Below are 57173 nucleotides of genomic sequence, written 5' to 3' on the forward strand. Positions count from 1 at the left end.
GTGGTCTGGTACAGCGTCTTCAGCGCGGTGAACAGCGGGTCCAGGTCCCAGTCCTCGGCGAACCCGTCCGCGGTCGCGCCCATCACGTAGCCGGTGACGGTCTCGTCGAGCATGTCGAGCACCTGGTCGCGCAGGTCGGCGCCCTCGAGCACCCGGCGGCGCTCGTCGTACACGACGTGGCGCTGACGGTTCATCACGTCGTCGTACTTGAGGATGTTCTTGCGGGTCTCGAAGTTCTGCGCCTCGACCTGGGACTGCGCCGACGCGATCGCCTTGGTGACGACCTTGTTCTCCAGCGGCACGGTGTCGTCGTCGTTGCGCGACATCGCCCAGTCGACCATCTCGCGCTTGAACAGGCGCATCAGGTCGTCCTCGAGCGACAGGTAGAAGCGCGACTCGCCCGGGTCACCTTGACGGCCGGAACGACCGCGCAGCTGGTTGTCGATCCGGCGCGACTCGTGCCGCTCGGTGCCGAGCACGTAGAGGCCGCCGGCTTCGCGGACCTCCTTCTGCTCCTCCTTCACCTGCAGCTCGAACTTCTCCAGGACCTTCGGGTACTCCGCCTCGTACTCCTCCGGGGTCTCCACCGGGTCGAGCCCGCGCGAGCGCAGGTCCTTGTCGGCCAGGAACTCCGGGTTGCCGCCGAGGATGATGTCGGTACCACGGCCGGCCATGTTGGTGGCCACCGTGACCGCGCCCTTGCGGCCGGCCTCGGCCACGATCGCGGCCTCCCGCGCGTGCTGCTTGGCGTTCAGCACCTCGTGCGGGATGCCTTCCTTGCGCAGCTGCGCGGACAGCCGCTCGGACTTCTCGACGCTGGTGGTGCCGACCAGGATCGGCTGACCGGTCTGGTGCTTCTCGACGATGTCCTTGACCACCGCGTCGAACTTGGCGTCCTCGGTGCGGTAGATCAGGTCGCGCTGGTCCTGGCGGATCATCGGCTTGTTGGTCGGGATCGGGACCACGCCGAGGTTGTAGATCTTGGAGAACTCCGCCGCCTCGGTCATCGCCGTACCGGTCATGCCGGCCAGCTTGCTGTACTGGCGGAAGTAGTTCTGCAGCGTGATCGTCGCGAGGGTCTGGTACTCCTCCTTGATCTCGACCTTCTCCTTGGCCTCGATCGCCTGGTGCAGACCCTCGTTGTAGCGGCGGCCGTGCAGCGTGCGGCCGGTGTGCTCGTCGACGATCAGCACCTCGCCGTCGACGACCACGTAGTCCTTGTCGCGCTTGAACAGGTCCTTGGCCTTCAGCGCGTTGTTCAGGTAGCTGATCAGCGGGGTGTTGGCCGACTCGTACAGGTTGTCGATGCCGAGCCGGTCCTCGACCTTCTCGATCCCGCGCTCGAGGATGGCGACGGTGCGCTTCTTCTCGTCGACCTCGTAGTCGGCGACCTTGCGCTTCTTCTCGTCGATCTCCAGGTCGGTGACGCCGCGCCGCTCGTTCTTCAGCTTCTGGTCGTCGGCGTTGGTCCAGGCCTGCAGGCCGGCGGCGATCTGGGCCATCTCGACGTACCAGCGCTGGGAGTCCTCGGCCGGGCCGGAGATGATCAGCGGGGTCCGCGCCTCGTCGACCAGGATCGAGTCGACCTCGTCCACGATCGCGTAGTTGTGCTCGCGCTGCACGCAGTCGGCGATGTCGCTGGCCATGTTGTCGCGCAGGTAGTCGAAGCCGAACTCGTTGTTCGTGCCGTAGGTGATGTCCTTGTGGTAGGCGATCCGGCGCTCGGCCGGGCTCATCTCCGGCAGGATCACGCCGTAGTCGAGACCGAGGAAGTGGTACACCCGGCCCATCCACTCGGCCTGGAACTTGGCCAGGTAGTCGTTCACCGTGACCACGTGCACGCCCTTGCCGGACAGCGCGTTCAGGTACGTCGGAAGGGTGCCGACCAGGGTCTTGCCCTCACCGGTCTTCATCTCCGCGATGTTGCCCAGGTGCAGCGCCGCGCCACCCATGATCTGGACGTCGTAGTGGCGCTGGTGCAGCGTCCGCTTGGCCGCCTCCCGGACGACCGCGAACGCCTCCGGCAGCAGCGCGTCGAGGGACTCGCCGTTGTCGACGCGCTGCTTGAACTCGGCCGTCTGGCCGCGCAGCTCCTCGTCGGACATCGCGACGAAGTCGTCCTCGATGGAGTTGACCACCTTTGCGATGCGCTCGAGCTGACGCAGCGTCTTGCCCTCGCCGATGCGCAGGACCTTGTCGATCACCTTCATGGTGGGCAGTTCTCTCCTTGCTGCTGAAGCCTGGTTGCGGCGGACTTTGCCGGCGTCGTACCCGCACTGGGCACGGCACGGTCCACCCGCCGGGCGGCGTGCGTCACCTATCGTACGGGGCCGGGTGTGCCAAGCCACGTCGGCTGCGTGCGTCGGGACTTTCCTGACTCACGCGCGAGTACGCCGAAAAGTTCCTGAGCCCGTCCAGGCCGTCACTGTCCGCGCAGGGCGTGACTGAGCGCAGGGGCCAGATCGCCGGAGCCGGCCACCCGGACCTGGTCGAGGCCGAGCCAGCCGGCCAGCTGGACCAGCTCGGCGGCCAGCTCCTCCGGCGTCTCGGCGGGCGCGCCGTCCTCCGCGTGCGCCGACTGCACCAGCAGTACGCCGGCCGTCCGGTCCGCCTTCAGGTCGACCCGGGCCACCAGCCGGTCGCCGAGCAGGAACGGGAGCACGTAGTACCCGTACACCCGCTTGTCGGCCGGGACGTAGATCTCGATCCGGTACCGGAAGTCGAAGAGCATCTCGGTCCGGGTCCGCTCGTAGACCAGCGAGTCGAACGGGCTGACCAGGGCGCGCGTGTTCACCCGGCGCGGCAGCCGGGCGTCGCGGTGCAGGTACGCCGGGCGCTTCCAGCCCTGGATGGTGACGGGCAGCAGCTCACCTTCCTCGACCAGCTCCTGGATCGCCTGGGTGGTCGGCGCCGGCGCGGTCCGGAAGTAGTCCTTCAGGCACTGCGCGGTCCCCACCCCGTGCGCCTTCGCGGCGATCCGGACCAGCTCCCGGTGCGCCTCCTCCAGGGTCGGGGTCGGCGTGGCCAGCACAGAAGCCGGCAGCACGCGCTCCGGTACGTCGTACATCCGCTCGAACTGCTGGTTGCGCCTGGCGACGGTGATCTCACCGGCAAAGAACAGGAACTCCAGCGCGCGCTTCACGTCCGACCAGTTCCAGCCCCAGTTGTCCTTCTGGCGCTCCACGTCGTCGTCGATCTCGCGCGCGGTCAGCGGGCCGTGCGCGGTGACGTCGGCGAGCACCTGCTTGACCAGGTCGGGCCGCTCGGCCGCGATCGAGCGCGGGCCGCCCCACGCCTCGGTGCTCGCCCGGGCCATCCGCCAGCGCATCAGGGGGTGAGTCTCGACCGGGATGAGCGAGGCCTCGTGCGCCCAGTACTCCACCAGACGCCGCGGCGCCTTGCCGGCCGCGCGGTCGAGCAGGTCCCGCGGGTACGGTCCCAGGCGGGAGTAGAGAGGCAGGTACTGCGCGCGGCTGAGCACGTTGACCGAGTCGATCTGCAGCAGCCCGATCCGCCCGAGCACCCGGCTCAGGGCGCGCATGTCCGGCACGCCCTTGGGCCGCGGGTCGGAGAACCCCTGCGCGGCGAGCCCGATCCTGCGGGCCTGAGCCTGAGACAGCACCTGTGTCTGGGTCACGGTCGACATTCTGCCGGGCACCGCCGACAGAACCGGGGTCATAACTCCCGCGTTACCGCAAGTGAGAGGTGCGCTACGGACCGTGCACGGGAGACGCTCCTCGGTAGGCCGCGACGCCCGCGCGGTCTCTTTCACCTGTGGAGCGTGAGGCAATGACAGGAAGAATCCAGCTGGTTCGAGCCACCCTGGCCGCGGCGGCGCTGACCGCCGCGTCGCTCGGTGCGGTCGCCACCGCGTCGGCCGGCCCGGCACCGGAGCCGCCGCACACCCGGATCGTCGGTGGCGAGATCGCCCACACCGCCGACACCCCGTGGGCGCTGGCGCTGAACAACAGCGGATCCCCGGTCCCCAGCGGCCAGTACTGCGGCGCCACCCTGGTCGCGCCGAACAAGATCGTCACCGCCGCGCACTGCGCGACCGAGGCGGCGAGCACGTACACGGCCGTCCAGGGCCGCGACAAGCTCGCCGACACCGGCGGCAAGACGTCGAAGATCACCAGCATCTGGGCCGACCCGGCGTACGGGTCGCAGCCCGGTCACGACGTCGCGGTGATGACGCTGGAGACCCCGTTCGACGGCGTACCGACGCTGCCGCTGGAGACCGACACCGCCGCGGACGTGGCCGGCGCCCAGTCGGTCGTCTACGGCTACGGCAACACCGAGGGCACCGGCCCGGCCGACACCTTCCAGAAGGTGACCGTCCCGGTGCTCGGTGACTCCTACTGCGCCGGCGTGTACGCCAGCCAGGGCTACGTCGGCAACGGCGAGATCTGCGCCGGCTACGAGGACGGCGGCAAGGACTCCTGCCAGGGCGACTCCGGTGGCCCGCTGGTGCTGAACGGCCGCCTGTTCGGTGTCGTCTCGTGGGGCATCGGCTGCGCCGACGCCGGCAACCCGGGCGTGTACGCCGAGGTCGCGACGTACTCGGCCGAACTGCAGGCGCAGATCGGCAGCTAGACCTTCGCAGGGAACGAGAAAGGGCCCGGGCTTCCCGGGCCCTTTCTCTGTGCGGTCTAGACGGCCAGGCGGATCACGCCGTAGTCGTAGCCCCGGCGGCGGTAGACGACGCTCGGCTGGTTCTCGTCGGCGTCGACGAACAGGTAGAAGTCGTGGCCGACCAGCTCCAGCTCGTAGAGGGCCTGGTCCAGCGACATCGGCTTGGCCGTGTGGGTCTTCTCGCGCATCACCAGCGGGCCGTCCCCGGTCACCGTCAGCGATCCGAACTTCTGCGTCGGCACCTCGTCCTCGGCGGTCTCCTCGACCGCCAGGTCGGCGCCGTTGAACGTCTGCTTGGCGTTGACGTGCCGCAGCCCCTCGGGCGCGTGCTCGCCGCGATGCACCCGGCGACGGTCGGCGGCCTTGCGGACCTGGGCCCGCAGCCGGTCCAGGCTGACGTCGAACGCCGCCTGCTTCGTCTCACCGCACGCCTCGGCCCGGACCACCGGGCCCTTGGTGTACATCGTGAGCTCGACCCTCATCGCCCGGTCGTGCTGTCGCGGGTTCTTCTCCTGACTGACTTCCACCTCGCATCGCAGCACCCGGTGATCGACCTTCTCGATCCTGGCGAGCTTTTCCTCGACGTACTGCCGGAAGCGGTCACTGACCTCGCAGTGATGACCCTTGACAACGACGTCCACGGAAACCTCCATCGCTCGGCGACCTTCTTTTACGTCTCGAGACCTCCACGGCCTGGGTGCCGGAGCCCGAAACGCGAACACCCGCTGTCAAGCCGGTCGGACTCCGTGGCCAGGAATCCGGCTGATCCGGTCCTGCGCCACTTCACTGCCCGACAAGCCCTAGCGGGTGTCATAGGCCAACGCTAGTCGGCTTCGGCGAAAACCGGTAGAGAAGTTCTCATGAACCGGTCGCCGGGTGTCGCCTGGTCGCGGCCAGCACGGCGGATCCGAGCACCGCGACTCCCGTTGTTTCCAAGGCTCCGGCGGCGTGCGTGAGCGTGGATCCGGTGGTCAGCACGTCGTCGACCAGCACGACCGGTTGATCCGTCAGGGTTTCAGCCCAGCGCGAACGCACCCCGAACACGCCGTCCAGGTTGGCGAACCGCTCCCCGGCCGACAGCCCGGCCTGGTCGGCCGGACGGCGCAGCAACCTGAGAGCGTCAGCCAGACGGACGTCGTACCCGTTTGCGCGGAGGTGGCGGGCAGCAACGATCGCGATCCGCCGCAGGGGCTCGTGCCCGCGGGCCCGGACGGTGGCGCGGGCCGACGGGATCGGGCAGATCCAGGCCGCGCGGCCTGGTTCGATCGCCGCCGCGATGGAGACGGCGAGGGTCTGGCCGAGGGGTTTGGCCAGGGTGTAGCGGGCATTCTCCTTGTGCTCGATGATCAGGCGGCGCGGCATTCCGGCGTACGGCGAACAGGCGGTCGCTCGGGGAAATCCGGCGGGCTCAGGGGTCGGGACGGCGGTAAACGGAGTCAGGGCTGCCAGATCGGCTCGGCAGTCCCGGCAGAGGCTGACGCCCGGGCGCTCGCAGCCGGCGCAGGTCCCGCCGAGGACGAGATCCACCCACGCGTCCCGGAGCCCCACCGGGAAACCCTGCGTCGTTCGGGCCCTTGCCCGCAAACCACCCCTGTGGACAACTCGGCGCCGAAGACGGCGCACGTCGCCGGGCTGCCGCTCCCGCGCCTCCTGCAGCGGCTGGTCGGCCTGCTGCTCAGGCGAGGAGGCCGGTGATCAGCGTCATCGTGGGGATGGAGAGCAGGGTGGTGAGCAGGACCGTGCTGCGGGCGAGCTGCTTGCCGGTGCGGTAGTGCACGGCGTACACGTAGACGTTCTGCGCGGTGGGCAGCGCTGCCAGCAGTGTCGGGGCCAGCAGGGCGTGGCCCTCGAGGCCGAGGGCCCAGCGGCCCACGGCGTACGCGATGGTGGGCTGGAGAACGATCTTGAGCGAGACCGCCAGCGTGAGGTCCGGGCCGGGGCCGAGGCGGGTGCTGTTGGTCCGGCCGCTCAGACTGAGCCCGTACGCGATCAGCGCGACCGGCACTCCCGCGGCGCCGACCAGTTCGATCGGGCGCATCAGCAGCGTCGGCGGGTCGAAGCCAACGGCGGCGACCAGCAGACCGAGCAGCGACGCGACCGTCAGCGGGTTGCGCAACGGGCGAGTCAAGATGGTCCGCAGCGACACCCGCCGGCCGGAGCCCTGCCGGTAGCCGTCCAGTACGGCGAACGCGACCGGCGCCATCACCAGCAGCTGAAACAGCACGATCGGCGCCACCAGCGCGCCGTCGCCGAGGACGTAGACGGCAACCGGGATGCCCAGGTTGCCGGCGTTCACGTACGACGCCGCGAGCGCGCCGATCGTCGCCTGCGCGCGATCGCGGTGCCAGACCAGGCCGGAGACGGTCACCGACAGCAGGACGATGACCAGCACACAGGACAAGCTGGTGAGCAGCACCGGCGAGAAGATCGCGTTCAGATCCGCCCGGGCAACCGTCGCGAACATCAGCGCCGGCGTGGCAACGAAGAACGCCAGCCGGGACAACACCTGCTCGTCCTCGCTCCGCAGCACCCCGGCCCGCCCGACGACGTACCCGAGCACGGCAACCGCGACGAGAGTGAAGAACGCACTCAGAACAGACGACATCGCAGCCGTCGGTCCTCGGAGCTTGTCATTACGTACATGCTAGGGACTGGCCCGGAGCTCGGTCCTCCGGAGTCCCGCATCGCGGACTTGGGCAGCACGGACGTGGGCCACTACTCGGCGAGCCATTGCCGCCGACCAGGATCCCAGGTTCCCTTCACCACAGTCCCGTTGAGCAGCGGTTCGAAGCACTCGGCAACGACGTCCAATGCTGCCTCGAGGATGTGCAGACTGCTCGGAAGGATGGTTGCGACCGCGATCTTGCGGTAGTTCGCGTGCCACTCGTCGTTCGGCACGGTGAGCTGGCGAGGAAGCTCGAGGCTCCGCCGGGCAGCTTCACCTTCCAGCGCCGTTGCGGTTCTGGCGGCATCGAGTTCCTGGTGGGTCACGACAAGAGCGAGGTCCACGAGATCGCGATACCGCGTCGACGTACGGTCGCCTTCTCGGCCGTACCTCCCGTACATCGCACAGAGCTTGTCCGCGACCTGCTCAGCGAGCGGGTAGAGCGCGAACGCTGGTAGCGGCTCCACTCCAGGCAGGTCGACCACAGGTCGTGGTTCAACGAACTCGACCGGTTCGGCTTCGCGCTGGTTCAGGGAGATGTCGATCGGGAACCTGCCTGCGTACTCCGCCGCGCCGATGTACGGCGTGACCTTCACTTCCGCGACGGTGTGGGCCATGTCCTGACCGGCGCCGTAGACCGGATCGCTGACGTCGAAGCGAAGGAAGTCGCCGGCGATGGCACGCTCAGCCAGCTCTCGTAGGTCGGCCACTGCATCGTCCACCAGCAGGTCAGACTGCGGATTCACGAGGTCGATGTCGTTGCTGTGCCGTGCCCCAGGGATTCTGACGATCAGACCGGTCGCGCCCTTCAGTACCCAGTGAGTGTCCGGGACCGCGAACACCCGGGCCAGGAATCGCTGCAGGACGAACTGCCGGCGAAGGTCGTTTATTGCCAGTCGAGGGTTGGCCCGGGCCTCGACCTTGAGCCTCATCTCGACTCCCGCCCGGAAGGCGGCGCCGGTCTGGTAGGGCTCGTCTCTCATCGCGTCGCTCTCCGGATCGTGGCGAGGGCTTCTTGGAGGTGGTCGAGGTCTCGCCGCATCTGCGGGCTGGAAATCGCGTCGATAGCCCGAAGGGTCTCGGGGTCAGAGGTGAGTTCGCTGATCGCGCGGAGAGGCGCGGGATCCACGCCGGCGAGCTTCCGGCTTGCTGCCGACTGCCGGTCAACCGTCATAAGTTCCGCCGCTTGAACGGTCGACGGCGGCAGCGGTGCTTCGTCGAGCAGGCGCTGAACCAGAGCAAGCCCGTCGCCCGTCGGCGCTCCATAGCGGTGCGCGTAGGGACGTAGCGCTTCGCTCAGCTTCGCCAGATCCACCGCCGACGTTGCGATGGCATCGCGAACGACGCCGGCAAGGTGCCCTCCATCGGTTCCGTCCGCGGCGAGATCAGCGATGGTGACGAGCACGGTCGTGACTGGGAGACCGCCGACCAGCGTCCAGGACCTCCGATCGAGGCCTTCGCCCCTATGCCGGATCCTGACATCGGACCGCCTCGACTGCTTCCGCCCCTTGACCGTGAACTGATGCAGGTCGGCGTCCAGATCTCCGAGTTCGTGCAGCCTCGCTGCGGAGCGGTGCGAGACGACAGCATCAATGGGCTCACTGCTGATCCGGTCGGCCGCCGCACGGTGTGGATCGAGGGAGAGCCAGGCGACTCGGAGATCTTCGCGCGGATCGTGGGCGGCACCGGCAAGCTTGTAGACGCCGTGAGCGAGCCGTTCCAGGGCTCCCTCGTTCGCCCAGCGAGCCATCATCTTGGCCGAGGCCCCGACCTCAGCCGCTTGCGCGGTGGTGACGAGACCCCATTGCTCGCTCGCCAGAGCTGCGACATCGAGTAGTAGCACTGCGAACTCCCCTCCGGATACTTCAATATTACCCACATGAGGGGAACTTCGCAGTATGGCTCATGTATTTCGTCACATGCCGAATCGCGACGCCGCACCGGCGGCTATCCGGATCGGTGCTGGTGGCATCGTCGCTGCTACCCGATCAACGCCTCTCACCCGACGCAGAGGGACGGGTGGGCGCGCTCCGTGAACCACCATTCCGCCCGGCGGGCGCCACCGACGGGCCACGCCATCAACCCGCCACCCGACACAGAGGGGGCGGGCGGGCGCGACCACACCAACCACCCAACCGCATGCGGGCGCCACCGCCAGGACACACCACCAACCCGCCACCCGAAGCACAGGGGGCAGGCGGGCGCGACCACACCAACCACCCAACCGCATGCGGGCGCCACCGCCAGGACACACCACCAACCCGCCACCCGAAGCAGAGGGGGCGGGTGGGCTCGTCCACGCCGACCACCCGTCGCCGTGGGGGCGCGACCGCCAGGGCTCAGCCCGGGTAGACCGGCAGGATGTTGACCGGCTGGTCGTTTTCCTCGAGTTCGGACCAGTTGAGGTCTTTGCTCTGCCAGTGGGTGATGCCGTCGCTGTCGCGGACCACCGGGAGGGTGTCGATGTTCGGGTTCGAGGCCAGGGTGTCGGACTGGAAGGCGTTGTTCGGGGAGCCGGGGATGATGCGGGGGGCGGAGCCGTCGACGTTGACCAGCCAGGGCTGGCGGGCGCCGTTGGGGGCGGGGCGGCCGGAGACCAGGACGCCGAGCTGGTTCCAGGTCGCGTCGGTGATGTCGTAGAGCGGGACCTGCAGCGCCCGCGGCTGGGTGAGCTGGAGCTTCTTGGCGTTGTCGGTGGTGATGGTGCTGGTCTCGACGGTGTTCTGGCCGTCCTTGCCCTTGAGCACCAGCAGTGCCCGTACGCCGTCCGGCGCCATCCGGAGCTGGACCGGCTCGCGCCCGGCGAAGGTCGTCGCGACCTCGGCGATCTTGCCGTCCTTGGTGCGCATCCGCAGCCGCGGCGCGGAGCTGTCGGCCCGGTCCACGACGTACAGGTTGCCCTGGTTGTCGAAGCTCGGCCGCAGCACCTTCCCGTCGGTCGGGATCAGCACGACATTGTCGCTGTCCTCGGTCGCCTCGTCGAGCGGGCCGTAGGCAACCACTTCGTTGCCTTCGGCCTCGGTCACGAGCGCGCCGTACGAGCCGTTCAGGTTCACGGCGAGGCTTTGGGCCTTGTACTTGTAGAGCAGGCTCTCGTCGAGCCGGGTGACGCCGATCGTGGTGGCGCTGTCCAGGTTGGCCCGGACGATGTGGCCGTCGCCGAGGACGCCGTACAGCTCCTTCATCTGCGGCACCGGCACGGTCGGGTCGAACTGCGCGTAGTTGGCGAACTGGAGCGCGTCGGAGTTGTTGTCGACCAGTCCGGCGCCGTCGACGGTGATCTTCACCCGGGTGCTGATCGGACGCAGCGTCCACACGATCTGCGCGGCCAGCACGCCACGGTCGACCGCGGACAGACCCGCCGCCGACTTGCTCAGCTCGACGCTCGCCTCACCGAGCGCGACCGGTACGGAGACGTTCACCTGCGTGCCGGGCGGGGCCGCGCTGCCGACACCATTGCCGAGGCGGTCGGTCGGGCCCTTGAGCAGCTCCTGCACCAGCCGGGTCGCGACCTGACCGGGCGGCAGCTGCGGCAGGAAGATCGGGTCCGGCACGAGCATGCCGCGATCGCGGTTGGCGAAGTACAGCGCGTACGGCTGGAGGCGGGACTCCAGCTGGTTGTACGGCAGGAAGGTCCCGTTCGGGACGCTGGACACCCGGTACTGCCCGTCGGCCTGCTGCACCGTGAAGTCGAACTGCACCATCGAGCCGCGCGGTGCCGACGACCAGCTGCCGCGCGCGTCGATGGTGCCGACCTTCGGAGCGCGCAGCCGGATCGTGTTGGTGCCGGGCACCTGGGTGAGTGCCTTGGTCGAGGACTGGTCGTAGACCGTGATCCCCTTCTCCGGCTCCCACTTGGCCGCCGCCGCGGGCGTCATGTACATCCGGGCGGTGTCGTAGTTGCTGAAGTCCGACATCGCCTCGACGAAACCGCTGACCAACGCCGGCGGCTTCGCGTTCGTCCTGGGCTCCTGCGCCTCGACGCCGACCCTGCCGCCGGACGCGGCCGCGGCGTTCTTGCTGCCGTTGCGGATCTGTCCCTCGGTCGGCACCGACGCACACCCGGCAGCCACCAGTACGACGGCCAGGCCCGCGCCCAGCCACCCAGCAGCTCGTCGCCTCACAGGTCCTCACCACCGGTCAGCTTCTGGTACGGCGCGCCCACGTCGACCAGCGACATCTCCGGCACCACCCGGGACGCGTCCGCCGGGCGCGCGGGCAGCGGCGAGCCGGACAGCGTGACGTCCGGGCGCCGCGGCAGCGTCAGACGGAAGTAGGCGCCGTCTCCAGGCGAGCCCCACGCGTCCAGCCGGCCACCGTGCAGCCGGGCGTCCTCCAGGGCGATCGACAGGCCGAGGCCCGTCCCACCCGTCGTACGGGCCCGCGCCGGGTCGGCGCGCCAGAACCGGCTGAACACCATCTCGGCCTCCTCGGCCCGGAAGCCGATGCCGTGGTCGCGGACGGCGACGGCCGCGGCGTCCTCGTCGGTGGCCGTGCTGATCAGGATCGGCCGGCCCTCGCTGTGCTCGATCGCGTTGCCGATCAGGTTGCGCAGGATCCGCTCGATCCGGCGCGCGTCGACCTGGGCGCGGCACGGCTCGGGCATCGCCAGCTGGACCTCGCAGCCCTTGCGCTCCAGCAGGGTCTCGTGGTTCTCCAGCACCCGGGCGACGATGTCGCGCAGGTCGACGTCCTCCAGGTCGAGCGCGGCCGCGCCGGCGTCGAACCTGCTGATCTCCAGCAGGTCGGCGAGCAGTTCCTCGAAGCGGTTGAGCTCGTTCTGCAGCAGCTCGACCGAGCGGCGGGTGATCGGGTCGAACTCGTCGCGGGTCTCGTGCAGCAGGTCGGCGGCCATCCGGACCGTGGTCAGCGGCGTCCGCAGCTCGTGGGACACGTCGGAGACGAACCGGCGCTGCAGCCGCGACAGCTCCTCCAACCGGCGGATCTGCTGCTGCAGGTTGCTGGCCATCTTGTTGAAGGAGACCGCCAGGCGGGCCAGGTCGTCGGTGCCGCGGACCTGCATCCGCTCCTCGAGCTTGCCGGCCGCCAGCCGCTCGGCGATCCGCCGGGCCATCCGCACCGGCGTGACCACCTGGCGGGTGACCAGCCAGGCCACCGCACCGAGCAGGACGACCAGCAGCAGCCCCGCGGTGAGCAGAGCCCGCTGTACGACGTCCAGCGTCTCCTGCTGGGCCGTGAGCGGGAACAGGAAGTACACCTCGTACCGCTCGGCCGTGGAGTCGACACGGACCTGGGAGCCGATCGCCAGGCCGGGCGCGCTCGGCCGGTCCTCGTAGTTGATCAGCGTGTAGGTGTCCCACAGCCGCGAGCCGTCGCTGCCGACCGAGGACTGCAGCTCCTGCGGGACCGAGTTGCCGAGGACGCCGCCGGTCTGCTGGATCAGCACGGAGCCGGAGTTGTCGGTGGGCATCAGCACCACGTCGTACAGGCCCGCACGGTTGGAGTTCTGGACCAATTCGGTCAGCTTCTGCGTGATGGTGGCCGGGTCGGCGGCGTTGATCGAGCTGGACAACGCGTTCAGCTGCGCGGCGGCCTCGGCCTGGGCACTGGTCCGCCGGGACTCCAGGACGCCGTCGGTGACCTGGCTCATCATCACCCAGCCGACCAGGATCAGCACGACCATCGACATCAGCAGCGTGCCGGTGACGATCCGGGCCTGGATCGAGCGGCGCCAGATGTCCGGCCAGCGGGCCGGGTGGGTGCGCCAGAACGGCGGCTGGACGGCGTGCCAGTCCAGCCCAGCGGCCGTGAGCTCGATCTCCGTCCCGCGGGGCTCCGGTGCGGACTCCGCCTTCTCCGCCTGCGACGTGTCGTCGCGGCCGTACTCGATCAGTCCGCACCCGCCTTGTAGCCGACGCCGCGGACCGTCACCACGATCTCCGGGTGCTCGGGGTCCTTCTCGATCTTGGAGCGCAGCCGCTGGACGTGCACGTTGACCAGCCGGGTGTCGGCGGCGTGCCGGTAGCCCCAGACCTGCTCCAGCAGGACCTCACGGGTGAACACCTGCCAGGGCTTGGAGGCCAGGCAGACCAGCAGGTCGAACTCCAGCGGGGTCAGCTGGATCGTCTCGCCGCTGCGCTTGACCGAGTGGCCGGCCACGTCGATGGTCAGGTCGCCGATGGTCAGCGACTCCGGACCGGGCTCGTCCATCCGGCGCAGCCGGGCGCGGATCCGGGCCACCAGCTCCTTGGGCTTGAACGGCTTCACCACGTAGTCGTCGGCGCCGGACTCCAGGCCCAGCACCACGTCGACGGTGTCGCTCTTCGCGGTCAGCATCACGATCGGTACGCCGGACTCGGCCCGGATCGCGCGGCAGACGTCGATCCCGTCCATCCCCGGCAGCATCAGGTCGAGCAGCAGCAGGTCGGGCTTGAACTCACGGAACGCCGGTACCGCTTTGTCACCGGTCGCACACAGATAGGTGTCGTAGCCCTCGTTGCGCAGCACGATGCTGAGCATCTCCGACAACGCCGTGTCGTCGTCGACGATGAGAACTCGTCCTCGCATCGTCCGGTTGCCTTCTGCCACGCCCTGCTCCCTGCTTGCCGTCTGCCTGCTTGCCGCTTGCCGTCTGCCGGTCCGGTTCGTCGAATCAGGTGGTGCGACCCGCGGCCGCACTACGGATAGTGTCCCATTCCCCAGGTAGTGCACACGCCGGATCGCCGTGCGAGCCGCCGCCAATGCGGGTCCGTGGACCGCCCGGGGGGTGATCATGGTGCAAGTCGTGCCCGGGGGACAACCCGGGGCGGGGACGCGAGGGGAGGCACGGCGTGCGCGACGACCTCGGCGTACGGGAGGACGGCGGTGAGCCGCTGCGGCCCTGGCTGCCGGCCGACCTGCTGGACAACGCGGCCCGGACCATCTCGGAGAACAAAGCGATCATGCTGGGCCTGCCGGTGCTGGCGGGGATCGCGCTGGCCGCCGTACAGGCCGGTCTGACCCAGCTGACGGTGCCGGGCGGGATCGGCGCGCTGTTCGGCGAGGACGACCCGCTGGAGCAGGCCGGTGCCGCCATGCTGCTCATGTACGGCGTGCAGCTGGTCCTCTTCGCGGTGGTGTCGAGCATGCTCGCCGGCATCATCGCGCTGGCCGCGGTGCGCAGTCAGCTGGGCCGGCGGCTCGGTCCACGCGAGCTGCTGCGGCTGGTCCGCCCTGCTCTACCCGCACTGGCCGCGGTCGGCCTGCTGCAGTCCCTGTCGTTCGTCGTACTGCTGGCCGGTTGGGGGCTGAGTGTCTTCGGCATCGGGCTCGGTGCGGACGCGGCCATCTCGTCGGACGCGGCCGGACTGGTCTCGATCGTGCTGATCCTGGTCGGTGCGGTGCTGGTGATCATCTTCGGCATCCGCCTGGTGCTGGCCGGGACGGTGGTGCTGATGGAGGGCAAGCACGCACCCGACATCGGCCTGTACGTACCGGCCCGCGTCGGTGTCTTCGGCTCGCTGAAGCGCTCCTGGTACCTGGTCAAGGGCAGGTTCTGGCGGGTCTTCGGAGTGCTGCTGTTCGGCGGCGTGGTCGTCAACATCGTCAGCTACGCCTTGCAGTTCGGCGTGACCACCCTGGTGCTGACACTGGGCAGCTGGGTCGACAGCAGCGGCGGTGACGCCGCGCTCGTCGTCGGCATCGCGGTCGCCGCCGCGGCCGGTACCGCCACGGTGGCCACCCTCATCGCCAGCCTGGCCTTCATGTCCGCCGTCCAGGCCCTGATCTACCTGGACCTGCGCGTACGCCGTGAAGGCCTCGACCTGTGGATGCGGCCCTCCCTGCGGCCGACCGTGCCCGGACCGACGGAGTGGCAACGTTGATTCCTTTCGAACCGCCGGTGGACATCAGCCGGGAGGACGCCGCCGCCGAGGCGGCCCACGAGCTGTCCAAACCGGTCTACGGCCAGGCCGGCGACTCCCTGGTCAGCAGGGCGGTCCAGAAGGTGCTCGAGTGGATCACTGACCTGCTGGACGGCCTGGTGAGTCCGAGCACCAACGGCCGGACCGGACTGATCCTGCTGTTCGGACTGATCGCGCTGATCGTGGTGGTCGTGCTCTGGCGAGCCGGAGTACTACGGACCTCTGGCAGCAAGGCCAGCCAGACGGTGTTCGACACCGAGCGCCCACGCAGTGCGGCGCAGTACCGCTCGCAGGCTGAGCAGGAGGCCGCAGCCGGCGACTACACGGCCGCGGTCCGCAGCAGGTTCCGCGCCTGTGTGGCTGAGCTGACCGAGCGCACTGTGCTGGACGAACGGGCGGGCCGGACGGCGTACGAGGCTGTGGCCGACGCGGGCCGCGCCGTACCGGCTTTGCGTGACCCACTGCGCCCGGCCGCGGACGTCTTCACCGAGGTTGTCTACGGCAACCGACCCGGTACGCCGGAGCGCTACGCCGCCGTCGTCGCCGCGGACGAGGCGGCTCGCCACGTCTCCACCAGGGCGCTGGTCCAGGGATGAGCACACCGGTCGGCCGAAGCGTCGGCGAGGGCTGGCGGGCGCTGCGGATCCCCCTGCTCGTCACCGGCGCGATCGTGCTCGGTGTGATCGTCCTGATGGTCGCGACGGCCGCACGGACCTCAGGTCCCTTCAGCCCCGAACCGACCGAGAGCAGTGGCGCGAAAGCACTCGCGACGCTGCTGGAGGACCACGGCGTCCAGGTGACCGGCACGGAGAGCCTGGACGACGCCGTCGGCAGCGGCTCCGACCGGGCCCTGTTGATCGGGCCGTCCGGAAGCCTCAGCAGCAGCGACTGGCGGCGGATCGCGTCGTCGCGCTGGGACCACCTGATCCTCGTCCGCCCGGACCGCGAGGCGCTGCAGGTGCTTGCTCCAGGCATCGAGAACGCCAGCTCCACGCTGCCCGCCGGTAGCCGCTCCCCCAACTGCGACCTGCCCGCTGCCGTCAAGGCAGGCACTGTGACGGTCAGAGGTACGACGTACACGGCACCGCCGGAGGCCGAGACCTGCTACGGCGACGGGGTCAACGCCACGGTGGTCCGGCTGGAGCGGGACGGCCGGATCGTCGACGTGATCGGCACGCAGCAGACGTTCACCAACTCCCAACTGGCCGAGGACGGCAACGCGGCCCTGGCCCTCAACCTGCTCGGTACGCACCCGGAGCTGGTCTGGTATCTCCCGCAGTACGAGTCCTCCAGCTTCGACGACGCCGGCAAAGACGACGGCCCGCCGCTGATCCCACCGGACGTCCGGTACGTCGCCTGGGCGCTGGCCTTCGCCGTGTTCGTGGTGGCGCTCTGGCGCGGCCGGCGGCTCGGTCCCGTCGTACCGGAGCCGCTGCCGGTCGTCGTCCACGCTGCTGAGACCACTGAGGGCAGGGCTCGGCTCTACCGGCGTTCACGGGCTCGGGACCGTGCGGCCGCCGCACTGCGCGAGTCTGCGCTCGGCACGATCTACAAGGTCCACGGCATCCCCCGGCGCGCCGAGCCGACCGCTGTGGTCACCGCACTGGCCGCGCGGACCGGTCTGGACCCGGCCATGCTGTACGACATCCTCTACGGCGGGCCTCCGGTCGACGACCCCGCTCTGCTTTCCCTGTCCGACGCACTGCAAGTACTGACCCAGGAGGTAGCCCGTGACGGCCGAGGCACACATGACCGCTGAGGTGAGCCCCGAGCGGGCGCGCCAGGCGCTGGTCGAGCTGCGGACGGAGATCGGCAAGGCTGTCGTCGGCCAGGACACCGCGGTGACCGCCCTGGTGCTGGCGCTGCTCTGCCGTGGCCACGTGCTGCTCGAGGGCGTGCCCGGTACGGCGAAGACGCTGATGGTGCGGGCGCTGTCGATGGCGATGCGGCTGGAGACCAAGCGGGTGCAGTTCACGCCGGACCTGATGCCGGGTGACGTCACCGGGTCGCTGGTGTACGACGCGAAGACCAGCGAGTTCGAGTTCCGGCCCGGGCCGGTGTTCACCAACATCCTGCTGGCCGACGAGATCAACCGGACACCGCCGAAGACCCAGGCCGCGCTGCTGGAGGCGATGGAGGAGCGGCAGGTCACCGTCGACGGCGAACCGCGCAAGCTGCCGTCGCCGTTCGTGGTGGCCGCCACCCAGAACCCGATCGAGTACGAGGGCACGTACCCGTTGCCCGAGGCGCAGCTGGACCGGTTCCTGCTCAAGGTGACGCTGGACATCCCGCCGCGGGACGCGGAGATCGCCGTACTGGCCAGGCACGCGCAGGGATTCGACCCGCGCGACCTGGTCGCCGCGGGGATCCGGCCGGTGGCCGGACCGGAGGACCTGCTCGCCGGGCAGGCCGCCGTACGGCGGGTCGCCGTACGGGAGGACCTGCTGGCGTACGTGGTCGACCTGTGCCGGGCGACCCGGCAGTCGCCGTCGCTGCAGCTCGGGGTGTCGCCACGTGGGGCCACTGCGTTGCTGGCGGTCGCTCGGGCTTGGGCCTGGTTGTCGGGGCGCGACTACGTGATCCCTGACGACGTGAAGGCGATGGCCCGTCCTTGCCTGCGGCACCGGGTGCAGATCCGGCCGGAGGCCGAGCTGGAGGGCGTCACCGCAGACGCCGTGCTGGAGAGCGTGCTCGCCACGGTTCCGGTACCACGCTGATGGTTGTCACTGGCCGGGCCGGTGTGCTGGCCGGCTTGGGAGTTCTCTTCGTCGCACTGGCGATGCCGAGCTGGTCGGGCGTCGGTGTGGTGGTCGCTGTCGTGCTGCTGGTGTGCCTGGTCGACCTGCTGCTGGCCGGGTCGCCGCGGCGGCTGCAGCTCAGCAGGGACGGGGACACCGCCGTGAGGCTCGGGCAGCCGGCTTCGGTGACGCTGATGGTCGCCAACCCGGGTCGGCGGGTCAGGGGGTTGCTGCGGGACGCCTGGCCGCCGTCGGCCGGCGTACAGGATCCGCCGCACAAGCTGGACCTGCCAGGTGGTGAGCGGCGGCGGCTGGTCACGCATCTGGTGCCGACTCGGCGTGGTGACCGCAAGGCGTACCGGGTGACCATCCGGTCGATCGGGCCGCTGGGCTTTGCCGGCCGCCAGGGGTCGCACGAGGCGCCGTGGACTGTGCGTGCGTTGCCGCCGTTCAACAGCCGCAAGCACCTGCCGTCGCGACTGGCTCGGCTGCGTGAGCTGGACGGGCGGACCGCTCTCCTCGTCCGTGGGCAGGGGACGGAGTTCGACTCGCTGCGGGACTACGTGCCGGGCGACGACGTCCGCAGCATCGACTGGCGGGCCACTGCGCGGCGTAGCAGCGTCGTACTGCGGACCTGGCGGCCGGAGCGGGACCGGCAGGTCGCCATCGTCATCGACTCCGGCCGGATGTCCGCCGGCCGCGTCGGCGACGCCCCGCGCCTCGACCACGCGATGGACGCCGCGCTGCTGCTCGCGGCGCTGGCGACTCGTGCGGGTGACCGGGTGTCCTTGCTGGCTTGCGACTCGGCCGTGCGGGCCGACGTACGGCGTCCTGCGCCGGAGGACGTGCTCCCGTCGTTCGTCAACGCCCTGGCCACCGTCGACGCCGAGCTGGTCCAGACCGACTTCCGTGTCGTCGTCTCGCAGACCCTCGAACGCCTCGGCCAGCGCTCGCTCGTCGTCCTCCTGACAGGCCTGGAGCCTGCCGTCATCGAGGAGTCCCTGCTCCCCGTCATCGGTCCGCTCCTACGCCGCCACGTGGTCGTCCTGGCCTCTGTCGCCGACCCTCGCCTCGACGAGCTCGAGTCCGCCCGCTCCGACCTGATCGAGCTGTACGGCGCCGCCTCCGCCGCCCGCTCCCGCCTCGACCGCGAACGCGTCACCGCCGTCCTCACCCGGGCCGGCGTCACGGTCGTCGACGAGAACCCGGACCAGATCGCCCCCGCCTTGGCCGACACCTACCTGGCGTTGAAGAAGGCCGGCCGGCTCTAGACCAGGTCGAGTGGCTGGTGCGGGCCGTCCGGGTAGACGACCTTCAGCTGGTCCCCCGGGCGGACGACGCCGCCGTGGTTCACCACGGACATCACGCCGGTCAGGCGGACGACCTCTCCGGCGGCGTCCTTGTGGAGCATCGTCTTCAGCAACCCCTTGCGGAACTTGTTGATCTGGCTGCACGGGTTGCGAAGGCCGGTCAGCGTGACGACCGCGGTGTCGCCCAGGTGGAGCTCGGTGCCAGTGGGCAGGTTGAGGAGGTCGACGCCCGACGTGGTGATGTTCTCGCCGAGGTCACCGGCGCCCACCTCGTAACCGGCCTCGGCCAGTACGGCGAACAGCTCGGACTGGATCAGGTGGACCTGGCGGAGGTTGGGCGCCGCCGCGTCGACCTTGACCAGGTGGAGGTGCTGGACGGTGGCGCCCGCGTGCGCGTCGCCTTCGACGCCGAGGCCCTCGATCAGCGTGATCTCGGGCACCGGCGGCTTGCTGAAGTGGTGCTGGGTGTCGCGGTTGACCGAGTGGATTCTCACCCGTCCAGCTTAAGGAGGTGGCACGCGGCCTGCTGCGACTCTCGGGCGGGCAGGATCGCCAAAGGCTCGGTACGGCACTCCGCGACGACGACCTGGCAGCGCGGGTGGAAACGGCAGCCGGACGGGATGCGGGTCGGGTCCGGTGGTTCGCCGGTGAGGACGATCTTCTCGGGCGACTCGGGCAGGACCGAGAGCAGCGCCTTCGTGTACGGGTGCTGCGGGTTCTGCAGCACCTGCTCGGTCGGGCCAGACTCGACGATCCGCCCGAGGTACATCACCGCGACCCGGTCGGCGATGTTCCAGGCCAGCCCGAGGTCGTGCGTGACGACCAGCGCGGACAGCCCGAGCTCGTCACGAAGCTTCAGCAGCAGCGCGAGAATCTCCCCGCGGACCGAGGCATCGAGGGAAGCGACCGGCTCGTCGGCGATCAGGACCTGAGGGTTGAGCGCCAAAGCGCCCGCGATGACCACGCGCTGGCGCTGCCCGCCGGACAGCTCGTGGGGGTAGCGCAGGAAGAAGCGTTCGGGTGGCCGGAGCCCGGCGCGGGACAGCGCGTCGGCGACGATCTTCTCCTCGTCGGGCAGCTTGTGGATCCGGGGGCCCTCGGCAACCGCTTCGTACACGGTCTGCCGCGGATTGAGCGACCCGGTCGGATCCTGCAGCACCAGCTGCACGCGTCGCCGGTACGCCTTCAGCTCCCGAGCCTTGTAGCTCAACGGCTTCCCGTCGTAGAAAACCTCACCACCCGCAGGCTTCTCCAACCCGAGCAGCGTCCGCGCAAGCGTCGTCTTCCCGCACCCGGACTCACCAACCAGCGCGACGATCTCGCCCGCACCAACGGCGAGGTTGACCCCGTCGACAGCCCGCGCCCGCCGGCCGCGCGCCGCGAACTCGACGGACAGGTTCCTTGCCTCCAGCATCAGCTCTCCCCCACCAGCACGCAGGCCGCCGTACGACGGTCGCCCGCCGGCCGCAGCTCGATGTCCACCGTCGAGCAGGTCTCCAGCGCCACCGCGCACCGCGGATGGAAGACGCACCCCGACGGCAGCGCCGCGGGATCCGGCGGATCCCCCCCGAGCCCCTTCGGCGCGAGCCGCGACGCCGGGTCCCCGATCGTCGGGAACGCGGCCGACAGCGCGCGGCTGTACGGATGCGCGAACGCACCGCTCGACGGGCCGGTCTCGACCACGCGCCCGGCGTACATCACCGCGAGCCGGTCGCAGAGATCGGCCAGGACGGACAGGTCGTGCGAGATCATCAGCAGCGCGATGTCCTCGGCCGCGACCAGTTCGCGGATCAGCGTCAGCACCTGGGCCTGGACCATCACGTCCAGCGCGGTCGTCGGCTCGTCGGCGATGATGAGCCGCGGCTCGCAGGCCAGTGCCATGGCGATCATGACTCGTTGCCGTTGGCCACCACTCAGTTCGTGCGGGTAGCTCCGCGCCCGCCAGGCCGGCAGGCCGACCTGATCGAGCAGCTCGGCGACCCGCCGCCGCGCCTTCTCCGGCCCGGCCAGCTTGTGCACCAGCAACGGCTCGGCGATCTGCTCGCCGATCCGCCGTACGGGGTTGAGCCCGTGCTGGGCGCCCTGGAACACGATCGACGCCTCGGCCCACCGGACCGCGCGCAGCTTCCCCCACGACATCGTCAGCACGTCGTCGCCCTTGAGCAGAATCCGCCCACCCACGCGGGCATCGCGCGGCAGCAGCCGCAGGATCGCCATCGCCAGCGACGACTTGCCCGACCCCGACTCCCCGACGACCCCCAGCGCCTCACCGGCGTCCAGAGCCAGCGAGACACCGCGTACGGCGGGCACCTCACCGCCCGCGATCTTGTACGTGACCGACACGTCGTCCAGCTCGAGCAGGCTCATCGCGCGCCTCGCAGTCTCGGGTTCAGCACCGTCTCCAACGCGCGGCCGCACAGCGTGAACGCCATCACCACGGCCACGATGCACAGGCCCGGCACGAGGATGTACCACCACGCGCCCGACGTCGCCGCACCCCAGTCGTACGAGCCGCGCAGCATGGTCCCCCAGGACGTCTTGTTGGCGCTGATGCCGAGGAAGGCCAGCGTGGACTCGGTGACGATCGCGCTCGCGACCTCGAGCGTGGTACTTGCCAGGAGCAACGGTGCGACGTTCGGCAGCACATGCCGGGTGGTGATGTGCCAGTGGCCGCCGCCGAGCGCGGTCGATCGTTCGATGTACGGCCGGGCCTCGACCGCGAGGGTCTGGGCCCGGATCAGCCGGGCGGTCGACGGCCACGAGGTCACGCCGATCGCGACGACGATGGTCGCCGTGCTGCCGCCCAGGATCGCCGCCAGTACGAGCGCCGTGACCAGCGACGGCAGCACCAGGAACCAGTCGGTGATCCGCAGTACGATCGCGCCGATCCAGCCGCGGAAGTGTCCGGCGACGATGCCCAGCACGGTCCCGATCACCATGCTCAGCAGCGCGGCGAGGAAACCGATCAGCAGCGAGGTCCGCGAACCCCACCAGACCATCAGCAGCACCGACCGGCCGGACTCGTCGGTGCCGAGCGGCGCGTCCCAGCTCGGCGGCGCCATCTTCTCGCCGGTCCCGCTGACCACGTTGGTCACGCCGGCGTCGATGAACAGCGGCGCGATCACCGCGAGCAGTACGGCGACCAGCAGGATCGCCAGGCCGACGACTCCGGCCCGGTGGTGCCGGAAATCGGTCCAGAACCGTTGCAGGGAACGCTTCCGCCGGGTCCAGGTGACACTCATGCGGACCTCACCCTCGGGTCGAGCAGGTGGTAGACGACGTCGGCGAGCGTGTTCATCACGATCACCGACACCGTGATCAGCAGGAACGTGCCCTGCATCAAGGTGAAGTCCGGCACCCGGATCGCCTCGTAGAACAGTTGCCCGAGGCCCGGCCAGCTGAAGATCGCCTCGACGGTGACCGCGCCGCCGACCACGAACCCGATCCGCATGAAGACCAGCGTCACGGTCGGCAGCAGCGCGTTCGGTACGGCGTGCTTGCGGCGTACGTCGTCGTCCTTGAGCCCCTTGGCGCGCGCCGTGGTGACGTAGTCCTGGCCGACCTCGTCGAGCACCGAGGACCGCATCACCAGCAGGTACTGCGCGTAGACGACGGCCACCATCGTGAGGCACGGCAGCACCATGTGCTTGGCGACGTCGAGGACGTAGGCGAACCCGTCCGGCGCGTCGACGCTCTCGATCCCGCGGGTCGGGAAGATCCCCGGGATCGGCCCGACGCCGGCCGCGAACACCATCAGCAGCAGGAGCCCGAGCCAGAACGTCGGCACCGACCACAGCACCAGGGAGATCGCGGTCGAGAACTTGTCGAACCGGCTGCCCGGTTTCCAGCCGGCGCGGGCGCCCTGCCAGATCCCGAGGCTGACGGCCATCACCAACGCCGTACCGGTGAGCAGCAGCGTCGACCCGATCCGCTCACCGATCAGGTCGAGCACCGGCCGTTTGTACTCGTACGACGTCCCGAGGTCGAACTGCACGGTCTGCTTGACGAACTGGAAGAACTGCTCGGGCAACGACTTGTCCAGCCCGAGCCGGTGCCGCTCCAGGTCGAGCTGCTCCGGCGTCATGTTCCGGCCCTGCGCCAGGGCGCGGACCGGGTCACCCGGCAGCAGCCGGAACAGGAAGAACGTCGCCACGATCACCATCGAGATGCTGAGCACCGCCCCGCCCGCCTTGCTCAGGGCGTAGCGCAGCATCCCGTTGCGAACCGGGGCCTCCTCCAGCTCCTGGGTGGCGGACGGGGCGACGGTCATTCGCGGTCGTCCGCGACGCCGCTGCGGCGCCGGAGCAGGAAGAACGCGATCCCGGCCAGCACGATCACGCCGATGCCCACACCGACGAAGACGCCGGTGTTCGAGCCGCCCTCGTCGGAGGCGTCGGCCGTGACCGCCTCGACCGTGTAGAACGGCCAGTAGCCCGAGCCGCCGTACAGGATGCCGTTGTCCTCGGGGATCGGCGTGATGCTGGCGATCCGGTCCTTGCGGTAGCCCTCGAGGTCGTTCGGGTAGTACAGCGCGATCACCGGTGCGTCGGTGTAGAGCCGCTCCTGCATCTGCTTGATGATCCCGGCGCGCTTGGGCCGGTCGAGCTCCTTCAGCTGCTGCTGGTAGAGCTGCTCGAACTGCGGGTCGCAGTAGAACGACTCGGTCCCGCCGCCCTCGCCGGACGCGGTCGGGCGCCGGCTGCACAGGTGCGTGGCCAGCACCTCCTCGGGGTCCGGGTTGACCGACCAGCCGCTGATCGCGATGTCGAACAGGGCCGTCGTACCGGTCTCCTCGGTGAACTTGCTCGAGTCCAGCCGCTTGGTGGTCAGCGTGATGCCGAGCTCCTTGAACCAGCCGGTCAGGTACTCCGCGAGCTTGTCCTCGATCGGGGTGTCGGTGTGGATGCTGAACCGGAACTGCAGCTTGCGCGACCCGTCCGGCATCGTTCTGATGCCGTCGGCCCCCTTCTTGTAGCCGGCGGCATCGAGGATCTGGTTCGCCTTGGTCAGGTCGAAGCCGATCTTCTTCTCGCCCTCGGCCTGCCAGAAGAAGTCCTTGTACATCGGCGGCACGATCGATCCGTCGGCCGGCTTGGCCAGACCGTTCTGCACCTCGTCGACGAGCTTCTGCTTGTCGATCGCGTAGTGCAGCGCCTGCCGGACCTTCGGGTCCTTCAGCGCCGGGTGCCCGTCACCGATCGGCTTGTTGTCGCTGGTGGTCGCCCCGTGGTTGATCTGCAGGTACGACGCGCGCCGGCCCTCGTTGTTCCACTGCACGACGTTCGCGTCGCCCTTGAGCGCCTCGAAGTCCGGCGGCGCCAGCCGGCCGAGCAGGTCGATGTCGCCCTTCTTCAGGCCGACCACCGCGGCCGCGGGGTTGTCGTAGAAGATCACCTGCAGCTCGTCGATCTTCGGCGCGCCCCGCCAGTAGTCGGGGTTGGCCTTGAGCTTCACGTACTGGTCCTTCTTGTGCTCGACCGGGATGTACGGGCCGCTGGTCACCGCGGGGTACGTCTCCGCGTCGTACTTGGCGATGTCGCCGACCTTCTCCCACACGTGCTTGGGCACGATCGGCACCGGGTTGTCCAGCATCGAGGCCTGCGGCGACTTGAGCTTGATGGTCAGGTCCTGGCCGGCCGCGGTGACGCTCGCGAAGTTCTCCACCGCCGGACCGTTGGCGGTCTTGGCGCCGTCGTCGGTCATCATCTTGGTGAACGTCCAGGCCGCGTCGTCGGCCGTGATCGGCTGCCCGTCGGACCACTTGGCCTGGCGGATCTTGAACGTCCAGGTCAACCCGTCCGGCGAGGTCGTCCAGGACTCGGCCAGGTCGGGGCTCGGCTGCAACGTCTTCGCGTCCGGCACGGTCAGGAACCCGTACGTCCACCGGTGGATCGACGTGGACACCAGCCGCACCGCGAGGAACGGGTTCATCGAGTCCATCGACTGCGTCGTGCCCACCCGCACGACCTTGGGCTTGTCCGGCTCCGCCGCCTGCGCCGGCGCCGTCCCCACCGCCAGCAGCGCCACCGCCGCCAGCCCCGCGAACCACTTCCTCATCCCGCCACGCACCTCTCACCAGAGCGCCTCGTTTAGAGAGAAAGCCACACCAATGAGCTGGTTCGTGTCAACGATTTACGGAGTTTCGTTCCCGAAGAGTTTCGATGACCCGTCAATGACTTTCGGTGAGAGCGTTCCTGGTGAGAGGTGAGACGGCCTTCAGTGCCTGGCGTTGCGGGACCAGCTGAAGCAGTAGACGCCGAAGCACGCCAGGCCGAGGGCCATGATCGTCAGCAGGACCGTCCCGAACGGCTGGTCCTTGATCGTGCGCATCGCGGTGTCGAGCCCACCGGCCTTGCTCGGGTCGTAGTCGATGGCGGCCCAGGCGAACAGCGCGCCGACGATGAAGAACGCGACGCCCTTGGCGGCGTACCCGACGCGGCCGAGCCGGATCGTGGTCCTGGAGACCCCACCGACCAGGTCCTCGGTGAACTTCGTCTTGTACGCCTTGTACAGCTGGCGAACGCCGACGCCGACGATGACGAGTCCGATCAGAACGACGAGCACGCGACCGGCACCGTTCTCCATCAGCTTGGCGGTCATCGACTGCTGGCCGCTCTTGCCCGATCCACCCGATCCGACGGCGACCCTGACGGCGCTGATCCCGAGGAACAGGTACATCGCGAGCCGGCCACCGGAGGAGACCTTCTTCTCGGTGTCCAAGTGACCGTAGGCCAGCTCGAGTGCCTTCCAGATCACCAGCGCGAACAGTCCCAGCGCGACGACCCACAGCAACACCGTGCCGAGCGGCTTGTCGGCGAGCTCCTGCAGCGCGCCCTGCTGGGACGCTTCCTCTGACGACTTGCCCCAGGCGAGCTGGAGCGCGATCCACGCGACCAGCAGGTACACGACGCCGTACGCGATCAAGCCAACGGTGATGGCGTAGTCGTACACCTTGCTGTTCTGGGCCTGACTGGCGGTTCTCATCCTGCTCCTCACGACGCGGGCGGAGGTTCCCCGTCCTCAGGACCACGTACCCAGTCGCAAACGATCAGGCCGACACCGGCGCGCTCGCCTCGCGGTCGACTTCCTCGACGTCGCCGTACTCACCGGCCCGTACGGCGCGCCGCCCGAGCGTCCACACGTAGACGAAGAACGCGACCTCGACGACGACCCCGATCCCGACCCGGACGGCGGTCGGCAGCGGCGACGGCGTCACGAAGGCTTCGATCATGCCGGTGATCAGCAGGATCACCGCCAGGCCGATCGCCATCCCGACCGTCGCGCGACCGGTCTGCGCCAGTGCTTGCATGCGGGTCCGCGGGCCGGGCGCGATCCAGGACCAGCCGAGGCGGAGCCCGGCGGCCGAGGCGACGAACACCGCGGTCAGCTCGAGCAGGCCGTGCGGCGTGATCAGGCCGAAGAAGACGTCGCCCTTGTCGTGCCCGATCATGATGCCCGCGGCGACGCCCAGGTTGGTCGCGTTGCTCCACAGCACGAACGCGACCGGGACGATCAGGACGCCGATCGCGAGCACCGCCGCGCAGATCGTCGCGTTGTTGATCCAGACCCGCAGCGCGAAGTCCTGCGCCGGGTTCTCGGAGTAGTACGACGCGAAGTCCTTGTCGACCATCTGCTGGATCGCCTCCGGCGGCGCGAGCGAGCCCAGCACCTCCGGGTTGACCAGGATCCGCCACGCGACCCAGGCGGCAACCAGGTAGAACAGCAGTCCGATGGTGAGCCACCAGCGCCGCGACACGTAGAGCGCCGCGGGGAAGCTGACCAGGAAGTACCGGGAGATGTCGCGCCAGACAGGAGCCTGCGCACCGGTCACCGCACCGCGCGCGTCGGCGATCAGGCCGGACAGGCGACCGACCGTCACCGGGTCGGCACCGGCTGCTCGCAGCGCGGCCATGTGAGTGCCGACGCGCTGGTAGAGCTGCACCAGCTCCTCGGCCTCCGCACCGGTCAACCGGCGCTGACGGCGAGTGAGCAGCGCCAGGCGGTCCCACTGCGGCTGGTGGACCGACACGTACGCCTCGACGTCCATCCCCCCGCCTTTCCGGTCGTTCTGCCCTCGTCGAGTGTCGCGCATTCCGGGGTCGAATGACCTGGGATGGGCGACACTAGCTGTCTCGGGAGTTGTGGGAGGGGGCGAGGGTGGCTCAGCTGGTCACGGGGGAAGCGGTTGTCCTCCAGGTGCGGATCGCCCGGATGCCGACCCGGGCGCTGGCGTGCGCGATCGACTTCACGCTGCAGGTGATCGTGCTGGTGATCCTGTTCCTGACGCTGTTCGGGTTCCTGCTCGGTGGGGCGAGCGAGGCGCTCGGCGCCGCGCTGGTGTTCGTCGTCCTGCTGCTCGTCCTGGTCGGCTACCGGGTCGTGATGGAGACGCTGACCCGCGGCAGGACGATCGGCAAGATGCTGCTCGGGCTGCGCGTGGTCCGCGACGACGGCAGCTCGATCCGGTTCCGGCACGCGCTGGTGCGGTCGCTGCTGTGGATCTTCGTCGACTTCGCGCCGTGGTTCGCGGCCGGGCCGGGGATCGTCGCGAGCCTGATGAACAAGCAGGGCAAGCGGATCGGCGACATGGTCGCCGGCACGGTCGTCATTCGTGAACGCCACCAGCCGATGGCGTCCCCGCCGCTGTTCGTCCCCGGGCACCTCGTCCAGTGGGCGCAGTCTCTGGAGCTCTCGCGCCTCTCGGACGACCTCGCCAACACGTCGCGTGAGTACCTGGCCCGCTACAGGGAGCTGGAGCCCGCGGCGCAGATCGCACTCGGCGACGCCCTGGCCTTCAAGGTCGGCGGCCTCACCGCCCCCGGGCCGCCCGTGCCGATCAGCTCCCCGGCGTTCCTCTCCGCAGTACTGGCCGAACGGCGCCGCCGCGAGCTCGAACGCCTCGCCGCGCACCGCCCATCGGCCCACACCGGGCCGTTCGCGCCGCCCAGTCCGTACACCCAGCAACCACTCCCGTACGGCGGACCGCCGGCCTACCGGCCCGGGCCACTCGCACCTCCTCCCCCTCCTCTCCTCCCTCCGGTCCCGGCCGAGCCGGGCCCCCGGCAGGAGCAGGTGAACCCCCAGGGCTGGCACGCCCCTGGCAGCGGAGAATCCAGCCAGTGGTTCTAGTCTTGCGACCATGTCGCAGCTAGCAGTTGACTGGACCGGTTGGCTCCAGCGGACCGCCGGCTTCGCCGAGGTTGCCGTCCTTGGCCAGGTCGCCGACAAGCACCTGTTCGCCGCGATCCGATGAGCGGCGAAGGCTACGACCTGCTCTCGTCACGCGCCGTCGGGACGCCGGACCTCCGGTCGTTCCTGCTCGACACCTTCGCGGTCCCCGAGGCCGACCTGTTCGTCGCTCCCGCCGACCGCGTCGACGCCGAGCTCCGCGACGTACCGCAGGACCTCGTGTTCGCGACCTTCTGCACCTTCGAACCCGTCGAGGGCCACTTCGCCACCACGCTCACCGTCGGCGTCGACACCAACCGAGCCCGCCCGATCGACCACGCGGAGTTCGCCACCCGTTTCGCCCAGCACTTCCAGGCGATGGTCCTGTACGGCGACAACGAGCCGGCCGGCCTGTGGACGGTCGTCCTGGCCGACGGCACCCGTCTCCTCGCCACCCTCGACGAGGCCGACGACCACTACACGCTCACGACGGCAACAGCCCGCATCCCCGGCCTCCCCGAGGTCGGCGTCACGCCGTGATTACCGGCGTACCCGGTACCGCAGATGCGTGGCCTCGGGAGTGTCGATCACGCGAACGATCTCGAGCTCGATCTCACTCGGCAGTACGTCGAACAACCGGTGCCCCCCGCCGAGCAGCACGGGAATCTGGTGCACCTGGATCTCGTCCAGTACGCCGGCCTCGAGCGCGCGCTGCCCGGTGTACCCGCCCCGCACCTGCACGTTCTTGCCGCCGGCCGCGGCCTTCGCCTGCTCCATCGCGCTGACGATCCCCTCCCGGACGTAGGTCACCAGCGGATACCCCCAGCGCGCGGCAGGACTCGGCGGCCGATGACTCGGCACGAAGATCGGCGCGCCGTTGTGGGAACCGCCCCAGTGATCCATCAGCTCGGCGGTCCGCCGCCCGGCAACCACCGCGCCGCAGGCGCTCCACTCGTCGAGGAACTTCCCCTCCGGCCAGTTGTGCAGCCGGTGGTCGTCCTCACCACCGAGGTAGTCGTCGAGATCGGCGATGTACCCGTCGAGGGACACCGACATGTCGAGCACGGACGACGCCATGGCAAAGCTCCTCTCGTCCGGCGCGGAAGCGCCGCTGACGCTCCCAGCCTGTGGCCTGACCGCCGGCCACTGAAGATCCAATCCGCGAGCGCGGCACTGGACCACTTGCCTCGCCGTTGCGGTGGGCAACTACCTGCGGGCGGTGAGCTTCGCGTAGTACGCCCGGGCGTCCTGCGTGCGGCCGGCGCCCAGCACGCGCAGCGCCTCGGCCAGCTCTGGGTAGGGCTCGTCGAGCAGCTTCGCCGCCCCTTCCAGCTCGGAGGCCGACGCGAGATCGCGCAGCAGCGACTGGATGACCGCCACGGGATCGGTCGCCCCCTGGCGGCCTTCGCGGCCCGGATCGACCGTGAGCGTCGTCTGCTTCGCCGCGCGCACTTCGTCCAGTCGCCGCTCTCGCTCGGTCGCCGGAGTTGCGTCCCACCCCGGCTCGGCGACCATCGCCTCGAGCCGCAGCACCCGCGACAGGACCGCGGGGTTGCTGATCTTGGCCCGCTGCCCGGACATCAGCTGTGACAGCATCGGCGCCGACAGGCCGAGGACGCCGGCGAGCTGGGCCTGCGACAGGGCGAGCCGGTCGAGCAACCGCCGGAAGCGGGCACCCAGCGGTTCGCCGTACCACTGCTGCTGGAGCTCGAGGTTGCGCTCGTGCGCGTCGCTCACCACACCTCCGGATTAGTGTTTGCAAATTGCGAATGCAAACGGTAAGTTCTTCCTCGTGACCGCCCGCATCCCCTGGAGAGCCTCATGATACGACGGACCGCCGCCCTCGCGACGCTGACCGCCCTGGCCGCCGCGTTAACATTCGTGAACGCCGCGCCCGCGGCCGCCGAGGGCGAGCTGTCGCCGGTGATGGTCGTGCTCGACTCCTCCGGCTCGATGACCGCCCGCGACGCCGGCGGCAGCGGCACCCGGATGGACGCCGCCAAGCGGGCCGTCGGCTCGATGGTCGACGGGCTGCCCGCCCAGGCGCAGGTCGGCCTCGCGATCTACGGCGCGGGCACGGGGTCGAGCGGTGCGGAGAAGGCGGCCGGCTGCAAGGACGTCCGCGTCGTCCAGCCGGTCGGCGCGGTGAACAAGCCGGCCCTCAAACGCGCGGTCGCGGCGACCAAGGCCAGCGGGTACACGCCGATCGGCCAGGCCCTGCGGACGGCGGCCGCGCAGCTGCCGAAGGAGGGCCAGCGCTCGGTCGTGCTCGTCTCCGACGGCGAGGACACCTGCGCTCCGCCGCAGCCCTGCGAGGTCGCGAAGGAGCTGCACCAGCAGGGCGTCGACCTGCACGTGCACACGATCGGCTTCCGGGTCGACGCGAAGGCCCGCGCCCAGCTGGCCTGCATCGCGCAGAACACCGGCGGCACGTACCACGACGCCGCGGACGCCGACTCGCTGCTCGGCGTACTGGGCCGCGTGACCGAGCGCGCCCTGCGGCACTACGAGCCGACGGGCAAGCCGATCACCGGCACCGGCGACCCGTTCACGGCGCCGACGGTCACCCCGGGGCAGTACCTGGACACCATCGACCCGGTCGAGGAACGCTTCTACGCCGCCGACCTGAAGGCCGGCGAAACGGCGTACTTCGCGGCCACCACGGTCTTCCCGCGCGGCAACCCGCGCAGCATCGAGGTGCTCGACATCAGGATCACCGGCCCGAACGGCGCCGACTGCTACGAGCGGCAGCGCGAGCTGAACACCCGGGCCAAGGACGGCGGCTCGCTGACCACGCTGCTCAGCTGGAACGGCACGGTCGCCGGATCGTCGAAGACGAAGGCCTGCAGCGTGCCGGGCAAGTACGTGTTCCGCGTGACCCGCGACGCCCGTGACGGTGGCACCGACCGGGTCCCGGTCGAGCTGCAGCTGCGGATCGAGCCGCCGGTCACCGGCAGCCTCGGTGAGCCGGCGCAGACCAGCCTGGTCGACTTCGCGCAGCCGCCGGCCGGTGGGGTCCGCGCAGTGCGCGGCGGCGGGTCGTTCAACGAGGCGACGACGCTCGGCGGACCCGGCCGGTACGGCGAGACGATCTACTACGGCGAGCAGCTGTTCTACCGGGTCAAGCTGGACTGGGGTCAGGGCCTGGCGTACCGGGTCACCTTCGGCGGACGGCCGGACGGCGCGACGGCGAACATCCGGACCGGGCTGTTCAGCCCGGTGCGGGCGGAGATCAAGTTCGACACCACGGCGTACACGGGCAGCACCAAGGTCCTCCCGACCAACGGGAAGCCGATCGCGACCCCGCGCGCGGTCTACCTGAACCGCAACGCGAACAACTCCGACCTCCGCAAGGCGAGCGTCGACGGCTGGTACTACATCGTCGCCGGCCTCGGCGTGGCCTTCGGAGACGCCCCTGCCGGCGGTGTCCCGCTCACCATCGACGTCGCCGTCGCGGGTGACAAGATCGCCGGGCCCGAGTACGGCGTCTCCTCCGGCGAGACTCCCACCGAGACGCCGTCGGCCACCCCGACGTCCACCGAGCCCACCCCGTCGTCGAGCACGACTGCCGAGGTCACGCCGCCGAGCCCGCCGTCGGACTCGTCCAACCTCCCGTGGATCATCGCCGGTGCTTCTCTCCTCGTCGCCCTGGCGGTCATCCTCGCGACCGTGCTCCTCCGTCGCCGCAAGCCCGCAGCGCCGCCGACGTACCCGCAGAACCCTGGCTATCCTCGGCCCCCGGCCGGGCCCGGTGGCCAGCCTCCCTACGGCAACGGCCCTAACCGGCCTTGATCCACCGATAGGTCTTCCCCTGCTGGCGGCACTCAACCCGGGTGCCGTCAGCAGTCGTCTCCACGCTCCCGGCCTCCTGCCAGCCACACGCTGCACCCACGGTCACCGCGGCATTGGGCACCCGAGTCACCGGCCCGGTCGGCACCACCGGCGGCGTCTCCGACGGAGTCCGGCTGGGCGTCGGAGTCGGACCGACCGAAGAATCCCCCGACGAAGGTGTCCCCCGGTGGGGTCGCGCCTCCAGCAACAACCCGCCTCCAACACCCGCCACCACCAACACCCCCACAACTCCAACCAGCACCCGCCGCCGCCCCAGCTTCGACCAAGCAGCTCGACTCAGCCCGGCGCCGGTGGCTCCGCCTGGTATGGCCTCTGGGCTGTCGGTGGTTCGTGGGATTAGCGCAGCAACTGTTGGGCGAGGTGGGGTCTGGCTGTGCTCGGCGTCAGCAGGCGACTGGGCCGGTGTGACAGCTACGAGGTGCTTGTAGGCGGCAGGGACAGCGGGCAGGTGGTCGAAGACCTCGATGGGCTCCTGGTCCGGGGTGCGGGCTGGGGTTTCGAGTGGGTCGGCGAGGAGTGGAGCGAGGGCAGCCAGGGCTGACTCGGCGGAAGGACGGTCGGCGGGGTCGGCTGCCAGGAGGGGCTTGACCAGATCCCACACCGGGGTGGGATTGGCAGGTGTGGGGAGCGGGTGCGTCGTGGGCGGCTCCTCGCCGGTCAGCAGCTGCCAGGCGGTGACACCCACGGCGTACAGGTCTTGTGCGACGGCAGGCGGTGAGCCGGCGAGGGTTTCTGGGGCGAGATAGCCGGGCGTCCCGATCAGGGCGCCTTGGTGGGTGAGGCGCGGTTCGCCCAACGACAGGGCGATGCCGAAGTCGCTCAGGCGGAGTACGGGCGGGTTGGTGCCGGTGGCTTCGAGCAGCAGGTTGGCGGGCTTGATGTCGCGGTGGACCAGCCCGGCGGCGTGCACCTGGACCAGAGCACCGAGGAGCTGAGCGAGAAGCTCGGCGGCGTACCGGTCCGGGAGCGGACCGAAGTCGGCGAGGAGGTTGCTGACGGCACCTCCACCGACGAGGTCCATCGCGAGCAGCGCCTGGTCGTCGTCGGCGGCCCAGCTGTACGGGCTGAGGATGTTCGGGTGGTCGAGCCGCACACCCTGCTCGCGGACGAAGCGCAGCAGCGCGCCGGCATGCCGCTGGCGCAGCACCTTGGCCGCGCACAGCCGCTCCAGCCGGCGATCCCACGCCCGCCAGACCGCCCCGGTCCCACCGGCCCCGATCGGGTCGATCAGCTCGAACCGTCCGGCGAACACGTCCGCCACCAGCGGTCCTCCTCTCACCCGGTCCGCCATACCTTGCCAGGCGCCCGGGGTCCCGAGCCAGCGAGGCTCATGGAGCCGCTGAGCCGAAGCGCCCGCAGCCCGGTCGCGGACGGCGAGTGTCGGTGGCACAGGGAAGACTGCTCAGGTGGAATTCCCCGAGGCGCTCCGAGCAGTCCGGCGCGGTCGACGGCTCAGCCAACTCGAGCTCGCGCTGCGGTCCGGCACCACGCAGCGGCACCTGAGCTTCCTCGAGTCCGGGCGTTCGCAGCCTGGTCGCGGCCTGGTGGTCAGGCTGGGTGAGTCGATGGAGCTGTCGCTGCGGGAACGCAACGAGCTGCTGCTGGCCGCCGGATTCGCTCCGGTCTATCCGCGCACGAGCCTCGACGACCCGGCACTGGCCCATGTCCACACGGCATTGCGGCATCTGCTGACCGGACACCTGCCGTTCCCCGCGATCGTCGTCGACGCCGACCATGTGCTCCTGCTGGCGAACGACGCGTTCGGTCTGCTCACCGAAGGCGTCGCGCCGTACCTGCTGGAGCCTCCGGTCAACGTCCTGCGCCTGTCCCTGCACCCCGACGGACTGGCCCCGCGCATCCTCAACCTCGGCCACTGGGCCCAGCACATCCTCGACCGGCTCGCGCCCGGCGCGCTGCGCGACGAGCTGACCGGCTACGTCCCCGCGGTCGAGGTGCGACCGGACCACCTCGGATTCGCCGCGCCGTTGCGGCTGAAGACCGACCAGGGCGAGCTCCGGCTGACCACCACCATCACGTCGTTCGCGACGGCACTGGACGTGACCGTGGCGGAGCTGAAGCTGGAGGCGTTCCTGCCGGCCGACGCGGCGACCGCCGCCCTGCTCGCCGGCTAGCCCGGGAACATGTAGTCGGTGACGATCCGGTCCTCGTCGTCGAGCACCAGCACCTCCAGTCCGCCGCCGACCACCTCGCCGGTGGCGCCCGACACCGTGTCCCAACCGAACTTCACCACGTTGTTCAGCCGGACCGCGTCCTCCCGTGGCCGGAACGAAAACTCTCCACTGGCCACGAACCGCGTGTAGCTGTGCGCCACCCTGGCCTCGATCGCCGCGTGGCCGTGCGCTTCCAGCGGACTCGGGGCGAACCCGAGGTCCGCCGCCGTCTGCCGGATCTCCTGCGGCGCCTCGAGCACGTGCGCGCCGCCGTCGGCCCAGAGTTCGCGGATCAGCCGGCGGCGCAGCTCGGCGTCCGGCTCGCACCACAACCCGACGTACTGGCCGGCGAGCTCGCGATGGTCTTTCATCGGTACTCCTTCTCGGTGGTCTCGGTAGACCACCGATCCTCCGGCCGCACGACGAGGCCGGCAATTCCCGCCAGGGAATGGCGAAGGCGCCCCACCGCACAGCGGTGAGGCGCCTCGGCGCAGGACTACCGAAGGGAACTCAGTAGCGGTAGTGGTCCGACTTGTACGGGCCCTCGACCGGGAGGCCCAGGTACTCGGCCTGCTCCTTGGTGAGCTCGGTGAGCTTCACGCCGAGCGCGTCGAGGTGCAGGCGGGCGACCATCTCGTCGAGGTGCTTGGGCAGCACGTAGACGTCGGTCGGGTACTCGGCGGTCTTCACGAACAGCTCGATCTGCGCCAGCACCTGGTTGGTGAAGGAGTTCGACATCACGAACGACGGGTGCCCGGTCGCGTTGCCGAGGTTCAGCAGCCGGCCCTCGGACAGGATGATGACCGTGTGGCCGTCGGCGAAGCGGAACTCGTCGACCTGCGGCTTGATCGTGACCCGCTCGACGCCCGGGGTCTTGTACAGGCCGGCCATGTCGATCTCGTTGTCGAAGTGGCCGATGTTGCCGACGATGGCCTGGTGCTTCATCTGCGCCATGTGGTCGGCGGTGATGACGTCCTTGTTGCCGGTCGTGGTGACGAAGATGTCGGCGATCCCGACGACGTCCTCGATCGTGGTGACCTGGTAGCCGTCCATCGCGGCCTGCAGCGCGCAGATCGGGTCGATCTCGGTCACGATGACCCGAGCGCCCTGGCCGCGCAGCGACTCCGCACAGCCCTTGCCGACGTCACCGTAGCCGCACACGACGGCGACCTTGCCGCCGATCAGGACGTCGGTGGCGCGGTTGATGCCGTCGATCAGCGAGTGGCGGCAGCCGTACTTGTTGTCGAACTTCGACTTGGTGACCGAGTCGTTGACGTTGATCGCCGGGAACAGCAGCGAGCCGGCCTTGTGCATCTCGTACAGCCGGTGCACGCCGGTGGTGGTCTCCTCGGTGACACCCTTGATGCCCTGGCCGATGGTCGTCCACAGCTGCGGGTCCTCGGTCAGCGTGCGGCCGAGCAGCTTCAGCACGACGGCGAACTCCTCGGACTCCGCGGTCGACGGGTCCGGCACGGCGCCGGCCTTCTCGAACTCGGTGCCCTTGTGGACCAGCATGGTCGCGTCGCCACCGTCGTCGAGGATCATGTTCGGACCCTCACCGCCCGGCCACTTCAGCGCCTGCTCGGTGCACCACCAGTACTCCTCCAGCGTCTCGCCCTTCCAGGCGAAGACGGGGACACCGGCGGGAGCGTCGGCCGAGCCGTCCGGGCCGACGACGACCGCGGCGGCCGCGTGGTCCTGGGTGGAGAAGATGTTGCAGGAAACCCAGCGCACCTCCGCACCGAGCGCCGTCAGCGTCTCGATCAGCACGGCGGTCTGGATGGTCATGTGCAGCGAGCCCATGATCTTCGCGCCGGCCAGCGGCTTGCTCTCGCCGTACTGGGCGCGCATCGCCATCAGACCCGGCATCTCGTGCTCGGCGAGCCGGATCTCCTTGCGACCGAACTCGGCCAGTCCGAGGTCTGCCACCTTGTAGTCGAACGTCATGCGGTGCCGCTCCCTGAGGGTGTCGGTTGGTGAAGTCTTCGCCGACGAGGCTAGCGGTAAGCGCGGGCGGCGTGCCGTACCGAGTGGGCGTTCCTGACAGCTAAATGTCAAGATATCGTCATGCGCATCACCGAGGCCGCCAAACTGCTGGGGACCACCGCCCGGATGCTCCGCTACCGCGAGACCCTCGGCCTGCTCCCCCGCACCCGCACCAGCCGCACGGCCCAGCGCCAGTACGACGACCGCGACCTCGCCGCCGTCAAGCTCGCCCTCGAACTGGAACACCGGTACGACGTGACGCCGGCCGCCCTCGCCTTCGCCCTCAAGGCGCTGGCCGAGCCCTCGGTAGCCGCCGACCTCCGCAACCTCGGCTACCGCACCGGCCGCCTCACCACACCACCCAGCCCCGCCGAGATCGACCGCGAACGAGCCCTCCGCTGGCTCGGCCGCTCCGGCGTCCTGCCCCCGCCCGCCCAACGCCCCCGCTGACAGACAGAACCGCCGGTCGCGGGGAGCGACCGGCGGTTCTGGTTGGAACTCAGTGCGAAGGTGCCTCAGGGACTGCCGGGCGCTCTTCCCGGACGTAGCCCTCGACGTAGATGTCGGGCTCCAGGTAGATGTGCTGCGACATCGGCTCGGCCTCGCGGACGGCGGCTTCGGCGGCGTTGATCGCGGCCGCGACAGCGGCGGCGTCCGAGCCGGGTTCGACGGCGACCTTGGCGGCGACCAGGACCTCTTCCGGGCCCAGGTGCAGGGTCTTGATGTGGATCAGCTTCTGGACGCCGGGAACGCCCTCGATCGCCGCGACGATCTTCTGCTGCGCCTCGCGGGTCGCGGACTCGCCGAGCAGCAGGGACTTCATCTCGATGGCCAGGAAGATCGCGACCACGACCAGCAGCGCGCCGATCGCCATCGAGCCCGCGCCGTCGAAGACACCGTTGCCGGTGGCAAGGGTCAGGACGACGCCGAGCAACGCCAGCACCAGGCCGGTCAGCGCGGCGAAGTCCTCGAGCAGGATCACCGGCAGCTCCGGCGACCGCGCGTTGCGGATGAACCGGGCCCACGACACGTGCCCGCGGACCTTGTTCGCCTCGACGATCGCGGTCCGGAACGAGAACGACTCCATGATGATCGCGGCCACCAGGACGGCGACCGGGACCCACTTCCAGTTGTCGATCCCGTGCGGGTCGTGGATCTTGTGGTAGCCCTCGTACAGCGCGAACAGTCCACCGACGCTGAACAGCACGATCGCCACGATGAACGAGTACACGTAGCGTTCCCGGCCGAAGCCGAACTGGTGCAGCTCGTCGGCCTGCCGCTTGGCCCGCTTGGCGCCGACCAGGAGCAGCACCTGGTTGCCGGCGTCGGCCAGCGAGTGGATCGCCTCGGCCAGCATCGAGGCCGACTGGGTCAGACCCCAGGCGGCGAACTTCGTGATCGCGATTCCGGTGTTCGCCAGCAGTGCCGCGACGACGGCCTTGTTACCGCCACCAGCCATGTCGGTCAGTCCTCCAGCAACTCAGGGGGGCCACAAAAGATCAGCGAGCGGACACGACGAACGCCGTGCCGGAACCACGCAGGTTACAGGGTCCCTCGGGTCCCGCGAGGAACGCGGACTGCCCACCGGACAACGCTTCGGTCTCATCGGTGCCCTCGGCACCCACCGTGACATCACCGTCCACCACAGCGACGATCCGCGCCCCTTCGGCCGGTACGACGACGGTGTCGCCGTCGAGATCCACGCGCCGTACGGCGAAGTACGGGCTGCCGGTCTCGTACGCCGTCACCCCGGGCGCGACCGCGGTTCCGTGCAGCACCGGGTCGGCCAGCGGCTCGAAGTCGATCACCGAGACCAACTCGGGAACGTCGATGTGCTTGCTGGTCAGGCCGCCCCGGAGCACGTTGTCGGAGTTGGCCATCACCTCGAACCCGGTCCCGCGCAGGTAGGCGTGCACGTTCCCCGCCGGCAGGTACACCGACTCGAACCGCTCCAGCCGCACCCGGTTGAGCAGCAGCGCGGCCAGGACACCCGGGTCGTCGGGGAAGTCAGCCGCCAGCCGCGCCAACGTCTCCGCCTCGACGAAGAACTCCCCACCAGGCCCGTCCCCAGAGGCAGGAGCCTCGCCCAGGGCGGAAGCATCGACCACACCGGATGCGCCAGCCTCGCTGGATGCGGTGGTTTGGCCGGAAGCGCCGACCGCGTCGGAGGGGGCAGCGACAGCGGATGGGCCGGCAGGCTCGGCGCCGCCGGTCGTGTGGACGCGCTCGACGTACTGCTCGCAGGCCTCACCCAGTGCGGCGACCAGAGGCCGGATCGCGTCCCGGTCGTTGCTCATGAACTCCGTGAACGCCTCGCGCAGCTTGCCGTCGCGCAACGCGGCGGTGAGGTCCTCGAGCCCCGTCGGGTCGAGCGCTTCGAGCAACGCGACCGTCCGGTCCAACGGCCGGAAGCCGACCAGCGCGTCGAACGGCTCGAGCGCGATCAGGATCTCCGGCTTCGGCCAGGAGTCCTTGTAGTTGCGGTCGGCCGCGTCCCGCGGGATCCCGGCCTCCTCGTCGCGCCGGTAGCCGTCGACGGCCTGCTCCGGCGACGGGTGCGCCTGGATCGACAACGGCTGCGCAGCGGCCAGGATCTTGGCCAGGAAGGGGAAACGGCCGTCGAACCGCTCGGCCGTCTCCTCTCCGAGAACGGATGAAGGCGCCGCCGACACCACGTCGTACAGCGACTCCCCCGACGGCAGCACCGAGGGCGCCGACTCGTGCGCGCCCATCCACAGCTCGGCCTGGGGCTTGCCGTCCGGCTCGACCCCGAGCAGCGCCGGGATCGCCGTCGGCGACCCCCACGCGTAGTCGCGAATCGTGTTGGTCAACCGAACTACCACGCCGTCACCCAAGCCTTCGTCATCACGACCTCACCCACGCCTTCACCAACGCCATCGTCACGCCGTCATCGACGCCATCACCAACGGCATCGCCACGCCGTCAGCCAGCCGTCGTCACGCCGCTACCCACGCCGTCTGCTCACAACTCCCAGCTCACCAAGCCGGGTCGACCGCCGGGTTGCCCGGAACGATCGGGGTCTCGCTCGCCTCGGTCCCGTACCGCCCCAGCCCAATACCCAGGTACGCCGCCGCGTACCGCCCGTGCTGGGTCAGCGCCGCGTACCGCGCGATGTCCGTGCCGCTCGCCTGGGTGACCACGTGCACGCGGACGTCGTTGCGCTCGGCCTTCTCCTCCAGCTGGCGGCGGTGCTCCGCGACCCCGGCGTCCTCGACGCCGTCGTCCAAGATGACCAGGCCGGGACGCAGGTCGTCCGGCTGGTCGAACGGGTCGGCGAACAGGTCACGCGGCGGCTGGTTCAGCACCGGCAGCAGGTGCCCGGCGTCGGCGGCGAGCGCCGGGCGGCCGCTGGCCAGCCGGAGCGCCTCGACGACACGACGCGCGGCCCGCGCGGCCAGGACGGACCCGCCCCAGACCAGCGGCATCGCGTCGGCCAGCATCAGCGCCAGGTCCTTGGCCGGGTTCGACGCGACGTCGTTGTTCGGCGAGCACTCGATCGCGACGTCGTCCAGCAGCGTCGCGACGGCCTTGGCGTCGACGACCGGGCCGAGCTCCATCTGGTGCAGGCCCTGCAGTACGGCGACCGCCGCGGCGAGCTGGTCGTCGGACTGCGACGGCAGGCGGATCGCGTGCCGCGAGCCGGCCGATGCCTGGGCGATGGGCGAGTCGGCCGGGCAGGCGACCATCAGGCCGCTGCCACGGCGTACGGCCTCGGAGGCCGCGGACATGGCCTCCTGGTCAGCGGCCGTGCCACCGAGCACGATCACCAGGTCGAGCGGACCGGTCCAGCCCGGAAGGCCGGGACCGGGCCAGGCCACGAACGGCACCGGACAGACCGGCTCCAGGACCGCGCGAACCAGGCGGGCGTCCCGGCCGGCGGCGACGATCGCGCGCGGGCGGAAACCGTCGGAGTCGAGCTTCGACAGCACCTCCTCGGCGGCGTCGATCTCGGCCCGGACGCGGGCTCCGGCACCGGCGAGCCGGCGCAGCAGGTGGTCGGTCGCCTCGAGGGCGGCGGGGTCGTCCAGCCGCGAGTCGTCGAAGGAGCTCATCAGTGGGTTTCGGCCTCTTTGGTCTCACGGGCTTCGTCGATCAGCAGCACGGGGATGTCGTCGCGGACCGGGTAGGCCAGCGCGCAGGCCGCGTTGGTGCAGACCAGTTCGTTCGCCTCGTCGTCCACGCGGAACTCCGACCGGCACTTCGGGCAGACCAGAATGCTCAGCAGGTCCGGGTCCAGGTTCACTGCCATCAGTTCTTCTCCTCCACCGGTGCACCGGTGATCAGGGCCAGTACTTCGTCCCGGACACGCTCCATGGTGGCGGCGTCCCCGGCCTCGACGTTCAGCCGCAGCAGCGGCTCGGTGTTGGACGCGCGGACGTTGAACCACCACTGTCCCGCGTCCACCGTCAGACCGTCCAGATGGTCAACGGTAGTCCCGTCCCGCCCGGCGTAGGTGTCCTCGATCGCGGCGACCGTGGCGGCCGCGTTCTCGACCCGACTGTTGATCTCGCCGGAGGCCACGTACCGCTCGTACTCGGCGAACAGCTCGCTGGCCGGCTTGTCCTGCTCACCGAGCGCGGCCAGCACGTGCAGCGCGGCCAGCATGCCGGTGTCCGCGCGCCAGAAGTCGCGGAAGTAGTAGTGCGCCGAGTGCTCGCCGCCGAAGACGGCGTCGGTCTCGGCCATCTGCTGCTTGATGAACGAGTGGCCGACCCGCGCCCGGACCGGCGTGCCACCGTGCTCGGTGATCAGCTCCGGCACCGCCTTGGACGTGATCAGGTTGTGGATCACCGCGGAGCCGGGGTGCTTGGCCAGCTCCCGGACGGCGACCGCGCCGGTCACCGCGCTCGGCGAGATCGGCTTGCCCAGCTCGTCGATCACGAAGCAGCGGTCGGCGTCACCGTCGAAGGCGAGCCCGAGATCCGCACCGACCTCGACGACCTTGGCCTGCAGGTCGACCAGGTTCTTCGGGTCGAGCGGGTTGGCCTCGTGGTTGGGGAAGTTGCCGTCGAGCTCGAAGTACATCGGCACGATCTCGATCGGTCCGGTGGCGAAGACGGCCGGCACGGTGTGCCCGCCCATCCCGTTGCCGGCGTCGACGACCACCTTCAGCGGCCGGCTGCCGCTCAGGTCGACCAGGTGGTTCAGGTGGTCGGCGTACGCCGTGAGCAGGTTCTTGCGGGTCACCTTGCCGGGCGCCGGGACGCTCGGGATCGGCTCGGCGACGGTCTTGGCGACCAGGTCCGCGATGTCGCGCAGCCCGGACTCCGCGCCGACCGGGGACGCGCCGGCTCGGCACATCTTGATCCCGTTGTACTTGGCCGGGTTGTGGCTCGCGGTGAACATCGCGCCGGGCAGCTGGAGCCGCCCGGAGGCGAAGTACAGCATGTCGGTCGAGGCCAGGCCGATGTCGATCACGTCGACCCCGGTACTGGCCGCGCCCTCGGCGAACGCGGCCGCCAATGCGGGGCTGGACGGACGCATGTCGTAGCCGATCACGACCGCTCCCGGACCGGCGAGCACGTCCAGTACTTCGACGAACGCGGCGCCGGTCGCCCGGGCCACCGCCTCGTCGAGCTGGTCGGGGACGACCCCGCGTACGTCGTACGCCTTGAAGATGGCAGCTACGTCAACCATGAACGGACCCTATCCGGCCCTGGGCGTGCCCTGCTCACCAGGCACGCCCAGGCTGTGGACAAGGGGGTGTCTGCCAGACACCCCCAGGTCAGTTCTCGAACCAACCCGGGTTCTTGCGGTGGTGGACGGTCGGGAGCTGGCGCGGGCTGGTCGGGGCCGCCCAGCGGACCGCGTTGCCGAGGATGGTCTGGACTCCCGGCTGGTGGTACGTCGGGTACTCCTGGTCGCCCGGGCGGAAGTAGAAGACCCGGCCCTGGCCGCGGCGGTAGCAGCAGCCCGAGCGGAACACCTCGCCGCCGGAGAACGAGCTGACGAACACCAGCTCGTCCGGCTGCGGGATGTCGAACAGCTCGCCGTACATCTCCTCGCGCTCGATCACGAGCGGGTGCGGAACCCCTTGCGCGATCGGGTGCCCGGCGGCGACCGTCCAGAGCAGCTCGCGGTCGTTCTCGGAGCGCCAGTCCAGCGAGCAGGTCGTCCCCATCAGCTTGATGAAGATCTTCGAGAAGTGCGCCGAGTGCAGCGCGATCAGGCCCATCCCGGACAGCACGTGCCGCTGCACCCGCTCGACGATCGCGTCGTCGACGTCGTCGTGCGCCGCGTGACCCCACCAGGTGAGCACGTCGGTGTCGGCGAGCACCTCCTCGGTGAGGCCGTGCTCCTCCTGCTGCAGCCAGGCGGTCCGCACGTTGACGTCGTCGCCGAGCTGCGCGCGAACGGCCGCCGCGATCGTCTCGTGCATCGTGTCCGGGTACACCTTCTGGACCGACGCGTCGCGCTGGTCGTGGACGTTCTCGCCCCACACCGTGACGTTAACCATTGAGCACAACCTCTCGTCCCGCCTTCGCCGAGGCGTAGCAGGCGTCGATGACCTGGGTCCGGAGCAGAGCCTCCGAGCCGTTGTGGGCAGTCCAGTCGCCGGCCCGGACGATCGCGACGAACTCGCTGACCACCGCCCGGTGACCGAGTCCGGCGCCGGTGGCCGGACGGACCTCGGCCGGTACGCCGCCGACGTCGGTGAAGATCCGCAGCGTGTCCGTCGTGGTGTAGTTCTGCACCTCGATCTTGGCGCCGCCTTCGGTACCGAACAGCTCGATGCCGAAGTTGTCACCCGGTGCCCGGTACGTCGCCCAGCTCGTCTCGAGCTGCAGCGCGCCGCCGCCCTCGAGCCGCAGGTACGCCGTGGCCAGGTCCTCGACCTCGAACTTCGAGCCGAGCGTGTCGACGGTCGGCCGGACCGTGCTGCTCGCGCTGCCGCGGCCGCGCGGGCCGAGCTCGGCGAACGTGTCCGCCGTGACGGTGGTGATGGTCGGCTCGTTCAGCAGGTGCAGCGCCAGGTCCAGGATGTGCACGCCGAGGTCGATCAGGGGGCCACCGCCGGACAGCTCGCGGTTGGTGAACCAGCCGCCCATGCCGGGGATGCCGTTGCGGCGCATCCAGTGCGCCTTGGCGTAGTAGATCCGGCCGAGCTGGCCCTCGTCGATCTGGTGCTTCAGCGCCGCCACGTCGCCGCGCTCGCGGTGGTTGAAGATCACCTTGAGCACCTTGCCGGCCTTCTTCGAGGCCTCGACCATCGCCAGGCCCTCGTCGACCGTGCGGGCCAGCGGCTTCTCGCAGAGCACGTGCAGCCCCTGCTCCAGCGCGGCCAGCGCGATCGGGGCGTGCAGCTGCGTCGGCGTACCGATGCTGACGGCGTCCAGGCCGCCGTCCTGCAGGAGGTCCTCCCACTTCTCGTAGAGATGCGGTACCCGGTGCTTCTCGCCGAGCTCGGCCAGGGTGTCCTTCTCAAGCCCGGCCAGCGCCACCACCTCGACGTCCGGCAGCTCCGAGAACGCTTCGAGTGCGGTCCGCCCGGCAAAGCCGAGACCGACCACTCCGACCCGTAGTTTTTGATCGTTCACAGGTCAGGAGTCTTGTCAGTACCTGAGGACGCGGTCAACCTCATCCCACGCTACGAAACACGTTCGAACACGATTTCCCCACGGAATGGGGAAATCAGGCCTGCTCGGTGTTGCCGTGGTTCTGCGTGTTGCTCGGGTCCTGGAGCATCCGCAGGTGCCCACGCCGGGCGACCTCGACGGGAGCGCCGGGCGAGGTGGAGCCGGGCCGGCCGGTGTCGCGCGGCGGCAACGGCCGGGCGGCTTCCCGTACGGCGTTCGCCAGCGCTTCGAGATCGTCCGACGACGGACCCGCGGCGGCCGGGTCCGGAGCGAGCCGGATCACTTCCCAGCCGTTCGGCGCGGTCAGCCGGTCGGCGTGGTCGGCGCAGAGGTCGTAGCAGTGGGGTTCGGCGTAGGTGGCCAGCGGGCCGAGGACGCAGGTGGAGTCGGCGTACACGTACGTGAGCGTCGACACCGCCGGCCGATGACAGGCGGCGCGCGAACAGATCCTGGCGATGCTCACGACCAGACGTTACCCCCACTAGGCTGAGCGCGTGACCGAGGCTCGCCGTCATCGCAGACACATCGACCGGCACGGCCGGGGCATGCTCGGGCCGATCAGCCGGCCGAGCAGCTTCGCGCCGCGCGGACTCCCGCTGCAGCGGTCCACCGCCGCGCAGTTCGACGAGGTGGTCGCGATCGAGGTGACCCGGCTGGAGAAACGGCTGCCGCAGGTGGTGGCCCGGGTCGAGTTCGCGATCGAGGACGTGCCGAACCTGGACGCCCACGCGGGCGAGATCCCGCTCACGCACTCCACCGGCGGCACGTCGCACGAGCCGTACCGGATCGTCGTCTTCCGCCGCCCGATCGAGCTGCGCGCCGAGCGCTCCGGCGCCGGGCTGGCCTGGCTGGTCCGCTCAGCCCTGGTGCTCGAGCTGGCCGACGTACTGGCGCTGTCCCCCGAGCAGATCGACCCGGACTTCGACGCCGACGAGGACTGACTACTGACGAGGACTGACTACTTCAGCGCGGCGCCGACATCGGGCTGGGCGCCGAGCTGAGCGCGGAAGACCAACGAGGTTGTCAGCGGCCAGACGGCGACCTGCGGGACGTCGTCCTCGTCGGGCTTGGCGGCCGGCATCAGCGTGACCCCGGCGACGATGTCCCCGCGCAGCTGCTCGACCATCAGGTACGTCGGCTTGGCCTGCGGCTTGAACGTGATCAGCGTCGTCGCGCCGCCCACCAGGTCCACCGACCGCGCCTGGACCATCTTGTTCGCCGCGTCGCGCAGCTCGAACTTGACCCCGGCCGTCTCCCCCGGCGCGGTCACCTGCAGCACGGCCGGCTGCGTGTGCGCCGGCAGCACCAGGTACGCCGGGCCGCGCAGCGGCTCGGTCGCGCCGATCGACGCGAACTCCCGGACGGTCGAGTCGGTCACCCGCGCCGACGCCGTCACCGGCTGATCGGACGTGATGGTCACCGCGGAGGCACCGCCCAGCAGCACCTTCTCCAGCCGGATCACCTTCACCGAGCCGGCCGGGATCTGCATCGTCGACAGCCCGGCGGGCTTGAACGGCCCGTTCGGCCCGTTGACGGTGATGTTCGCCGTGGCCTGCAGGTCGGTCGGGTTGGCCACGGTCAGGATCCGGACGCCACCCCCGGGAGCGATGGCCGGTACGACGACCTTCTCCGCCGGCGTCGCCGACGGGTTCAGCCAGTCCACGCCGGCCGGGATCTTCCCGTTGGTCGCGTTGTCGCGGACCGCGGGAGCGACCCGGCCACCGGTCGACTCGACGTGCAGGGCCAGATCGCGCTGCCCCGAGGCGACCTGGCCGAGGTAGATCTCGGTCGTCCCCCGCGCCGGTACGACGACGCCACGCGCGTTCGGAGCGTCCAGCTGCCCGGCCGGACCGTACAGCGTGACGTTCACCTCGGCGTTGATGCTGTCCAGGTTGGTCAGGACCAGGACGTCGCGCCGGCCGGTCGCACCGGACGCGCCGACGAACCAGAAGTCCGACCCCGGTACGACGCAGGGAACGCTGGCCATGCCGCGGTTCACGCCCTCGGGCGCCGTCGTGGTCGCGGTCGCCGCCGTACCGGCCGCTAGTGGGCCGGTGCCCTGGATGCCGAGGGTCGCGAGCTTGCTGGTGGGTGCGGTCGACGCGATTCGGCCGCGGGTGAGCACCGAGCCGACCGGGTTCGCCGTCGTGTCCAGCGGGGCGATCGACAGCGGCGCCTCGTCACCGGCCGCGGTCGGCGTCCCTTCCGGCAGTGTCGGCGCGACCGCGCTGACCAGGCTCTGCGTCTTCACGCCCGCACCCAGCACCGGGCAGGCCAGGGCCGCCCGGTTGACGACCGTCCGGGCCGGTTCCTCGACGCCCTCGGCGCGCGTGACCGGGGCCTTGGGCTTCGTCACCACACCGACACCGCCGGCCAGGGCCAGCGCGAGCACGCAAGCGCCGATCCGGACCTTGAGGTCGGACAGCAAGCTGGTCACGAGCTCCTCCGGGCGTGGGTGCCGTGCGGTACGGCGACGGTCCGCCGGGCGCTCGGCAGGCAGAAGATCAGGGCGATCAGCCAGGCGATGATCCCGAGCACCCGCCACAGGCTCCGGACCGTGGGCTCGACCGGGGTCTTGCCCTCGATCTTGGTCCGGTCGACGAGCCAGGACGCGTCGTTGTCGGCGGCGCTGGCCCGGGTCAGGCCGGGCAGCGAGTCCAGCGTGGACATCAGCGTCGGGTCGACCGGCGCCGGCAGGTACACGTAGTCGATGGCGAGCGCGGCGAGCTGCCGCCCTTCCTCACCCGTGCCACCGCCGCCGAGCGCGGACAGCACGTCCGTGATCGGCTTGGTCTGCTCGGGCTTCGGCGCCGCCTCGAGCGCACCCATCCGCGGTCCGCCCTCGCGGACCAGCGAGAACCGGGTCGCGCTGGTCGGGTCCTTGCGCACGACCAGGATCGACGCGTTCTGCGGTGGCCCCTGCGAGGAGACCAGGTACGCCGGGAGGTCCTGCGCCGGTCCACGCCACAGCGGCCCGTCGTCACCCCGGACCAGCCAGAACCCGGCCGTCACGACCGAGGCCACCAGCACCACCCCGAGCACGCCCCGGGCGATCAGGTCGGACGACTTGCCGACCGAGTCCCAGGCGACGGTGACGGTCATGATCCAGCCGGCCGTCATCAGGAACATCAGCGGACCGCTGCCGCCACCGAGCCGGCTGGCGATCAGCGTCCCGGCCAGACCGGCCAGTGCGGCGAACCAGCCCACCAGCTCGTACCGCTGCCGCGTCTCGCGCGTCAGCGCCAGCAGAGCCACCACGATCAGCGGTACGGCGAACCACCACGGCGTGGGCGCACCGACCGGCGTACCGGTCAGCAGGTTGGCCAGGCTGTCGCCCGGGCCGACGCCAGCAGTCGGCGGGCCGCCGGCCTCTTGGCCGAGGCGTGACGGGTGCAGCACCAGCTGGATGGTCCAGGGCAGCACCAGCACCAGGCCGAGCACCACCGAGAACACCAGCTGCCGGCCCTGCCGACGCCAGCCCAGTCCGAGCACGGCACCGGCGGCCAGCGCGATGCCGACCAGCAGGCCGAGCGCCGGGGTGAAGGCGAACAGGACGGCCTGGCAGATCCCGGCGAACCACGCGGCTCGCCAGCTGCCCTGGATCACCACGCGCCGGCGCCGCGCGACCGTGTGCACGGCGGCACCGAGCAGCGGCAGCACGATCGCCGCCACCACGGTCCCGATCCGGCCCTGCGAGACCGCGCCGTTCGTGAACACCGCCAGTCCGTACGCCGAAGCGCCCCACGCGCGGGCCACCCGGTCGACGACGAAAGCCCGCAGCAACGCCCACGCGGCCAGCGCGGCCAGCGGAATCGCTCCGAGCAGCAGCAGGTTCGTCGCGCCGGACGGGCCGAACGTGACGGTCGACAGCGCCCAGAACTGGGCCAGCCAGGCCGGCGGCGTGACGCCGTCGGGCGCTGCGGCCGCCGCGTGCCACAGGGACGCGAGGCTTTCGTGCGGGGGAAGCATCAGGTTGGACCGGAGGACGCCGCCGCCGATCAGGTCGCGGGCGGCCACGATCGCGCCGACCGCGAGCACCGCCCACGCGACCAGGAACGGCCGGCGGATCAGCTGCCGCCGCCAGCGCGGCTGGTCGACCGCGACCCGGGCCGTGCTCTTGGCCCGGCGGGCCGAGGTCGGCGCCTGCTGCTCCTCGGGCTCGTCGGCCCAGGCTTCGCGCAGCCGCTCGGAGATCGTGCTTCCGGTCTCCTCCAGGTTGTGCCGCAGCGCGTGCACGGACCGGGAGAACAGGCCCTTGATGTCGTCGTACGGGACCTTGTCGAGGCGGCGGCGGTCCTTGCGGGCCTGGGTCCAGCCGCCGGCCAGGACCGTGCCGAGCAGCGCGGTCCACTCGTCGACCGCGCCGGACGGCGTCTTGCCGATCAGGAACCAGGCCGAGCGGACGACCGTACCCATCAGGAAGCGCAGGATCAGCAGCGGCAGCAGCTTGCCCGGTGCGTTGGCCAGGACGGTGTAGTACGCGTGGGCGCGGTCCAGCTGGTACGCGTGCCGGCGGGTGCCGGCCAGTGCGCGTTCGCCGGTCGCCGCGGCCTGTGCGTGGTAGATGACGGCGTCCGGCGCGACGCCGACGCGGAAGCCCGCGCGGCTGGCCCGCCAGCCGAAGTCGAGGTCGTCGCGGAACATCGGCAGCCGCGGGTCGAACCCGTGCAGCGCCTCCCAGACGTCGCGGCGGACCAGCATGCCGGCCGAGCTCACCGAGAGCACCTGCCGCGGCTGGTCGTGCTGGCCCTGGTCCAGCTCCCCGGCCTCGATCCCGGTGTCGCGCCGGCCGCCGAGCGACGTGGTGACGCCGACCTCGAGCAGTTCGCGGTCGCGCGGCCAGAGCCGCAGCTTCGGCCCCCAGATCCCGGTCTCCGGCGATAAAGTGGCCTGGAGCAACAATTCTTCGAGCGCCTTGGGGGCCGGCGCGCAGTCGTCGTGCAGCAGCCAGAGCCACTCGACCACCGGTGCGTGGCCGTCGTCGCCGTACGGGCCGACCGCGGACGGGATCGGTGCGAAACCGACCGTTTCCAGGCCACGGGTGACCGCCGTACCGAAACCGGTCCGGGCCGACAGGCTGACCACCGGTTCGACGCCGGGCATCTCGGCCAGCAGTTGCGCGGTCTCGTCGGTGGAACCGGTGTCGATCGCGATCAGGCGGTCGGGGCGGCGGGCCATCGCCCACAGGGCCTCGGTCAGGCGGGGCAGCCAGGCGGCGCCCTCGTGCCCGACGACGACGGCGGTGACGACGTGCCGGACCGGCGCGCGACCCATCGGGTCGTGGGTGAGTCCGGTCGGGAAGTCGACGGCGTCGAAGAAGTCCCAGCCGGCCGGAGCTTCGGGTTCCATCAGGAGCGCTGCACCTCAAGGGGAAGGATCGGCCTGCCGCGGCCCGGAGGTCACGGCGAGGCCTCACCTTACGCGAAGTGCGAAGGGCCCCGTACACAGCCGCGGGCCCCGGTGGACAGAGTCCGGCCGGGGCCTCACGCGGAAGTCTTGTTCGGTTGTTTTGCTCCTGACACAACGGCGACGGCGGGGTGGCAGGGCACCACGCCCGTCGATCCGTGAGTGTCTAGACGGCCTTCTTCTTCAGCTTGCGGCGTTCCCGCTCCGACAGCCCGCCCCAGATCCCGAAGCGTTCGTCGTTCTGCAGTGCGTACTCGAGGCACTCGCCCCGGACGTCACAACCGAGGCAGACCTTCTTCGCCTCGCGGGTGGATCCGCCTTTCTCCGGGAAGAAAGCCTCTGGGTCGGTCTGGGCGCACAGCGCCCGTTCCTGCCAGTTCGGCTCCTCCTCGATCGCCTCACCGTCGACAATCGCCATCAGCGTTTCTGTCACGGTACGACCTCCTCGACCCTGTTCGTTCCCCTGTACATGTGGGTTTGCGGACCACATGCCTGACCTCGACCGTCCTGTGTGCTGAAAACGGTCCCCGATACCGAGTGTCCAACGAACGACACGGTTGAAATTACATTCCTGCAATCCACGAAAGTCAAGCCGTGGTCTGCTATTGGCGGTATCCGCAACACGGCTGCAAAAGAACGAGAGGCCTGTGTACACAGGCCTCTCGGACTCTTCACTGCGCTGTCAACCACCGGAAACCGTTCCAGGATTGGCACGATCGCGCCGAACCGGAATGCGTTGTCCCACGCATCCGCGGCCCGGCGGGCCGTCGATCAGGACGGCTGCGACCACCAACCCTGCTGGCCGGCCTGACCTTGACCGCCCGGCTGCTGCGGCTGGTCGTCGTCCTTCGGGTCGTCGGCCGGCGCCTCGGAAACCCGCGGATCCACGCGGGTCTCGTCGACCGCGTCGGCGTCCGGCTGAGCCTGCGGCGTGGCGGCCGGTGCGGCCTCCTCGCCCTGCCAGGTCTGGCCACCCTGCTGCCAGTTCTGGTCCGACCAGCCCTGCTCGCCCGCGGCCGGACCGGCCTCGTGCGCCGGCTGCTCGGCCACGTCGTGCGCGGCGGCCTCGTGCAGACCGGCGTCGTGAACGGGCTCCTGCTGACCGACCTGGTGCTGAGCCGGCTCCTGGCTCTGCCACTCGGGCTGACCCGGCTGGCCGTACTGCGCGGCGTCGGCGCCACCCCACTGCTGCTGGCCGGCGTCACCGCCCCACTGCTGCTGCTCCTGCGGCCACTGCTGGCCCTGCGCGTCAGCGCCACCCCACTGCTGCTGGCCCTCCGGGCTCCACTGCTGGGTCGGCTCGGTGCCCTGCGCCTCGGCAGCCGACCAGGCCTGCTGGTCGCCCTGCGGCTGGTCGTCACCGGCGGGCCAGGTCTGCTGGCCGGCCTCCGCGCCGCTCCACTGCTGCTGCTCCTGCGGCCACTGCTGGTCGCCGTGCTGAGCAGCCGCGTAACCGCCGGCCGCACCCGCGGCGGCACCGGCCGCGGCGCCCGCGCCGTACTGGCCGTACTGCGGCTGGGCCTGGCCCTGGTCGTACTGGTTGCCGTAGGCGCCGTACTGCTGGCCCTGCTGGCCGCCGTACTGGTTGCCCTGCTGAGCGCCCTGGGCGCCGTACTGGCCGCCGTACTGGCCCTGGCCCTGGCCGGCGAACTGGCCCTGCTGGGCCGGCTTCGGCACGCGCACCGGGGCGGGCAGCGCCTGGAACTGGGTGAAGATGTAGTAGGCGGAGGCGCCGTACAGCGCCAGCCCACCGAGGCCGACCAGGAAGCTGGCGAACTTCGGGCCGAAGTCGCTCGACGAGCCGAACACGGCGAACACCGCCACCAGTTCGACCACGGCGGTCAGCCCGACGACGATCAGCGCGATCAGCGCGACGGTCCGGGCGTTGTGGGTGCGCTCACCAGCTTCCGCCACCAGCCACACCGCGACGGCGGGCGCCGCGGCGAGCAGCAGTCCCGACACCTCGAGCGGGGTGAGGAGGTTGCGCACCGCGCTGGCCGAGGCGGTGAACCCGGCACCGCCGACGAACAGCTGCAGCAGCGAGGCCAGGGCGACCAGGGCAGCGAAGGCGAGAAGGATGTACGCGACCGGCTCTCTGAGCTTCTTGGTTGCGTCGGTGACCACGAGGGCTCCTCGAGATGTTGGGGGGCCGTGCATTATTCAAGGCATCTGACGGATAACACACTTCGGACCCACGGCAGCATAGTCGTGCGGTGGCTCGTCCGATTGACGACTCGTGCAGACTCTTCCCATGCGATTGACAGTGCTGGCCGGTGGGATCGGCGGATCCACCTTCCTCCGCGGCCTGCTGAAGGCCCGACCGGACGCCGACATCACGGTGGTCGGGAACACCGCGGACGACATCACCCTGTTCGGCCTGCGGGTCTGCCCGGACCTCGACACGGTGATGTACACCCTCGGCGACGGGATCTCCAAGGAGCGCGGCTGGGGACGTGAGGACGAGACCTGGGTGATCAAGGAGGAGCTCGCGGCGTACGGCGTGGAGCCGACCTGGTTCGGCCTCGGCGACCGGGACGTGGCCACCCACCTGGTCCGGACCCAGATGCTGGACGCCGGGTACGGGCTGAGCGCGGTCACCGAGGCGCTCTGCACCCGGTGGAAGCTGCCGGTCCGGCTGCTGCCGATGAGCGACGACCGGGTCGAGACCCACGTCGTGATCGACGACCCGGACAGCCCCGGGGCGAAGAAGGCGATCCACTTCCAGGAGTACTGGGTCCGCCTGCACGCCGAGGTGCCCGCGCACCAGATCGTGGCGGTCGGCTCGGAGAAGGCGAAGCCCGCGCCCGGCGTACTGGAGGCCATCGCGAACTGCGACGTCCTGATCCTGCCGCCGTCGAACCCGGTGGTCTCGGTCGGCACCATCCTCGGCGTCCCCGGGATCCGCGAGGCGGTCCGGGAGACCGCCGCGCCGGTGATCGGGCTGTCGCCGATCATCGGCACCGGTCCGGTCCGTGGAATGGCCGACAAGGTGCTCGCGGCCGTCGGCGTCGAGTCGACCGCGTCCGCCGTGGCCCGGTACTACGGGGCCCGCGCCCGCGACGGCGTGATCGACGGCTGGCTGATCGACACCTCCGACGCCGCCCAGCTCGACTCGATCGCCGGCGCCGGAATTCACGCCCAGGCGGTGCCGTTGTGGATGACGGACGAGACCACGACCGCGGCGATGGCCGACGCGGCGCTGAGCCTGGCGGAGGCAGTACGCCGATGAGGAAGCACCTGGAGATCTTCGCGGTCACCGGACTGCCGGAGGTCGCGGCCGGGGACGACCTGGCCGGACTGATCGGCGAGGCGGCCGACCTGCGCGACGGTGACGTGGTCGCGGTGACGTCGAAGATCGTCAGCAAGGCGGAGGGCCGGCTGACCACCGGCACGCGGCAGGAGGCGATCGACGCCGAGCTCGTGCGCGTCGTCGCGCGGCGCGGGGAGACCCGGATCGTGCAGACCCGGCACGGCCTGGTGATGGCCGCCGCGGGGACGGACACGTCGAACACGGCGCCGGGGACGGTCCTGCTGCTCCCGGTCGACCCTGACCTGTCGGCACGCGAGCTGCGCAGCGCTCTGAAGGCCCGGTACGACGTGAACGTCGGCGTCGTGATCACGGACACGCTCGGGCGGCCGTGGCGGGTCGGTCAGACCGACCTGGCGATCGGGGCGGCCGGCGTACGGGTGGTGGAGGACCTGCGCGGGTCGACGGACTCGCACGGGAACGTGCTGGCCGTGACCGAGCCGGCGATCGCCGACGAGATCGCGTCGGCGGGCGAGCTGGTGAAGGGCAAGGCCGACGGGGTGCCGGTCGCCGTACTGCGTGGGCTCTCGGACGTCGTCCTGGCCGTCGGCGAGGACGGGCCGGGCGCGCGGGCGCTGGTGCGCGACGCGGAGAACGACATGTTCAGCCTGGGCACGCGGGAGGCCGCGCGCGCCGCCGTACTGGAGCGGACCGCTCCTGGAGCGCCGCGCGAGGTAGATCCGGCGCTGTGGGACGGGCTGCTCGCGGACGACGTCGACGTGCACCTGGAGGTGCTGGAGAGCTCGGTCGTCGTCTTCGGCGAGAACCCGGTCGCGGTCGGCATCATCGCCGAGCGCCTGGCAGTCCTGCTGCACGCCGAGGGCTACGGCGTCGCCGTCCGCACCGGTTCGGGCAGTGAGGCGACGGTCACGTTCGGCTCACGGTCGGACTAGTTTTCTAGGCAACCTCTCAGGCTGGCTGCGTACACTGCATCCGCACGGCGGCGCCCGGACCGCCCGGATCGGAAGACCAATCACTGTGGGTAAAGCGTCGTCGCAGAAGCAGTCGCGCCGCGAGATGGTAGAGAAGATGCAGCGGGACCAGGCCCGGTCCGACAAGCGCCGCACCCTGCTCATCGTCGCGGCCTCGATCCTGGTCGGCCTGGCCATCATCGCCTACCCGGCGATCAAGCTGATCCAGGACTCCCGGACCCGCGACCAGGCCCTGTCCTCCTTCGGAACCGCCGCCTCCGGCGCCTCGTGCGACAAGGTCATCGACGACAAGGCGAGCGGTACGCAGATCCACGAGCCGGACGGCAAGGTCATCATGTACCCGGTGTCGCCGCCCTCATCCGGCCCGCACTACGCGACCTGGGCGCCGTTCGGCAAGAAGTTCTACACCACCGACGACCGCCCGCCGGTGCCGAACCTCGTGCACAACCTCGAGCACGGCTACACGATCCTGTGGTACCGCGACACCCTGCCGAAGGACCAGATCGACCAGATCGAGCAGATCTCCAAGGCCAAGCTGCCGGACTCCTCGCTCGGCAAGTTCATCGCAGCGCCGTTCAAGGAGGGCGACGGCGCCGCCTGGCCCGAGGGCAAGAACGTTGCCTTCTCCCACTGGAGCGGCAACGCCCAGGGCGCCACGGAAGCCTTCGGCCACCGTCAGTTCTGCGGCTCGGTCTCCGGCGAGGCCCTGACCCAGTTCATGGACAAGTACCCGGCCCTGGACGCCCAGGAGCCCGCCGGCGGCTGATCCAGCCAGCCGCTTGCGGAGGGCGCCCGGTCCACAACGGATCGGGCGCTCTTCTGTTTCTGCCATTAGCTGCAACTTGCTTCCGCCCGCCCGCGGTCGGCGCCTAGGTTTTGGCGCACCCGATGCAGGAGGTCACAGTGCGGAAGCTGATTCAACTGCTCACCGGCGTTCTCGCCGCTGTCGTTCTGGCCGTTGTCGGCTGCGTCCCTGCGGCGCATGCCACCGGCACCGCGTGGAGTGCCCCACGCCTCGCCGAGTACTACCTGGACTGTCCCGCCGGCCAGACAATGTCCGTTTACTCCGGCCCTTACCGTGGCAGCGCACTGTGCGGCACTTCGGTGACCAACGTCTATTGGACCGACGGTGCGGTCACCCGCCAGCACACGTTCGTGATCAGCCCCGGGCGCTCCGCGTGGAACGCCGTTCACCAGTACCGCGGCGGGACGACGATCGCGGCGACCGGCTGGAAGAGCCTCGGCGGCGCGAACATCACCGGATCGATCAACATCCTCGGCATCCCGAGCCCGGGCACCATCGACCTCGAAGTCGGCACCACCACCGGCGGCATCTTCTGCAACCGACTGCGCAACAACGCGTGGAGCGGCTGGCTCGCGTGCGGGTGAAACTGACTGCCTGAAAGGGCACCCGGTCCGGATCGAGTGCCCTCTTGTTCGGTACGGCGTACTACCGCTCAGACGTAGCGTTCCGCGTGGTCGGACTGGACCTGGGCGACCAGGTCCTTGACGCGTTCGCCGTCGGCCAGGGGGCAGACCATGGTGACGTCGTGGGTGTGGACGATGATGTGGCCGCGCAGGCCGACGGCCGCGATCAGGTGGTCGGGGTCGTCGGTGACGATCACGTTGTCGTTGGAGTCGAGCAGGCAGCTGAGCGCCGAACCGTCGTGACGGTTGCCCTTGGCATCGACCTCGTAGGTGCCGGCCAGCGCGGCCCAGGAGCCGACGTCGAGCCAGTGCACGGGCATCGGGACGACCACCACGTCGGCGTCGACCTTGCCCTGCGAGGCGGGCTCCATCACGGCGTAGTCGACCGAGATCTTGCGCAGCGTCGGGTAGATCTCCGCCAGCGTCGCGTCCCGCTCGGGGGTGTCCCAGACCGCGGCGACCTGCCGCAGCTGCGCGGCCGACTCGGGCAGCAGCGCGTCGAGCACGCTGAGCACGGTCTCGGCCCGCCAGACGAACATCCCGGAGTTCCACCAGAACCGCCCGGTGGCCAGGTACTCCTCGGCGGTCGCGCGGTCCGGCTTCTCCCGGAACCGGTCGACCACGTACGCCGCCGTACCGTCGATCGCGTCACCGCGTTCGACGTACCCGAGCCCGGTGTGCGGGTGGGTCGGCTCGATGCCGAACGTCACCAGCGACCGCGGCCGCTGCTCGACCAGCTCGAAGCCGGCCTCGATCGCCTTGCGGAACTCGTCCTCGGGCGTGATCAGGTGGTCCGACCCGACGATCGCCAGCACGGCGTCCGGGTCGTTGCGCGCCACCACCGCGGACGCGAGGCCGACCGCGTTCGCGGTGTCGCGCCCGACCGGCTCGCCGATGATGTTGTTCTCGCCCAGCTCGGGCAGCTCCTCGCGCACCAGCTCGGTGTGCGCCGCCACGGTGCAGACGTAGATGTTCGCCGGGTCGACCAGCCCGCTCAGCCGGTCGTACGCCACCCGCAGCAACGAGTTGCCCGCCGCCAACGGCAGTACCTGCTTGGGCTTGTCCGCCCGGGACAACGGCCACAGCCGAGTCCCCGACCCACCGGCCAGAATCACCACGTTCCGCATGAGGAAGAACCCTACCTGGCCGACCGACCAGACAACCCCATCAGCTGGTCTGGTCCTCCTCGGGGACCTCGCAGGCCACGCCCTCCGGGATGACCGGCGCCGGGGTCGCGGTCGGGAGACGGAGGTGAGCCATGTCGGCCGGCACCTCGGCGCCGCTCGGGACCCAGACCGCCTCGGACTCGCCGTCGATCCCGGTGGCGGGAGCGTCGGTCAGCCGGAAGCGATCGCGAAGCCGGCCGTAGAAATCGGTCGGCCGCAGGCGCACCAGCCGCAACGGGCGAGTCGAACCGTAGACACCGATCCAGTCACCAGGATCGAGCACACCACGCAGCTGACCGTCGATGCTGACGGCGGCCTGCCCGGAGTGCGGCAGCACGCGCAGCCCGATCGGCTCGTCCGGGGCGGCGATGACGCTGCGGTTGAAGGTCATGTGCGGGGCGACCGGCGTGAACACGATCCCCTCGGTGTTCGGCGACAGGATCGGTCCGCCGGCCGCGAAGCTGTACGCCGTACTGCCGGTCGGCGTCGCCACGATCACCGCGTCCGCCGAGTACGACGCCAGCAGCCGGCCGGACAGGTACACCCCGAGCGCGACCTGGTGATCGCGCGCGAGCTTCTCCAGTACGACGTCGTTCAGCGCCGTGACGTCCAGCGCAACGCCCCACCCGTTGGCATCCGTCTCCGGCCGGACGGCGGGCGGCGGCAACGCCGGCCCGTGCCCGTACCGCAGCAGGGCGTCGATCCCGGACGGGATCTCCAGCGCCCGCGACGCGCGCATCGTCAGCGTCATCCGCTTCTCGATCGTTGCCTCGTCGCGGTGCACCGCCTCCAGCGCCGCCTCGACGTCGCTGCACGCCACCTCGGTCAGGAACCCGACCTTGCCGAGATCCACCCCGAGCACGGCCGCGTCGTTCTTCGCGGCGATCCGGGCCCCGCGCAGGAACGTCCCGTCACCACCGAGCGTGACGACCAGGTCCGGGTTGCCGGCGTG

General features: G+C 70.2%; 53 protein-coding genes (2 of these 53 cut by a window edge). 16 read left to right on the forward strand and 37 right to left on the reverse strand.

Going from position 1 to position 57173, the window contains the following annotated elements:
* Together secA and ABD235_RS15595 are read right to left on the reverse strand one after the other, a co-directional pair.
* Positions 1-2210: the 5' portion of a preprotein translocase subunit SecA gene (secA, locus tag ABD235_RS15590; protein WP_344174792.1), read on the reverse strand. 733 nt of this gene lie to the left of the window's left edge; only the first 2210 of its 2943 coding nucleotides appear in the window; the start codon lies at positions 2208-2210; its stop codon lies off the left edge, out of view.
* A 212-nt stretch (positions 2211-2422) separates the two neighbouring features.
* Entirely contained in the window at positions 2423-3637 is a 1215-nt protein-coding gene (locus ABD235_RS15595; RefSeq protein ID WP_344174794.1) for a winged helix-turn-helix domain-containing protein, read from the reverse strand.
* A 152-nt stretch (positions 3638-3789) separates the two neighbouring features.
* On the opposite strand from ABD235_RS15595, the gene ABD235_RS15600 reads away from it, so the two are divergent.
* Positions 3790-4593 (forward strand): S1 family peptidase, encoded by an 804-nt coding sequence (locus tag ABD235_RS15600; protein ID WP_344174796.1) that lies wholly within the window; start codon positions 3790-3792, stop codon positions 4591-4593.
* A 56-nt stretch (positions 4594-4649) separates the two neighbouring features.
* On the opposite strand, the gene hpf is transcribed toward ABD235_RS15600, so the two are convergent.
* From hpf to mtrA, 8 genes are all read right to left on the reverse strand, one after another.
* The gene (gene hpf / locus ABD235_RS15605) at positions 4650-5273 is read right to left on the reverse strand and encodes a ribosome hibernation-promoting factor, HPF/YfiA family (RefSeq protein WP_344178655.1); all 624 of its coding nucleotides are present in this window, start codon (positions 5271-5273) and stop codon (positions 4650-4652) included.
* A gap of 217 nt (positions 5274-5490) precedes the next feature.
* A complete protein-coding gene (locus ABD235_RS15610; protein ID WP_344174798.1) occupies positions 5491-6180 on the reverse strand; it encodes a ComF family protein in 690 nt (229 codons plus the stop codon).
* Between the two features lie 127 nt (positions 6181-6307).
* Positions 6308-7237 (reverse strand): AEC family transporter, encoded by a 930-nt coding sequence (locus tag ABD235_RS15615; protein WP_344174800.1) that lies wholly within the window; start codon positions 7235-7237, stop codon positions 6308-6310.
* Positions 7238-7347: 110 nt separating this feature from the next.
* The gene (locus ABD235_RS15620) at positions 7348-8280 is read right to left on the reverse strand and encodes a nucleotidyl transferase AbiEii/AbiGii toxin family protein (RefSeq protein WP_344174802.1); all 933 of its coding nucleotides are present in this window, start codon (positions 8278-8280) and stop codon (positions 7348-7350) included.
* Positions 8277-9140 (reverse strand): type IV toxin-antitoxin system AbiEi family antitoxin domain-containing protein, encoded by an 864-nt coding sequence (locus ABD235_RS15625; RefSeq protein ID WP_344174804.1) that lies wholly within the window; start codon positions 9138-9140, stop codon positions 8277-8279. Before ABD235_RS15625 ends, ABD235_RS15620 begins: the two co-directional genes overlap by 4 nt.
* A 496-nt stretch (positions 9141-9636) precedes the next feature.
* Positions 9637-11421 (reverse strand): LpqB family beta-propeller domain-containing protein, encoded by a 1785-nt coding sequence (locus ABD235_RS15630; protein WP_344174807.1) that lies wholly within the window; start codon positions 11419-11421, stop codon positions 9637-9639.
* Positions 11418-13076, reverse strand: a complete 1659-nt coding sequence (gene mtrB, locus ABD235_RS15635; RefSeq protein ID WP_344178658.1) for an MtrAB system histidine kinase MtrB — start codon at positions 13074-13076, stop codon at positions 11418-11420. Before mtrB ends, ABD235_RS15630 begins: the two co-directional genes overlap by 4 nt.
* Positions 13077-13147: 71 nt before the next feature.
* A complete protein-coding gene (gene mtrA / locus ABD235_RS15640) occupies positions 13148-13825 on the reverse strand; it encodes an MtrAB system response regulator MtrA (RefSeq protein WP_077013824.1) in 678 nt (225 codons plus the stop codon).
* A 263-nt stretch (positions 13826-14088) separates the two neighbouring features.
* Between mtrA and ABD235_RS15645 the strand changes: the two genes are divergently transcribed.
* Genes ABD235_RS15645 through ABD235_RS15665 form a run of 5 tightly spaced genes read left to right on the forward strand, consistent with a single transcriptional unit; the run spans position 14089 to position 19168 of the window.
* Positions 14089-15120, forward strand: coding sequence for a hypothetical protein (locus tag ABD235_RS15645; RefSeq protein ID WP_344174809.1), 1032 nt, complete (start codon positions 14089-14091; stop codon positions 15118-15120).
* Positions 15108-15755 carry a DUF4129 domain-containing protein gene (locus ABD235_RS15650; protein ID WP_344174811.1) on the forward strand — a complete coding sequence of 216 codons (648 nt, stop codon included), beginning with the start codon at positions 15108-15110 and terminating at the stop codon, positions 15753-15755. Before ABD235_RS15645 ends, ABD235_RS15650 begins: the two co-directional genes overlap by 13 nt.
* Positions 15752-16918, forward strand: coding sequence for a DUF4350 domain-containing protein (locus ABD235_RS15655; RefSeq protein WP_344174813.1), 1167 nt, complete (start codon positions 15752-15754; stop codon positions 16916-16918). Before ABD235_RS15650 ends, ABD235_RS15655 begins: the two co-directional genes overlap by 4 nt.
* Positions 16908-17876, forward strand: coding sequence for an AAA family ATPase (locus tag ABD235_RS15660; protein ID WP_344178662.1), 969 nt, complete (start codon positions 16908-16910; stop codon positions 17874-17876). The genes ABD235_RS15655 and ABD235_RS15660 overlap by 11 nt, the downstream gene beginning before the upstream one ends.
* Positions 17876-19168 (forward strand): DUF58 domain-containing protein, encoded by a 1293-nt coding sequence (locus ABD235_RS15665; RefSeq protein ID WP_344174816.1) that lies wholly within the window; start codon positions 17876-17878, stop codon positions 19166-19168. Before ABD235_RS15660 ends, ABD235_RS15665 begins: the two co-directional genes overlap by 1 nt.
* On the opposite strand, the gene ABD235_RS15670 is transcribed toward ABD235_RS15665, so the two are convergent.
* The 8 genes from ABD235_RS15670 to ABD235_RS15705 form a co-directional block, all read right to left on the reverse strand.
* A complete protein-coding gene (locus ABD235_RS15670) occupies positions 19165-19701 on the reverse strand; it encodes an MOSC domain-containing protein (protein ID WP_344174818.1) in 537 nt (178 codons plus the stop codon). The genes ABD235_RS15665 and ABD235_RS15670 overlap by 4 nt on opposite strands.
* Positions 19698-20621, reverse strand: a complete 924-nt coding sequence (locus ABD235_RS15675; protein ID WP_344174820.1) for an ABC transporter ATP-binding protein — start codon at positions 20619-20621, stop codon at positions 19698-19700. The genes ABD235_RS15670 and ABD235_RS15675 overlap by 4 nt, the downstream gene beginning before the upstream one ends.
* Complete coding sequence (locus ABD235_RS15680) at positions 20621-21574, reverse strand: ABC transporter ATP-binding protein (RefSeq protein ID WP_344174822.1); 954 nt, start codon at positions 21572-21574, stop codon at positions 20621-20623. The genes ABD235_RS15675 and ABD235_RS15680 overlap by 1 nt, the downstream gene beginning before the upstream one ends.
* Positions 21571-22449, reverse strand: a complete 879-nt coding sequence (locus ABD235_RS15685) for an ABC transporter permease (protein WP_344174824.1) — start codon at positions 22447-22449, stop codon at positions 21571-21573. Before ABD235_RS15685 ends, ABD235_RS15680 begins: the two co-directional genes overlap by 4 nt.
* The gene (locus tag ABD235_RS15690) at positions 22446-23477 is read right to left on the reverse strand and encodes an ABC transporter permease (protein ID WP_344174826.1); all 1032 of its coding nucleotides are present in this window, start codon (positions 23475-23477) and stop codon (positions 22446-22448) included. The genes ABD235_RS15685 and ABD235_RS15690 overlap by 4 nt, the downstream gene beginning before the upstream one ends.
* Complete coding sequence (locus ABD235_RS15695) at positions 23474-25264, reverse strand: ABC transporter substrate-binding protein (RefSeq protein ID WP_344174828.1); 1791 nt, start codon at positions 25262-25264, stop codon at positions 23474-23476. Before ABD235_RS15695 ends, ABD235_RS15690 begins: the two co-directional genes overlap by 4 nt.
* 159 nt (positions 25265-25423) lie before the next feature.
* Complete coding sequence (locus tag ABD235_RS15700; RefSeq protein WP_344174831.1) at positions 25424-26191, reverse strand: DUF1206 domain-containing protein; 768 nt, start codon at positions 26189-26191, stop codon at positions 25424-25426.
* 64 nt (positions 26192-26255) lie between these two features.
* Positions 26256-27254: a stage II sporulation protein M gene (locus tag ABD235_RS15705; RefSeq protein WP_344174834.1), complete on the reverse strand. Its 999-nt coding sequence runs from the start codon at positions 27252-27254 to the stop codon at positions 26256-26258.
* Between the two features lie 110 nt (positions 27255-27364).
* On the opposite strand from ABD235_RS15705, the gene ABD235_RS15710 reads away from it, so the two are divergent.
* Both ABD235_RS15710 and ABD235_RS15715 read left to right on the forward strand, forming a co-directional pair.
* Entirely contained in the window at positions 27365-28336 is a 972-nt protein-coding gene (locus ABD235_RS15710) for an RDD family protein (protein ID WP_344174836.1), read from the forward strand.
* A gap of 120 nt (positions 28337-28456) precedes the next feature.
* A complete protein-coding gene (locus ABD235_RS15715) occupies positions 28457-28915 on the forward strand; it encodes a hypothetical protein (RefSeq protein ID WP_344174838.1) in 459 nt (152 codons plus the stop codon).
* Here ABD235_RS15715 and ABD235_RS15720 read toward each other — a convergent pair whose 3' ends face one another.
* Complete coding sequence (locus ABD235_RS15720; RefSeq protein ID WP_344174841.1) at positions 28916-29452, reverse strand: dihydrofolate reductase family protein; 537 nt, start codon at positions 29450-29452, stop codon at positions 28916-28918.
* 129 nt (positions 29453-29581) lie between these two features.
* Positions 29582-30112 (reverse strand): helix-turn-helix domain-containing protein, encoded by a 531-nt coding sequence (locus tag ABD235_RS15725; protein ID WP_344174842.1) that lies wholly within the window; start codon positions 30110-30112, stop codon positions 29582-29584.
* An 84-nt stretch (positions 30113-30196) separates the two neighbouring features.
* Between ABD235_RS15725 and ABD235_RS15730 the strand changes: the two genes are divergently transcribed.
* Complete coding sequence (locus ABD235_RS15730) at positions 30197-32167, forward strand: vWA domain-containing protein (protein WP_344174843.1); 1971 nt, start codon at positions 30197-30199, stop codon at positions 32165-32167.
* Here ABD235_RS15730 and ABD235_RS15735 read toward each other — a convergent pair.
* Positions 32154-33488, reverse strand: a complete 1335-nt coding sequence (locus ABD235_RS15735) for a serine/threonine-protein kinase (protein WP_344174845.1) — start codon at positions 33486-33488, stop codon at positions 32154-32156. The two genes, ABD235_RS15730 and ABD235_RS15735, sit on opposite strands and share 14 nt — an antisense overlap.
* Positions 33489-33633: 145 nt before the next feature.
* Between ABD235_RS15735 and ABD235_RS15740 the strand changes: the two genes are divergently transcribed.
* Complete coding sequence (locus ABD235_RS15740) at positions 33634-34359, forward strand: helix-turn-helix domain-containing protein (protein WP_344174847.1); 726 nt, start codon at positions 33634-33636, stop codon at positions 34357-34359.
* On the opposite strand, the gene ABD235_RS15745 is transcribed toward ABD235_RS15740, so the two are convergent.
* On the reverse strand, positions 34356-34769 hold the full coding sequence (locus tag ABD235_RS15745) for a hypothetical protein (protein WP_344174848.1): 414 nt from the start codon (positions 34767-34769) through the stop codon (positions 34356-34358). The genes ABD235_RS15740 and ABD235_RS15745 overlap by 4 nt on opposite strands.
* Positions 34770-34908: 139 nt before the next feature.
* Complete coding sequence (gene ahcY / locus ABD235_RS15750) at positions 34909-36345, reverse strand: adenosylhomocysteinase (RefSeq protein WP_344174849.1); 1437 nt, start codon at positions 36343-36345, stop codon at positions 34909-34911.
* Between the two features lie 120 nt (positions 36346-36465).
* Here ahcY and ABD235_RS15755 point away from each other — a divergent pair, with 120 nt between their 5' ends.
* Positions 36466-36834 carry a MerR family transcriptional regulator gene (locus ABD235_RS15755; RefSeq protein ID WP_344174850.1) on the forward strand — a complete coding sequence of 123 codons (369 nt, stop codon included), beginning with the start codon at positions 36466-36468 and terminating at the stop codon, positions 36832-36834.
* 49 nt (positions 36835-36883) lie between these two features.
* Here the strand turns inward: ABD235_RS15755 and ABD235_RS15760 are convergent, their stop codons facing one another.
* The 8 genes from ABD235_RS15760 to ABD235_RS15795 form a co-directional block, all read right to left on the reverse strand.
* Complete coding sequence (locus ABD235_RS15760; RefSeq protein ID WP_344174851.1) at positions 36884-37843, reverse strand: cation diffusion facilitator family transporter; 960 nt, start codon at positions 37841-37843, stop codon at positions 36884-36886.
* A gap of 40 nt (positions 37844-37883) precedes the next feature.
* Entirely contained in the window at positions 37884-39215 is a 1332-nt protein-coding gene (manA, locus tag ABD235_RS15765; protein WP_344174852.1) for a mannose-6-phosphate isomerase, class I, read from the reverse strand.
* A 165-nt stretch (positions 39216-39380) separates the two neighbouring features.
* Positions 39381-40457: an SIS domain-containing protein gene (locus ABD235_RS15770; protein ID WP_344174853.1), complete on the reverse strand. Its 1077-nt coding sequence runs from the start codon at positions 40455-40457 to the stop codon at positions 39381-39383.
* Positions 40457-40654: a Trm112 family protein gene (locus tag ABD235_RS15775; protein WP_363676617.1), complete on the reverse strand. Its 198-nt coding sequence runs from the start codon at positions 40652-40654 to the stop codon at positions 40457-40459. Before ABD235_RS15775 ends, ABD235_RS15770 begins: the two co-directional genes overlap by 1 nt.
* Positions 40654-42042 carry a phosphomannomutase/phosphoglucomutase gene (locus ABD235_RS15780; protein ID WP_344174854.1) on the reverse strand — a complete coding sequence of 463 codons (1389 nt, stop codon included), beginning with the start codon at positions 42040-42042 and terminating at the stop codon, positions 40654-40656. The genes ABD235_RS15775 and ABD235_RS15780 overlap by 1 nt, the downstream gene beginning before the upstream one ends.
* Before the next feature lie 88 nt (positions 42043-42130).
* The gene (locus ABD235_RS15785; RefSeq protein WP_344174855.1) at positions 42131-42862 is read right to left on the reverse strand and encodes a ThuA domain-containing protein; all 732 of its coding nucleotides are present in this window, start codon (positions 42860-42862) and stop codon (positions 42131-42133) included.
* Positions 42855-43943, reverse strand: coding sequence for a Gfo/Idh/MocA family protein (locus ABD235_RS15790; protein WP_344174856.1), 1089 nt, complete (start codon positions 43941-43943; stop codon positions 42855-42857). Before ABD235_RS15790 ends, ABD235_RS15785 begins: the two co-directional genes overlap by 8 nt.
* A gap of 94 nt (positions 43944-44037) precedes the next feature.
* Positions 44038-44445, reverse strand: a complete 408-nt coding sequence (locus tag ABD235_RS15795; protein WP_344174857.1) for a DUF3499 domain-containing protein — start codon at positions 44443-44445, stop codon at positions 44038-44040.
* 31 nt (positions 44446-44476) lie between these two features.
* On the opposite strand from ABD235_RS15795, the gene ABD235_RS15800 reads away from it, so the two are divergent.
* Entirely contained in the window at positions 44477-44923 is a 447-nt protein-coding gene (locus ABD235_RS15800; protein WP_344174858.1) for a metallopeptidase family protein, read from the forward strand.
* 17 nt (positions 44924-44940) lie between these two features.
* On the opposite strand, the gene ABD235_RS15805 is transcribed toward ABD235_RS15800, so the two are convergent.
* The 4 genes from ABD235_RS15805 to ABD235_RS15820 form a co-directional block, all read right to left on the reverse strand.
* A complete protein-coding gene (locus ABD235_RS15805; RefSeq protein ID WP_344174859.1) occupies positions 44941-46419 on the reverse strand; it encodes a DUF5719 family protein in 1479 nt (492 codons plus the stop codon).
* The gene (locus tag ABD235_RS15810) at positions 46416-49331 is read right to left on the reverse strand and encodes a glycosyltransferase (protein ID WP_344174860.1); all 2916 of its coding nucleotides are present in this window, start codon (positions 49329-49331) and stop codon (positions 46416-46418) included. Before ABD235_RS15810 ends, ABD235_RS15805 begins: the two co-directional genes overlap by 4 nt.
* Before the next feature lie 223 nt (positions 49332-49554).
* Entirely contained in the window at positions 49555-49806 is a 252-nt protein-coding gene (locus ABD235_RS15815) for a WhiB family transcriptional regulator (protein WP_020389877.1), read from the reverse strand.
* Positions 49807-50159: 353 nt separating this feature from the next.
* Positions 50160-51512 (reverse strand): hypothetical protein, encoded by a 1353-nt coding sequence (locus tag ABD235_RS15820; protein WP_344174863.1) that lies wholly within the window; start codon positions 51510-51512, stop codon positions 50160-50162.
* A gap of 127 nt (positions 51513-51639) precedes the next feature.
* Here ABD235_RS15820 and cofD point away from each other — a divergent pair, with 127 nt between their 5' ends.
* From cofD to ABD235_RS15840, 4 genes are all read left to right on the forward strand, one after another.
* Positions 51640-52617, forward strand: coding sequence for a 2-phospho-L-lactate transferase (cofD, locus tag ABD235_RS15825; RefSeq protein ID WP_344174865.1), 978 nt, complete (start codon positions 51640-51642; stop codon positions 52615-52617).
* Positions 52614-53588 carry a coenzyme F420-0:L-glutamate ligase gene (locus ABD235_RS15830; RefSeq protein ID WP_344174867.1) on the forward strand — a complete coding sequence of 325 codons (975 nt, stop codon included), beginning with the start codon at positions 52614-52616 and terminating at the stop codon, positions 53586-53588. The genes cofD and ABD235_RS15830 overlap by 4 nt, the downstream gene beginning before the upstream one ends.
* A gap of 136 nt (positions 53589-53724) precedes the next feature.
* Positions 53725-54393 (forward strand): thioredoxin-like domain-containing protein, encoded by a 669-nt coding sequence (locus tag ABD235_RS15835; RefSeq protein WP_344174868.1) that lies wholly within the window; start codon positions 53725-53727, stop codon positions 54391-54393.
* Positions 54394-54530: 137 nt separating this feature from the next.
* The gene (locus tag ABD235_RS15840; RefSeq protein ID WP_344174869.1) at positions 54531-55016 is read left to right on the forward strand and encodes a hypothetical protein; all 486 of its coding nucleotides are present in this window, start codon (positions 54531-54533) and stop codon (positions 55014-55016) included.
* Between the two features lie 68 nt (positions 55017-55084).
* Here ABD235_RS15840 and ABD235_RS15845 read toward each other — a convergent pair whose 3' ends face one another.
* The gene (locus ABD235_RS15845) at positions 55085-56182 is read right to left on the reverse strand and encodes a mannose-1-phosphate guanylyltransferase (RefSeq protein ID WP_344174870.1); all 1098 of its coding nucleotides are present in this window, start codon (positions 56180-56182) and stop codon (positions 55085-55087) included.
* A 40-nt stretch (positions 56183-56222) separates the two neighbouring features.
* Positions 56223-57173 carry the 3' portion of an NAD(+)/NADH kinase gene (locus ABD235_RS15850; protein ID WP_344174871.1) on the reverse strand. It continues 165 nt past the right edge of the window, so the window shows 951 of its 1116 coding nt (coding positions 166-1116); its start codon lies off the right edge, out of view; it ends in the stop codon at positions 56223-56225.

The organism is Kribbella lupini (assembly GCF_039529595.1).
Lineage (GTDB): Bacteria > Actinomycetota > Actinomycetes > Propionibacteriales > Kribbellaceae > Kribbella > Kribbella lupini.

Bases quoted from the DNA above. Each gene is read 5' to 3' on its own strand.
- ABD235_RS15600 (WP_344174796.1), top strand. From the start codon at position 3,790: ATGACAGGAAGAATCCAGCTGGTTCGAGCCACCCTGGCCGCGGCGGCG.
- ABD235_RS15615 (WP_344174800.1), bottom strand. From the start codon at position 7,237: ATGTCGTCTGTTCTGAGTGCGTTCTTCACTCTCGTCGCGGTTGCCGTG.
- ABD235_RS15620 (WP_344174802.1), bottom strand. From the start codon at position 8,280: ATGAGAGACGAGCCCTACCAGACCGGCGCCGCCTTCCGGGCGGGAGTC.
- mtrA (WP_077013824.1), bottom strand. From the start codon at position 13,825: ATGCGAGGACGAGTTCTCATCGTCGACGACGACACGGCGTTGTCGGAG.
- ABD235_RS15655 (WP_344174813.1), top strand. From the start codon at position 15,752: ATGAGCACACCGGTCGGCCGAAGCGTCGGCGAGGGCTGGCGGGCGCTG.
- ABD235_RS15660 (WP_344178662.1), top strand. From the start codon at position 16,908: ATGACCGCTGAGGTGAGCCCCGAGCGGGCGCGCCAGGCGCTGGTCGAG.
- ABD235_RS15665 (WP_344174816.1), top strand. From the start codon at position 17,876: ATGGTTGTCACTGGCCGGGCCGGTGTGCTGGCCGGCTTGGGAGTTCTC.
- ABD235_RS15675 (WP_344174820.1), bottom strand. From the start codon at position 20,621: ATGCTGGAGGCAAGGAACCTGTCCGTCGAGTTCGCGGCGCGCGGCCGG.
- ABD235_RS15680 (WP_344174822.1), bottom strand. From the start codon at position 21,574: ATGAGCCTGCTCGAGCTGGACGACGTGTCGGTCACGTACAAGATCGCG.
- ABD235_RS15685 (WP_344174824.1), bottom strand. From the start codon at position 22,449: ATGAGTGTCACCTGGACCCGGCGGAAGCGTTCCCTGCAACGGTTCTGG.
- ABD235_RS15690 (WP_344174826.1), bottom strand. From the start codon at position 23,477: ATGACCGTCGCCCCGTCCGCCACCCAGGAGCTGGAGGAGGCCCCGGTT.
- ABD235_RS15695 (WP_344174828.1), bottom strand. From the start codon at position 25,264: ATGAGGAAGTGGTTCGCGGGGCTGGCGGCGGTGGCGCTGCTGGCGGTG.
- ABD235_RS15700 (WP_344174831.1), bottom strand. From the start codon at position 26,191: ATGAGAACCGCCAGTCAGGCCCAGAACAGCAAGGTGTACGACTACGCC.
- ABD235_RS15705 (WP_344174834.1), bottom strand. From the start codon at position 27,254: ATGGACGTCGAGGCGTACGTGTCGGTCCACCAGCCGCAGTGGGACCGC.
- ABD235_RS15715 (WP_344174838.1), top strand. From the start codon at position 28,457: ATGAGCGGCGAAGGCTACGACCTGCTCTCGTCACGCGCCGTCGGGACG.
- ABD235_RS15720 (WP_344174841.1), bottom strand. From the start codon at position 29,452: ATGGCGTCGTCCGTGCTCGACATGTCGGTGTCCCTCGACGGGTACATC.
- ABD235_RS15730 (WP_344174843.1), top strand. From the start codon at position 30,197: ATGATACGACGGACCGCCGCCCTCGCGACGCTGACCGCCCTGGCCGCC.
- ABD235_RS15745 (WP_344174848.1), bottom strand. From the start codon at position 34,769: ATGAAAGACCATCGCGAGCTCGCCGGCCAGTACGTCGGGTTGTGGTGC.
- ahcY (WP_344174849.1), bottom strand. From the start codon at position 36,345: ATGACGTTCGACTACAAGGTGGCAGACCTCGGACTGGCCGAGTTCGGT.
- ABD235_RS15755 (WP_344174850.1), top strand. From the start codon at position 36,466: ATGCGCATCACCGAGGCCGCCAAACTGCTGGGGACCACCGCCCGGATG.
- ABD235_RS15760 (WP_344174851.1), bottom strand. From the start codon at position 37,843: ATGGCTGGTGGCGGTAACAAGGCCGTCGTCGCGGCACTGCTGGCGAAC.
- ABD235_RS15770 (WP_344174853.1), bottom strand. From the start codon at position 40,457: ATGAGCTCCTTCGACGACTCGCGGCTGGACGACCCCGCCGCCCTCGAG.
- ABD235_RS15775 (WP_363676617.1), bottom strand. From the start codon at position 40,654: ATGGCAGTGAACCTGGACCCGGACCTGCTGAGCATTCTGGTCTGCCCG.
- ABD235_RS15780 (WP_344174854.1), bottom strand. From the start codon at position 42,042: ATGGTTGACGTAGCTGCCATCTTCAAGGCGTACGACGTACGCGGGGTC.
- ABD235_RS15785 (WP_344174855.1), bottom strand. From the start codon at position 42,862: ATGGTTAACGTCACGGTGTGGGGCGAGAACGTCCACGACCAGCGCGAC.
- ABD235_RS15810 (WP_344174860.1), bottom strand. From the start codon at position 49,331: ATGGAACCCGAAGCTCCGGCCGGCTGGGACTTCTTCGACGCCGTCGAC.
- ABD235_RS15815 (WP_020389877.1), bottom strand. From the start codon at position 49,806: ATGGCGATTGTCGACGGTGAGGCGATCGAGGAGGAGCCGAACTGGCAG.
- cofD (WP_344174865.1), top strand. From the start codon at position 51,640: ATGCGATTGACAGTGCTGGCCGGTGGGATCGGCGGATCCACCTTCCTC.
- ABD235_RS15830 (WP_344174867.1), top strand. From the start codon at position 52,614: ATGAGGAAGCACCTGGAGATCTTCGCGGTCACCGGACTGCCGGAGGTC.
- ABD235_RS15835 (WP_344174868.1), top strand. From the start codon at position 53,725: ATGCAGCGGGACCAGGCCCGGTCCGACAAGCGCCGCACCCTGCTCATC.
- ABD235_RS15845 (WP_344174870.1), bottom strand. From the start codon at position 56,182: ATGCGGAACGTGGTGATTCTGGCCGGTGGGTCGGGGACTCGGCTGTGG.